Source organism: Streptomyces sp. NPDC057950 (assembly GCF_042887295.1).
Lineage (GTDB): Bacteria > Actinomycetota > Actinomycetes > Streptomycetales > Streptomycetaceae > Streptomyces > Streptomyces kaempferi.
In genome coordinates this window covers 172,514-229,422 of record NZ_JBHVPP010000005.1, presented here as the reverse complement: position 1 = coordinate 229,422, position 56,909 = coordinate 172,514, and the positions used below count along the sequence as shown (strand labels likewise).

The window sequence follows — 56,909 nt, the reverse complement described above, 5'->3', positions numbered from 1 at the left end:
GTCGCGATGACGGCGGCGAGGATTCGTCGAATGCGCATTTGGTTCGCCTTTCACGGAATACCTCGGTTGGGACACCACTCAGCTTGATGTTCATCCATGTGGGTGACACATCTTGTTAGGCCGTTCGGGTGACATTGCTGTCGGGTGCGGAGTCGGTGACGTGACCCGCCGGACAGGTCCTAGCGCCAGAGGTGCAGCGAGTGACCGAAAGCCCTGTCGGCCCGCGCCATCGGCTCAGGCATCGCCTGAGGGCTGTCCCGTAATCCCCGGCGGGCCCACGACGACAGCTACGGCACCTCGCCGCGTTGTCGGATCGCCCGAATACGCCCAGTACGAGGACGACCCTCCGCCTACCGATGCACCGCATCTGACGCCGCGCGCTGATCCACCGGGGATCACGGGACAGCCCTTGGCGCCGCCCGGTACGCCTCGTGCCGAACCCGGGCGTCTTCGAACATCTCGACGGCGGCTGGGATGGCGCCGTGCTCTTCGAGGTAGGCGTGCTGCCCGACCACCCCTTCCCTGAGGGCCGGTCGGGATTGTTGGCGACATCGCCGATGCCGCTATTTCGGTCGGTTCAGGTCATTGAGAAAACCTCATCAACCACGCCATGACGTCCTCTCGGAGACGCATGTCCGAGCTGTGCGCCGGGAGGGGGTTGACCCTTCCTCCGCGGAGGAACGCTGTGCCCGAGCCACCCGACACGGCCCGGAAGGCACCCCATGACCGATCTGCGTCTCGGCGTTCTCGGCTTCGGCCTGCGCGGTCCCCTCGCGCTCACCGCCCACCGCCCCGGCCGGGGCTCACGCGTGAGCGTCCTCGCCGAACACGACCCGCTGCTGCGGGAGGCCGCCGCCGCGCGCATCCCCGGCGTCCGGACCGTCGACGACCACCGCGAGGTCGTCCACGACCCCGACATCGACGCGGTGCTCGTCCTCACCCCGGACCACACGCACGCCGACCTCGCCCGTGAGGCGCTGCGCGCGGGCAAGCCCGTCTTCGTGGAGAAGCCCCTGGACATCACCATCGAGCGCTGCGACGCCGTGCTGCGCACCGCCTTCGAGACGGGCACCCGTCTCTACGTCGGCCACAACATGCGGCACATGCCGGTGATCCGGCTGATGCGCGACCTCGTCCGGGGCGGCGCCGTGGGGACCGTCAAAACCGTGTGGGTGAGGCACTTCGTCGGCTTCGGCGGGGACTGGTACTTCAAGGACTGGCACGCCGAACGCCGCTTCACCACCGGCCTTTTGCTGCAGAAGGGCGCCCACGACATCGACGTACTGCACTGGTTGGCCGGCGGCTACACGCGGCAGGTGCAGGCGCTCGGAGACCTCATGGTGTACGGCGGCAACCCGCATCGACGGGAGCCGGGGGAGCCCCGGTCGCAGGACTGGTACACCGAGGACGGTCACTGGCCCCCGCACACCCAGCGGGCACTCAATCCTGTCATCGACGTCGAGGACGTCTCGCTGGTCAACCTGCGCCTGGACAACGGGGTGCTGGCGGCCTACCAGCAGTGTCACTTCACCCCCGACTACTGGCGCAACTACACCGTGATCGGTGACGCGGGCCGGCTGGAGAACTTCGGGGACGGGCCCGGTGCCGTGGTGAAGGTCTGGAACAGCCGCCGCTCGGGGCACCGGGAGCGGGCCGACGCCGAGTACCCGGTGCCGGAGCCCCGCGAGGGCGCCGGGCACGGCGGCGCCGACCCGCTGCTGATCGACGAGTTCCTCCGGTTCGTGCGGGAAGGAGGGCGCACCGACACCTCCCCGGTCGCCGCGCGCATGGCGGTGGCCGCCGGATTCCGTGCCACGGAGTCGCTGCGGGACGGCGGCACCGCGCGCGAGGTGCCCGCGCTCGACCCCGAGTTGGTCGCCTACTTCGAACGGGGGCAAGTGCCCGGAGAGGGGTAGGGGCCGGTGCCGGGACCCGGGAATCCGACGTGTGAAGGAAAGCTGCGGCCGCGTTTAAGAAAACCTCGATGGACCAGGACTACGGTCGTACGGCAGATTCCTCAGGGAATACACCCCTCTCCCCGGTACGGGCCCCTTCGGCGTGCCCTGCCCCGGGGCCTCACCCACAGGAGCCGTTGCGTGAAGGCGCTGGTCAAGGAGAAGGCGGAGCCCGGGCTCTGGCTCGTGGACGTCCCGGAGCCGGAGATCGGCCCCGGCGACGTGCTGATCAAGGTCCTGAGGACCGGGATCTGCGGAACCGACCTGCACATCCGCAACTGGGACGGCTGGGCGCAGCAGGCCATCACCACACCGCTGGTTCTCGGCCACGAGTTCGTCGGCGAGGTCGTCGCGACCGGCCGTGACGTCGACGACATCAAGGCCGGCGACCGCGTCAGCGGCGAAGGCCACCTGGTCTGCGGCAAGTGCCGCAACTGTCTGGCCGGACGCCGCCACCTCTGCCGTGCCACCGTCGGCCTCGGAGTCGGCCGGGACGGCGCGTTCGCCGAGTACGTCGCCCTGCCGGCCACCAACGTGTGGGTGCACCGGGTCCCCGTCGACCTGGACGTCGCCGCGATCTTCGACCCGTTCGGCAACGCCGTGCACACGGCGCTTTCCTTCCCGCTGGTCGGTGAGGACGTACTGATCACCGGTGCCGGACCGATCGGCCTGATGGCCGCCGCGGTGGCCCGGCACGCTGGCGCCCGCAACGTCGTCGTCACCGACGTCAGCGAGGAGCGCCTCGAACTCGCGCGCAAGATCGGCGTGAGCCTCGCCCTGAACGTCTCCTCCGCGACGATCGCCGACGGCCAGCGCGAGCTGGGGCTGCGCGAGGGCTTCGACATCGGCCTGGAGATGTCCGGCCGCCCCGAGGCGATGCGCGACATGATCGCCAACATGACCCACGGCGGCCGGATCGCGATGCTGGGCCTGCCCGCCCAGGAGTTCCCCGTCGACTGGTCCCGGATCGTCACCTCCATGATCACGATCAAGGGCATCTACGGCCGGGAGATGTTCGAGACCTGGTACGCGATGTCGGTGCTCCTCGAAGGCGGCCTCGACCTCGCTCCGGTGATCACCGGGCGATACGGCTTCCGCGACCACGAGGCCGCGTTCGCCGAAGCGGCCGGCGGCCGCGGCGGCAAGGTCATTCTGGACTGGACCCTCTAAGGAACTGATGATGTTCGATTCCGTACGCGACGATCTGCGCACCACCCTCGACGAGATCCGCGCCGCCGGGCTCCACAAGCCCGAGCGTGTCATCGGCACCCCGCAGTCCGCGACCGTGAGCGTCACCTCGGGCGGCCGTCCCGGCGAGGTCCTCAACTTCTGCGCGAACAACTACCTCGGCCTCGCCGACCACCCCGAGGTCGTCGCGGCCGCCCACGAGGCCCTCGACCGCTGGGGCTACGGCATGGCGTCCGTGCGCTTCATCTGCGGTACGCAGGAGGTGCACAAGGAGCTGGAGGCGCGGCTGTCCGCGTTCCTCGGCCAGGAGGACACGATCCTCTACTCCTCCTGCTTCGACGCCAACGGAGGCGTCTTCGAGACCCTGCTCGGCGCCGAGGACGCGGTGATCTCCGACGCCCTCAACCACGCCTCGATCATCGACGGCATCCGCCTCTCCAAGGCGCGCCGCTTCCGGTACGCCAACCGTGACATGGCCGACCTGGAGGCCCAGCTCAAGGAGGCGTCGGACGCCCGGCGCCGGCTGATCGTCACGGACGGCGTCTTCTCGATGGACGGCTATGTCGCCCCCCTCCAGGAGATCTGCGACCTCGCCGACCGCTACGACGCGATGGTCATGGTCGACGACTCGCACGCCGTCGGCTTCGTCGGCCCCGGCGGACGGGGCACCCCCGAGCTGCACGGCGTCATGGACCGTGTCGACATCATCACCGGCACCCTCGGCAAGGCGCTCGGCGGCGCGTCCGGCGGCTACGTCGCGGCCCGCGCCGAGATCGTCGCCCTGCTGCGCCAGCGCTCGCGTCCCTACCTCTTCTCCAACACGCTCGCCCCCGTGATCGCGGCGGCGTCCCTGAAGGTTCTCGACCTCCTGGAGTCGGCGGGCGACCTGCGCGAGAGGCTCGCCGCGAACACCGCGCTGTTCCGCTCACGGATGACGGCCGAGGGCTTCGACATCCTCCCGGGCGACCACGCGATCGCCCCGGTCATGATCGGTGACGCGTCCGTCGCCGGGCGCATGGCGGAACTGCTCCTGGAGCGCGGCGTGTACGTGATCGGCTTCTCGTACCCGGTCGTCCCGCAGGGCGCGGCCCGTATCCGGGTGCAGCTGTCCGCGGCGCACTCGACGGACGACGTGAACCGCGCGGTGGACGCGTTCGTGGCGGCGCGGGCGGAGCTCGAAGGCTGAAAGACGCGTGTGACCTGAGAGAATCGGTCACATGATCGAAGCGCGGCGGCTCCACATCCTTCGTGCGGTGGCCGACCACCGCACGGTGACGGCGGCTGCCGCCGCGCTCTATCTCACGCCTTCGGCGGTCTCCCAGCAGCTGACCGCCCTGGAGCAGGAGACCGGGCACCGGCTCGTCGAGCGGGGTGCCAAGGGCGTACGGCTGACTCCCGCCGGTGAGATCCTGCTCGGCCACACGCACGCCGTGCTGGCCCAGCTGGAGCGGGCCGAGGCCGAGCTGGCCGCCTACAGCGCGGGTTCCGCCGGCACGGTCACCGTCGCCGCCTTCGCGACCGGCATCGGCCTCGTGGTGGCTCCCGCGCTCGCCCGCCTCGCCGTCACCGCACCCGGTATCCACGTCCGTGTGCAGGACGCCGAGGGGGACGCCAGCCTGCCGATGGTGCTCGACCGGCAGGTCGACATCGCGGTCGCCGTCGAGTACCGGGGAGCCCCGGCCGCGGACGACCCGAGACTCACCCACGTACCCCTGTACGCCGAGCCGTTCGACGCGGTGGTCCCGGTCACCCACCGGCTGGCCGACGCCGACGAGGTACCGCTCGCCGAACTCGCCAAGGACCCCTGGATCGGTCAGTACCCCGGCAATCCCTGCCACGACGTGGTGGTCCTGGCCTGCGAGAACGCGGGATTCGAGCCGCGTCTCGAACACTCCTCGGACGACTTCCGCGCCGTCGTGGCCCTCGCCTCCGCCGACGCGGGCGTCGCCTTGGTACCGCGCTCGGCCCTGATCGGCATGGACCTCACGGGCGTGGTCGTGCGCCCCGTCGACGGTGTCGCGCCCACCCGCCGGGTCTTCGCCGCCGTACGGCGTGGCGCGGAGGGGCATCCGCTGATCCGTCCGGTGCTGGACGCGTTGGCGCGGGCCGCGACCGTGGAGTGAGGTGTCCGACTCCCGGTCCCATTCACTGCCTCTCATATTCGGGATAGCATCCCGAATATGGGAATCGATGCGCAGGACGCCGTCGACGTCCGCCTGGGGGCCCGGCTCGCCGAGCTGCGGGCCGAACGGGGCTGGTCGCTGGCGGAGCTGGCGGAGCTGGCGGACCACAGCGGGGTCAGCCGGTCCACCCTGTCGCGGGCCGAGCGCGCCGAGATCAGTCCCACGGCCTCGCTCCTGAACCGCCTGTGCGCCGTGTACGGGTGCACCATGTCGCAGCTGCTCAGCGAGGTCGAGGCGGAACCCGCCGGGCTGGTGCGGGCGGCCGACCAGACGGTCTGGAGGGACGGCGCCTCCGGCTTCGTACGACGGTCGGTGTCCCCGCCCCACCCGGGGCTGCGCGGAGAACTCGTCGAGGGACGGCTCGCGGCCGGCGCCGACATCGCGTACGACCGGCCTCCCGTGCCCGGTCTGGAGCAGCACATCTGGGTGCTCGACGGGGCGCTGGAGGTGACGGCGCGGGAGGTCGAGCACCGTCTCGGCACCGGTGACTGCCTCCGACTGCGGGTGTGGGGCCCGACCCGCTTCCGCTGCCCCGGCCCGCACGACGTGCGGTACGTGCTGGTGGTGGTGAGGCCGTGACCGCCGTCTCCCGGCTGAGCGCGGCCGAAGTCCTCGCCCAGACCGACGAGTTGGCCTGCCTGCTGATCGGCACCGTGGAGGGCGGTGCCTCGGTCGGCTTCCTCGCGCCGCTCGACCACGCCTCGGCCGTGGCCTGGTGGGAGGGGCGCGCGGCCGAGGTGGCGGCCGGCCACGTCGCGGTGTGGGTGGCGCACGGCGCGGACCGGATGCTCGGTACGGTCGGCCTGGCCTTCCCCGACAAGCCGAACAGCCGCCACCGCGCCGAGCTCGTGAAGCTGATGGTGCACCCGGACGGCCGGGGGCGGGGGCTCGGCCGCACGCTGCTGACCACCGCCGAGCGGGCGGCCGCCGCGGCCGGGGTCACCCTCCTGCACCTCGACACGGAGACCGACAGTCCGGCCGAGACCCTCTATCTGTCCGCGGGCTGGACCCGCCTCGGAGCGATACCCGACTACGCGACGACTCCTTCGGGCGTGCTCCGCCCGACGACGGTCTTCTACAAGCGGGTGGGAACCGTCACCGCGGCGGCGACGTGAGGTGACGCGCCCGCCCGTCTTCGTCCCGGTGGGCCGGCGGCTCCCGGCCGTCCCGCTGATCGCGCAGGTCAGCGGTGGTGTGTCGGTGTCATTGGCTACCGTGCGTCCCATGTCGCCGAACGCCGAAGACGTACGCCGGATCGCCCTGTCCCTGCCGGACACGACGGAGAAGACCGCCTGGAGCATGCCCACCTTCCGGGTCGCCGGGAAGATGTTCGCCACCCTGCCCGAGGAGGAGACCTCCATCGCCGTGCGCTGCCCCAAGGAGGAGCGGGACGAACTCGTCCTGGCGGAGCCGCGGAAGTTCTGGATCGCTGATCACGAGGCGGGCTTCGCCTGGGTCAGGGTCCGGCTCGCGGCCCTGGAGGACGACGGCGAACTCCGTGACATCCTCGCCGACTCCTGGCGACAGGCCGCCCCGCCCCGACTGCTCGACTCCCACCCGGTGTTGGGGCTCCCCGCGGACCAGTGAAAATCGCTCCGTCACCGGGTTCGCCCCGTGACATGATCCGGGTGCCGGAGCGGAGGCAGGGACGTCCGGTGCACGGGGGGAGCCGCGGGGCGACCGCGGGTGAGGGGCACGGGCGGGATGTACGGGACGTCACCGAGTGGTGAGCCGACGCGGTCCGGATCGCCGGCCGACGAGGACGCGGGGGATCCGACGCGGGGCGGCGGCGGGGGGCCACGCCGCGGACCCGCCGGCGTGACCGGTCCCGCGCCGGTCTGGTCGCGGGACTTCGCGCTGTTCTTCGTCGCGCGGGCCCTCGCCCGGCTCGGCGACACGATGCTCCCGGTGGCACTCGCCGCCGGACTGCTCCAGCACGGCTACGGGGCGGGAGCCATCGGCCTCGCGATGGCCGCGTCAGCCGCCCCGTTCGCGGGACTGGTGATCTTCGGCGGGGTCATCGCCGACCGGTTCAGCACGCGCAAGCTGATGATCGGGGCCGACCTCGTACGACTGGTCACCCAGGCCCTCGCCGCGGGGCTCTTCTTCGCCGGTCACGTACTCCTCTGGCAGATCTGCGTGATCGGCGCGGTCAACGGCGCCGCCGGAGCCGTCTTCCAGCCGGGCGTCGCCAGTACGGTGCCGCGCCTGGCGGCCGACGTACAGGGGGCGAACGGCGCGATCCGGATCGCCGAGTCCGCCGCGCAGCTCGCGGGCCCCGCCCTCGCGGGACTGCTGGTCGCGTTCTCCTCGGCGGGCGGGGTCTTCGCGGCGCACGCGGCGACGTACGCGCTGAGCGCCCTGTGCCTGCTCCTGCTCCGACTCCCCCCGGCCGCGCCCGGAAGCCGACCGCACGGCGGCAGCTTCCGGGGCGATCTCGTGGTCGGATGGCGGGAGTTCAGAGCGAGGACCTGGCTGTGGGGGGTCATCGTCATCTGGTGCGTGTACATGCTCTTCATCTCGGGTCCCACCGTCCCCCTGGTGGCCACGGAGGTGGTCCGGCGGTACGGCGCGGGCGCCTACGGCCTGGTCAACTCCGCGCTCGGCGCCGGCACCGTCGTCGGTGGCCTGCTGGCCCTGCGGCTGCGCCCCCGCCACATGCTGCGGGCCGGCTCGATCGCCCTGTTCGCCTTCGCCTGCTTCCCCGCCGCCGTCGGCGCGGGCCTCGGAGTCCCGGCCATGTCGGCCGGAGCGGTGGCCGCGGGCGCGGGCATGTCGTTCTGGGGTGTCATGTGGGCGACCAGCGTGCAGACCCAGGTCGCTCCCGACGTCCTCAACCGCATCCACGCCTACGACGTCGCGGGTTCCCTGGCGATGATGCCCTTCGGGCAGGCGCTGGCGGGACCGGCCGCGACGGTCCTCGGCGCCGACACCGTCCTCCTCGTGGCCGGTGCGATGACCCTCTTCGTCTGCACGTCCCTGCTCCTGGTGCCGGCCATCCGCAACCTGCCGCGCGTCGACCCGCCGGCGCCCCTCGCACGTACGGCCCCGGCCGTACGCCGACCGGCGCGGCGCGACCCGCGCTGAGTCGGCCCGAGCCGCCCCGGTCTCCGTTACCACCGGGGTGCAGGTGACGCCCATGACGCACAACTCGGTGCGGCCGGGCCGACGTCCACGGTTGTCCCGGAGCGCCCCGCGCCGCCGGTCGCACTCGTCCCGCGCCGCCGCGACACCTGCCCTTGTGCGCGGCGGGCGGTCACGCGTCCCCCGGGGCGCTCAGGAAACCGCCGATCCGCTCCCGCAGGGACCCCGCGTCCAGCCCGTGCGCGACCAGGTGCTCGTCGACGGTTCCGTACTTGCGCAGCTCGCGGCGGCCGACGCCGAGGCCGAGCACGTGGTGGGGTACGCCGGCGAGCGCGTCGCCCGCGGCGACCGAGGACGTGCCCGCCAGACAGGGCTCGACGAGCACGACGTCGGTGCCTGCCGCGGCCGTGGCACGCCGCAGCGCCGCCCCGTCGAACGGCCGGACGGTGGTGGCGTACAGCACGGTGGCATCGAGCCCCTCCGTCGCCGCGAGCACCGCGTCGAGCATCGGCCCGACGGCGACGACCACGCCGCCGCGCCCCTCGCGGACCGTGTGCATCCGTACCCCGTCGACCGGGCGGGCCCGCGCGTTGGACTGTGTCGACAGCCGTACGTACACCTTGTCGTCCCCGGCGGCGACCGCGTGCCGCAGCAGGGTCTCGGCCTCGTCGGGGTGCCCCGGGACGTGCACGGTCCAGCCGTCCAGGGTGTCGAGCAGCGCCACGTCGCCCGGTGCCATGTGGGTGAAGCCGCCGGCGGGCCAGTCGAAGGACGCGGCGGCACTCACCAGTACCGCACCCACGTCCTGATGACCGAGGTCGAGCTTCACCTGCTCGAAGGGACGCTCGACGAGGAAACTGGCGAAGGTGTGCAGGACGGGCCGCAGCCCGGTGAGCGCCAGGCCCGCGCCCGCTCCGACGAGGAGCTGTTCGCGGATCCCGACGTTGATCACCCGCTCCGGATGCCTGATCCGGGCCGGGGCGAAGCCGTCCGTGCCGATCTCGGCCAGGACGACCGCGACCCGGGGGTCCTCGTCGAGCAGCCGGGAGACGACGGGGGCGAAGCGGTCACGCATGGTGTCCATGGGGGTGTCCTTTCGACGACGTGCGGTATGAACCGATGGGACGATCCCGGCGACGAGTGGACCGGCGACGAGGGGACCGGCGACGAGTGGACCGGCGACGAGGGGACCGGCGACGAGTGGACCGGCGACGAGGGGACCGGCGACGAGTGGACCGGCGACGAGTGGACCGGCAGGGGACCGGCGACGAGGGGACCGGCAGGGGACCGGTGGCGACGGCGCGGGGCGCGTGAGGTGGCCGCCGCTCAGGCGGGCTTCGGTTCGACCCGGGTGACGACGACGTGCGGCCGACCCGGATGGGGCGTGGTGAAGGCGGTGTACAGCGCCTCGTGGTCGCGGCCGTCGACGGTCAGGGCGGACCAGCCCGCCGCCTCGAACCGGGCGGCGATGCCACCGGGCCGGGCATGACTGGCCGAGGAGTTGTCGATCACGACGGTGTGCAGCCGGTCGAGCCCGGCGGGACCGGCGTACGCGATGGCCTCGTGATTGCTGCCCTCGTCCAGCTCCGCGTCGCCGGTCAGCACCCAGACACGCGGCTCGTCCAGCCCCTGCGCGCGCAGGCCCAGCGCGGTGCCGACGGCGATCGGCAGTCCGTGACCGAGTGAGCCGCTGCCGATCTCGGCGCCCGGGACCAGCACCCGGTCCGGGTGGTGCCCGAGCGGCGAGTCGTACGAGCCGAAACCCGGCAGCCACTCGACGGGCAGGAACCCCTTGGCCGCCAGCACCGCGTAGTACGCCATCGGCCCGTGCCCCTTGGAGAGCAGGAACCGGTCCCGCTCCGGATCGTCCGTCCGCTCGGGCGTGACCCGCAGCACCCGGTCGTAGAGCACCCACAGCGCGTCGAGCGTGGAGGTGGCCGCCGGTCCGTGCTTCTCGTCGCCGGTCATCAGCCCCATCAGCCGGGGCAGGTCCGGGTGGCCGTGGTCGTGTTCCGTCGTGATCGTCATGGTGACGATCGTGCAACCTCGACCAAACTTGAGGTCAAGCGGCGGGCTTGAGGCCCCCCGGCCCCGAAGAAAGGGGTGCGCGACCACGGGTGCGAGTGCGGTATTGTTTCGGTGCACGTTCGGTCAGGGGGAAACCCCAGGTCAGGCGGGCAACGGGACGTGGCGCAGCTTGGTAGCGCACTTGACTGGGGGTCAAGGGGTCGCAGGTTCAAATCCTGTCGTCCCGACTTTTGAAGTCGTAGCTCGGAGGCCGTCTTCTCAGCGATGAGAAGGCGGCCTCCGAGCTTTTTTGGCGTCCACTCCGGGCACCGGTTGACGAAAGCGACAGAGCTTCCTTTCCGGATATCACCCCTTGATGCGGGATAGGGGACTGATTGCGGAAGGAATCCTGTCCGGCCGGAGGGTGCGCCAGGTAACTGACCGCCTGTCAATGTTCGCAACTGCTCCCCATTTTGACGGTCCGTCATGACTTGGGGCGATGATACGATCGCCGCACTTGCCGAGCGGGCTACGTGCACAGAACGACTTTTCAGGCCAGCGGTACGGCCCGGGCGGTAATCCTTGCGCAGTGGGCTGTGGGCCCGCCGTGCTGACGGGAATTCAGTAGCTGGCTGCCAGTCGCTTGAAGAGAGTCTTATGACGCAATATATACAGGACCCGGCTCTCTGGGCTCTAATCGCTGGGACTCCGCTTGCAGCTGCCGCCATTATTCGTGGACAGCGGGCGACGCGTAGTTTAAAGCAGGAGAATCAAGGGCTCAGGGATCACTACGCTGAGCTCGAGAATCAATATTCCGCCTCGGTGAAAAAGGCTCAGGAGCACGCCGAAGAAGCAACGAGAACGGCGCTCAAGTCGGCGATGCGAACCCTTCAGGGGCTCGCCGCCGAGCAGCAGCTCGCTATTTCGAAACTGCAGACGAAGTACGGCGAGTCGCTCATACTCCAGGATCTCCTGGAAATCGACCACATGAACTCGCAGTTCGGCCGGCGTGCTCAGTCCATCGCGGTTCTCTGCGAAGGCTGGCTGGGCCGGCAGCGCGAGATCGCCTCCGTCTACGACGTGGTCCGCAGCGCGCAGGGCAGAATCCGGCACTTCCAGCGGGTCGAGATTCTGTCGCAGGTCGATTTCGCGGTCACCAGCCGGGCCGTCGAGCCGGTGGCACTGGCTCTCGCCGAACTGCTCGACAATGCCACCAGTTATTCCGCGCCGGAATCCACGGTCGAGATCAACGTCCGCGCCGTGCCCAAGGGCATCTGCATAGTCGTCGACGACGCAGGTGTCGGCATGAACGAGGAGGAGAAGACCAGGGCGGCGAAACTCCTGTCGAGTGAGCGGGCCTCGGGTGTCTCCGGGCTCGGCAATCCTCCGCAGTTCGGCTTCGCGGTGATCGGCGTGCTCTGCGAGCGCTACGGCTTCACGGTGTCCGTCGACTCCACCTCCCCCTACGGGGGTGTGCGGGCCGTGGTCCTGCTGCCGGACGAGCTGCTCACCAGCATGCCGGAACCAAAGGAGCGGGCGCAGACCGTGAGCACTGTTCCCTCGCTGAACCCGAGCGGTCCCGACCCCGTCGCGGCCGCGACCACGACCGCCGACGGACTGCCCAAGCGCCGCCGCAGGCGGGCCATGGCCATCGTGCCGCAGAGTTCCGACACCGCGAGCGCGCCGGTCCGCTCCGAGGAGGAGACCGCCTCGATCATGGGCGCCTTCCAGCGTGGCACCCAGACCGGTCGAGCCGCGCACCCGGACCCCGCGGACCGGACGAGCAACGCACATGAGGCAAGCAGCGAAGGGCATGAGGTTTCGTGAACAACGATCTGTCATGGATGCTTGACGGCGTCCTGGAGATTCCCGGCGCTCTGCACGCGGTCCTGGTCTCCGCCGACGGGCTCCTGATGGCCTCCTCCAAGGGGGTCGACAGGGACACCGCGGACACCGTCGCCGCCGCGATGAGCGGCGTGCAGTCGCTGAGTCGCTCGATCGGGTTCTTCTGCGACGGGACCGACCTGAAGTGGCGCCAGACGCTGGTCGAGTTCGACGGCGGCTGGGTCTTCCTGATCTCCGCCGGTGACGGCGCCTACCTCGCGGTCTCGGCCTCCACCGACATCGACATGGCGGACATCACCTTCCGTATGCAGCAGTTGGTCGGACAGCTGGGCAAGGCGCTGACGACCCCGCCCCGCGAGAACATCGGCGCACGCCCGTGACCGACTCCGACCAGCAGGAGCCCGAGGCCGCGGAGTTAGTGCGGCCCTATGTCATCACCAACGGCCGGGATCTCCCCGAGGGCGACCAGTTCTCGCTGATCACACTGGTCACGGCCGCAGCGGACCATCCCCAGCGGCGCACCCGGCTGTCTCCCGAGGAACAGAGCCTGTTGGAGATGTGCTCCGGCGGTTACCTCTCGGTCGCCGAGATCGCCGGACACATGCACCTGCCCATGGGCGTGGTGAAGATCCTCCTCAACGCCCTGGCCGAGGGCGGTTACCTCATCACGCGTGCGCCGGTGGCGCGCGCCCGCCTGGTCGACGAGCAGATACTTCAGGAGGTGCTGGATGGTCTCCGGGCCCGTTTTGGATGAGAAGGCGTACGTCCGCGGCGGAGCGGCGCAGACCGCCGTGAAGATCCTGATCGTCGGGCACTTCGCGGTCGGCAAGACCACCTTCGTCGGGACGATGTCCGAGATTCCTCCGCTGTCCACGGAGGAGACGATGACGCAGGCCGGCGAGGAGATCGACGACCTCAAGGGCGTCCGCGGCAAGACCACCACCACGGTCGCCATGGACTTCGGGCGCCTGACGATCAGCGATCACGTCGTGTTGTACCTGTTCGGGACGCCGGGACAGCAGCGGTTCGTGCAGATGTGGGAGGACATGGCGCGCGGCGCGCTCGGCGCGCTGGTGCTGGTCGACCCCGAGCGGCTGGCGGACTCCTTCGCCGTCATCGACCTGATCGAGCAGTACGGACTGGCCTACGCCATCGCCGTCAACCGCTTCGACGGTACGCCGATTCGCGAGGAGCACGCCCTGCGCGAGGCACTGGATCTGCTGCCCGACACCCCGGTCGTCACCTGTGACGCGCGTGACGAGAAATCATCGGCCAGCGCTCTGATCACCCTCGTTCACTATCTGCAGGACCGTGCCCGCTAGGAGCAAGAATGAACACTGATTCCACCGTTCCCGTGCCCCCGCCCGGGTGCCCGGCTCACGCCACGGGTGAGCCGGTGCCGCTGTACGGCTCGGAGTTCGCGGCCGATCCGCAGGCCTATTACGAGTACATGCGTCACTACGGGCCGACCGCACCGGTCGAACTCGCCCCTGGTGTCGAGGCGACCCTGGTCACGGATTACTCGGCGGCGCTCCAACTGCTCCAGAACGCGAGTTCCTTCCGTAAGGACTCGCGCCGCTGGCGGGACTTCAACGACGGAGTGATCAGTCCGGACAGTCCGGTCCTTCCGCTTCTCGTGTACCGGCCCAACTGCATGTTCAGTGACGGCGCCGAACACATGCGGCTGCGGCAGGCCGTCACGGACAGTTTCGCGCGTGTCGACTCGCACTGGCTGAGCGAGAGTACCGAGCGGGTCTCGAACTACCTCATCGCACAGTTCAGCACGCGCGGCTCGGCCGATCTGCTCAACGACTACGCCAAACTGCTGCCGCTCTTCGTCTTCAACGAACTCTTCGGCTGCCCCGCCGAGATCGGTGACCGCGTTCTCTTCGGTATATCCGGCATCTTCGACGGCGTGAACGCGGAGAAGGCGAACGAGGTGCTGTCCCAGGCGGTGGGCGAGCTGGTGGCCCTCAAGCGATCGCGCCCCGGCGACGACGTCACCTCCTGGCTGATGCAGCATCAGGCAGCCCTGACCAACGAGGAGATGGCGCACCAGCTCGTCCTCCTCCTGGGAGCGGGCGCCGAACCACTGCGCAACCTCATCTCGAACACCCTGCACCTGCTGCTCACCGACGACCGTTACGCGGCGGGCGGGCTGATCGAGGAGGCGATCGACACCACGCTGTGGAAGAACCCGCCCATGGCCAACTACGCGCCGCACTACCCGGCGGCCGACATGGAGTTCGCCGGACAGAAGCTGGCGGCCGGTGATCTGGTCCTGGTCAGTTTCGCGGCGGCCAACACCGACCCGGCGCTCGCGGCGTCCCGCCACGCCTCCAGCAACCGGTCCCACCTGGCGTGGAGCGCCGGACCGCACGCCTGCCCGGCGAAGGACCCCGCCCGGCTCATCACCGTGGCGGCCATCGAGAACCTCTTCAACCGGCTGCCCGACGTCGAACTGGCGGTCCCCGAGGACAGTTTGACGTGGCGACCCGGCCCCTTTAACCGGGCCCTGGCCGCGCTGCCGGCCCGCTTCCACCCGGTGCGGGCCGCACGGCAGCAGCCGGACGCGCAGCACCAGCCGGCGGCCGCGGCGAGGAGCGACCAGGGCGGCGCGGCGGGCCGGCAGGACCGCGGCGGCCTGTGGAGTTCGTTCCTCTCCTGGTGGAAGGCGTGAGCTACGCAACATCCGGCAACATCCGTACACAGCATGAACTTTCAACCGTGGGGGTAGGGAAGAGCGCGGCATCCGTGTTGTAACACAAGTTAAAGGAGGTGTCGTGGAGCCCTCGTCCACCGACGCCACTTCAGCTCAGCACCGCGCAGCAGTCCACCGTCCCCGACGACCGGCCCCGCGGGGGAGTTCCCACCCCCGCCGGGCCATACGCATCACACCGCACAGGCCGGAAGGCGAGATACCCGCCCGCACAGGCGGGTATCTTTTTGCCCGCTTTCCGGAGTCCCGCTCTCCGGAGCCCCGCTCCCGCCGGGCTCCCGTCCCGCCCCACCCGTGGCACGCGAACCCCGCCTCGTGCCAGGGGGGTTGCCGGTGATCTCCTCCCGTCTCAGCGGTGGAATCGTGGCGACCCAGCCTCTGGGCACCTTCGTGTCGGACCAGTTACTACGGCTGTGCCAGGCCGTGGGGCTGCACCGGTCCGACGCCGAGGTCTACGCGCGTGTCCTGACGGACTGTCTGGGCGCCGGAGCGGAGCGGCCGTTGGACCAGCCGCCGCCCCACCCGAGCTTCCTGTCCGACGACCACACACCGGTCGAGTACTCCCTCGCCCTCGTCCCCGACGCGCCCCCGACCCTGCGGGTGCTGCTGGAACCGGGGTACGCGGCCCGGAGCCTGGCACAACAGGGCCGCACCGGACTGCGTGTCGTCCGTGCCCTGGCGAAGCGTTGGGGCTTCTCCACCGACCGGCTCGACGGTGTGGAGGACCTGTTCTTCCCGCCGGATCCCCAGGGCCCCCTGGCGCTGTGGATCGCTCTGGAACTGCTCCCCGGCGGGGTGCCCAAGGTCAAGATCTATCTGAACCCCGCGGCGTCCGGGCCGGACCGGGCCGCCGAGACCCTGCGCGAGGCGCTGGACAGACTCGGCCACCGGCAGGCGTTCGACGCACTGCCCCCGGCGGACGGCTATCCCTTCCTCGCCCTCGACCTCGGTGACTGGGAGACACCTCGGGTGAAGGTCTACGTCACCCATCGCGACGCGTCGGCCGCCGACGCCGGCTCGCTGTCCCGCAGTGAGCCGGGGCCGGGACGGGAGACCGTGGAGGAGTTCTTCCGGGTCGCGGCGGGCCTGGAGGGAGTGGACCGGTACTCCGGCGTGGGGGAGGCCGTCCGGCTGGCGGGACGGCCCGTGCTCTCCTGCCACTCCTTCACGGAGGCGGTGACCGGTCTGCCGAGCGGCTTCACCCTCCACGTGCCCGTACGGGACTACGTCCGGCACGACGGGGAGGCGCACGCCCGTGCCACGGCGGTGCTGCGCCGCCACGGAATGGACCCCACCGTGCTCGACCGGTCGCTGGCGACCGTCAGCTCGCGACCGCTGCACGACGGAGTCGGTCTCATCGCGTATCTGGCGCTGGTCCACGAACGGGACCGGCCGCCACGTGTCACCGCGTACATCTCCTCGGAGGCGTACGCGGTGCGTCCGCCGCTGCCCGCCGGGCCGCGGCACCAGCCGTTCTCCTCCCCCCGCGCGGCGCGTACCGGGCCGCGCGAAACCCTCCACTCAGTCGGACACGGAAAGGCAGGAGCAGAAATCAGGATGGAGCCGTACCGGATCAAAGTCGTCGAACCCATTCCGCTCACGACGCCCCAGCAGCGCAAGGCGGCCATCGAACGGGTGCACTACAACCTCTTCGACCTGCGGGCCGACGAGGTGACCATCGACCTGCTGAGCGACTCGGGCACGGGCGCCCTGTCGTCGGCGCAGCTCGCCGTGGGCATGGCCGGTGACGAGTCCTACGCGGGCTCGCGCTCCTTCTACCGTTTCCGGGAGACGGTGTCGGAACTGACCGGCTACACCCACATATTGCCGGCCCACCAGGGGCGCGCGGCGGAGCGCATCCTCTTCTCCAACCTCCTCGAACCCGGCGACACCGTCCTGTCCAACACACACTTCGACACCACCCGCGCCAATGTGGAGCTGAACGGCTGCGTGGCCCGCGACCTGCCGTGCCCCGAGGCCCGCAACCTGGACAGCCGGGAGCCGTTCAAGGGGAACATCGACCTGGGGGCGCTGGAGCAGGTGCTGGGCGAATCGACCGGCTCGCGCGTCGCCGCGGTGGTCATGACGATCACCAACAACGGTGGTGGCGGTCAGCCCGTATCCATGGAGAACCTGCGGCGGACGTCGGAACTGTGCCGCCGCCACTCCGTCCCGCTGATCCTGGACGCGGCCCGGTTCGCCGAGAACGCCTGGCTGGTCACCCGGCACGAGGAGGCGTACCGCGACCGCACCCCCCGGCAGGTCGCCGAGGAAGCGTTCCGTCTGGCCGACGGCTGTGTGATGAGCGCCAAGAAGGACGGCATCGTCCACATCGGTGGCTTCATCGGGCTGAACGACCCGGAGCTCGCCCAGAAGTGCGAACTCCTCCTGATCGCCACCGAGGGGTTCCCCACCTACGGCGGCCTCGCCGGGCGTGACCTCGACATGATGGCCCAGGGTCTGCAGGAGGTGACCGAGCCCGCCTATCTGGCGGAGCGGGCGGAGAGCGCCGACCATCTCGCCCAACGCGTCCGCGCCGCGGGCGTCGACATCCTGGAACCGCCCGGCCTGCACGCCCTGTACCTCAACGCGGGACGGCTGCTGCCCCACATACCGCCCCACCAGTACCCCGGCCACGCCCTGGCCTGCCGGCTCTATCTGGAGGGCGGCATCCGCTCGGCCGAACTCGGCTCGCTCTACCTCGGCGAGGAGGACGAGGACGGGAACCCGGTCAAGAGCCCGCCGTACGAACTGGTCAGGCTGGCGCTGCCGCGTCGTGTGTACACCCGCAGCCACTACGACCACGTCGGCAGGACCCTGGAACGGATCGCCAAGACCGCGGAGTCCGTGCGCGGTTACCGGATCGTGGAGCAGTCCCCGATCCTGCGGCACTTCCGCGCCAAGCTCCAGCCGGTGACCGGCTAGCACGGCGGCGGGGGTGGCGTCCGACGAGTCCCGCGCGGGCCGTCGAGCGCCACCCCCGCCGGTGGAACCGGGCTTCGCCGTCCGTGCCGGAAACGCGGACGCGGGTGCCGCACGGTCATTCCCGGGCCGCGCTCGCGGGGAGGCCGGGGCGCCCCCGGCGGGTTCAGGACAGGCGGCCCACGTGGGCGAGGGCCTGCTTGAGGAGGGCGCCGTGACCACCCGGCATCTCGTTGAGGACCACGGACGTCAACGCCTCCTCCGGGCTGAACCAGACCAGGTCGAGGGCGTCCTGCCGGGGACGGCAGTCGCCGGTGACCGGGACGATGTACGCGAGTGACACCGCGTGCTGGCGTGGGTCGTGGAAGGGCGTGATGCCCTGCGTCGGGAAGTACTCGGCGACGGTGAAGGGCTGCAGTGAGGTGGGGATGCGGGGCAGCGCCACCGGCCCGAGGTCCTTCTCCAGATTCCGCAGCAGGGCGTCGCGGACCCGCTCGTGGTGGAGCACGCGGCCGGAGACGAGGGTGCGGCTGACGGTTCCGTCCGGCCCTATGCGCAGCAGCAGTCCGATGCTGGTGACTTCACCGTTGTCGTCGACGCGCACCGGCACGGCCTCGACGTACAGGATCGGCATACGGGCCCGCGCCATCTCGAGCTCGTCGGGGGTCAGCCAGCCGGGCGTGGTCTCGGTCATGTCAGACATTGGCTGATCATACTTTCAACCCCTCCGGATTTGCGTGCGCCGCTCGACGCGACACGGGGGAACGGCGCGGCCGTCGCGGACGAACGCCCGTCCGCTGAAGAGACGATCCGCCGCGGAGGGCTTGTTCCCGGTGAATGCGTCAACCACCATGGTGGGCGATGAGCAATGAATTGAACCAGGATCTCGTGGTCGGCCTGGACGCCGGGGGTACGCGCACCCGCGCCGTCCTGGCGTCCGCCGCGACCGGACGCACCCTGGGCGAGGCCGTGGCGGGACCGGGCAACGCCCTGACGGTTCCGCCGGCGCGGCTCGCCGATCACCTCGTCGAGGCCATCGGCCGGTCGGTGCCGGAGCGGGTCCGCGGTGGTGTCGTGGCCGTGGTCGGCGGATTCGCGGGTGCCGCGGGTTCCGTGGGTTCCGCGGGCTTCACGGAATGCGCGGGCGGCGACCCGGGGCGGCTGAACGCCCTCGCGGCCCTGACCGAGGCGCTGCGGCGGCTGGGCATCGCGCCGCGGACGGTCGGTGTGAGCAGCGACGTCGAGGCGGCCTTCGCCTCCGCTCCCGGAACTCCCGCCGACGGGCTGGCCCTGGTCGCCGGCACCGGAGCGGTCGCGACCCGCATCGCCGGCCGCCGCTGCGCGGCCGTCGTGGACGGCGACGGCTGGCTGCTCGGTGACGAGGGCAGCGGATTCTGGATCGGGCGCGGCGCGGTACGCGCGGCCCTGCGCATGGCGGACGGGCGCGGCGGCCCCACGACGCTGGCCCGGTCGGTCGGTTCGGCCCTTGGGCTGCCCGCCGATCTCCTGGAAGGGGCTGGAGAGACCGGGGACGCTGGAGGGAGCGGTGGGGCCGAGGGGGCCGAGGGGGCCGGAGGAACGAGAGGGGTCGGGAGGGCCGGGCGGGCCGAGGGTGCCGCCGGGGGATGGTCCGCGGCGCGGCGTGAGGCCTACCGCATGCGCCTGCTGCCCACCGTGATGGCGCAGCCACCGATCACGCTCGCCCGGCTCGCTCCGCTGGTGGCCGAGGCGGCCCGAGACAAGGACCCGGTCGCGGAGGCGATCCTGTGCGAGGCGGTGGACCATCTGGCGGCCGCGGTAAGCGCGTTGGACCCCCGGCCGGGTGAACGGATCGTCGTCACGGGCGGGTTGCGCGGCCCGGACGGCCCGCTGAGCGCACCACTGACCGGGCGGCTGGAGGATCTGGGGCTGACGGTCGAGCGGGTGGCGGACGGTTGCCGGGGAGCCGCGGCCCTGGCCCGGCTCGGCCACGGTGGCCCGACGCGCGCCGCCGGGACCGCGTGACCGACGGGCCACGCGCGGACCCGGCAGGCGGTCCGGAAGCAGGAGGCGGCGGCGATGCGCGGGCGGGGCGCCCACGGACGGGCGGGGACGGGAGGGCTCAGCGGGCGCGGCGGGACGTGACCGCGTGCTGTCCCGCGATGTGGCCGGTCAACGTCAGTGAGGCGCTGGCCCGTGTGTACGACAACTGCGCGACCCGTACGTACAGGCAGTCGATGAGGACCAGGACGGAGTGACGGGCGCCGATGCTGCCGGTGCGGAAGCTGGTCTCGGACGAGGCGGAGATCAGCCGGACGTCCGCGGCACGGGCGAGCGGCGAGCGCGGGTCCGCGGTGATCGCCACGGTCGCGGCGCCGCGCTCCTTGGCGAGTTCGAAGGGCTCGATGGTCTCGCGGGTCGACCCGGAGTGGGAGATGCCGATGGCGACGTCGGCCGGGGTGAGCAGGGCCGCGGAGGTGGCCGCGGCGTGCACCTCGTTCCAGCCGCGCACCGCGCAGCCGATGCGGAAGAGGCGGACCTCGGTCTCCAGGGCCACCGCGCCGCTGCCGCCGACGCCGTACACGTCGATGCGGCGGGCGCGCGCCACGGCCTGGGCCGCGCGCTCCAGCGCGTCGAGGTCGATCCGGTCGATGGTCTGCTGGACCGCGCGCAGGTCCGCGCTGCCGACCACGGCGACCACCCGTTCGAGGTCGTCGTCGGGGGAGATGTCCGAGCCGATCTCGGCGGTGCCCCAGTCCGCGACCTCGCCGCGGCCGCGCTCCTGGGCCAGCGCGATCAGCAGGTGCTGGTAGGAGTCGAGACCGACGGCCCGGCAGAACCGGGTGACGGTCGCCTGCGAGGTGCCGGTTCGGCGGCCCAGTTCGGCGGCGGAGCAGTGGGTGGCGGCGGCCGGGTCCTCGAGGATCAGCTCGCCGACCTTCCGCAAGGAGCCGGTCAGCCGCGGCAGTTCGGTGCGGATCAGCGCGGTGACGTCCGTCGGGGGCATCCCGCTGCCGGCGCCGGTCCGTTCCATGCTCTACCCGATCTCCTCGGCCCTGCGTACATCCATGGGCCCTGGGTGCTTCCCGGCACCCGCGGACGCTTCGGGCTGTGAATTTACCAGCCATCGTCCGACCGGCGGATTGAATGGCAGGACCGGGAGCGGGTAGGGTTCAACCATTCATGCAGAGTCTCCGGAATTGGTGGTTCGATCCACCGGTGGGGAGTGCCACGTGTCCGCAGGATCCGTCAGCGCCGACAGCTTCGCGCGCGAGGGCCTCGCCGTCCTCGGCGGCATCACCGCGTCCGCCCGCGACGACGTGCGGCGTGCGGCCGAGCTGATCGCGGACTGTGTACGCGCGGACGGCGTCGTCCAGGCGTTCGGCACCGGGCACTCTCAGGCCCTCGTGCTGGAAATCGCGGGCCGGGCCGGGGGGTTGGTGCCGACCAACCGGCTGAGCATCGCCGACCTGGTGCTGTACGGCGGGGAGCGGCCGGACGTTCTCGCCGATCCGCTCCTGGAGCGGCAGTCCGGTGTCGCCGCCCGGATCTACGCGCTCGTGGAGCCGCGGCCCGAGGACCTCTTCGTCATCGTCTCCAACTCGGGTGTCAACAACGTGGTCGTGGAGATGGCCCTGCACGCCAAGGAGCGTGGGCACCGGGTCCTGGCCGTCACCTCGCTGGCCCACACGCGGGCGGTGCCAGCCTCGCACCCGAGCGGGCGGAAGCTGGCCGATGTCGCCGACGTCGTCCTGGACAACGCCGCGCCGCGCGGCGACGCGCTGCTCGAACTCCCGGGCGGCGGCGCCGTCTGCGCGCTGTCCACGCTCACGGGGGTGATGCTCGTGCAGATGGCCGTCGCGGAGAGCGCCGCGCTCCTGCTCGCCGCCGGTGTCAGGCCGCCGGTCTACGTGTCGGCCAACGTTCCCGGAGGCTTCGAGGGCAACCTGGTACTGGAGGAGCGCTACGCGGGACGCATCCGCCGCACCGCGAGCTGACCCACGCCGCCGCGCTCCGCGTCCCGCGTCCGAACAGGCCGCCCGGAAGGGGGAGTTCAGTTCGCATCAGTAGGGGAGGATTCGCCCCGAAGGTGTCCGCCGGTCGATCTCCATCTTGACCTCGCGCCCCGAGGTGGTGCGGCGGCTGGTACGAATACGGATCTGGCGGGTCATTGCGCCTCCTTGGACTCGTACGACCGGCTTCCGCGCGGCCCGGTTCGGGCGCCGCGGAGTCATCTGCCCCAGCCCTGGAGGAACAGGCGCGTGCCTCAGGGGTACTGCCGGGAAAGAGGGTCTCTCCCGGCCGGCACGGCCCGGTGCTTCGCCGTGCTCTTCGGAGTTACCCCGTTCGGCGTTCGCATATTCCGTCGTCATGCCTCCGGCCAAGTCGGGCACCACGGACGGCCGGTCGCCGCGGGCCCCCGCAACCCGCCCCGACGGACGGGCCGTCGGGTGGATGGGCCGACGAGTGGATGGACGGAGGTGCGCAAGGGCAGGGGGAGGACAGAGGGGGGAAGGGGTGCGGGTGGACTGGTGAACGAAGGGGTCGCCGGGCCCGGATCGTTCTCGGCGCCCTGACCCACGCGGGTGCGCGTCCGACTCGGGCGGCAGGCCCGACGTGGTGGATCCGGCGGCTCTCGGCTCCCGCGCTCGGTTGCGCGGACTCGGACCGGTGCGGGCCCGGTTCACGGGTTCCCGGGGGTGGGTCGCGGCCGGTGAGGCGGACGGATGCGGCCAAGCCCGGAGCGAGAACGTGTCGCCCGTCGGTCATGCCGACCGTGCCGACCTCCATCGTGGCGGTACCGGCCGGTCCGGCCGTGCGCCGCCCCTCGCGTCCATCCTCCGCCCGTCGGGGCCGTGCCGCCATCCGGGCCGGGGCGGCCTCCGCCGAGGGTTAACCCTCGAATGCCCCGAAGGTGCATGACATGGATGCGTCAAGCTGCCATCCTTCCTCCACCTGCCGGACAGGCCCCCACGGCCTGCGCAGGGGCCCCGCACCGCACTGCTCAGCTCGTCCCGGGCAGCACATCCCGTCTGTCCGGGCTGTCACCGGTCGTCCCCGCGACCGCAGCAGTAGGAGTACGAGTGAGACGAATTCCCCGTCAGGCGGCCGCAGCCGGAGCACTCGCGGCCACCGCCGCGTTGCTGGCCGTCGGCATACAGACGGTTCCGGCGGTCGCCAAGCCCGCCGCCCCCCACCCCAGTCCGTTGCGCAGCGGAGGGCTGGAGGCCAGGCTCAGCCCGGCCCAGCACGCGGCCCTGCTGAAGAGCGCGGCGCAGAGGACGACGGCGACCGCCGGCACCCTCGGCCTCGGGGCCAAGGAGAAGCTGGTCGTCAGGGACGTCGTCAAGGACCAGGACGGCACGTTGCACACGCGCTACGAGCGCACCTACGCCGGTCTGCCGGTGCTGGGCGGCGACGTGGTCGTGCACACCCCGCCGGCCTCGCTGGCCGCCGGTACGGTGAGCAGCACCTTCAACAACAAGCGCACCATCAAGGTCGCCTCGACCACCGCGACCTTCAGCAAGTCGGCCGCCACCGGCAAGGCCCTGAAGGCCGCGAGGTCCCTGGTCGCCGAGAAGGCCACGACCGACAGCGCCCGCAAGGTGATCTGGGCCGGCAGCGGCACCCCGAAGCTTGCCTGGGAGACCGTGATCGGCGGCTTCCAGGACGACGGCACCCCGAGCCGGCTGCACGTCATCACCGACGCCACCACCGGTAACGAGCTCTACCGCTACCAGGGCATCGAGACCGGTGTCGGCAACACGCAGTACAGCGGCCAGGTGAGCCTGACGACGACGCAGTCGGGCTCCAACTACACGCTGACCGACGGCGCCCGCGGCGGCCACAAGACGTACAACCTGAACCGGGGGACCTCCGGCACCGGCACGCTCTTCTCGCAGACCAGCGACACCTGGGGCAACGGCACCACCTCCAACGCGGCGACGGCCGGGGCCGACGCGCACTACGGAGCCCAGGAGACCTGGGACTTCTACAAGAACACGTTCAACCGCAGCGGCATCAAGAACAACGGGGTCGGCGCCTACTCCCGCGTCCACTACGGCAACGCGTACGTCAACGCGTTCTGGGACGACAGCTGCTTCTGCATGACCTACGGCGACGGTTCCGGCAACGCGGACCCGCTGACCTCCCTGGACGTGGCCGGCCACGAGATGAGCCACGGTGTCACCTCCAACACCGCGGGCCTCAACTACACCGGCGAGTCCGGCGGCCTGAACGAGGCGACCTCCGACATCTTCGGGACCGGCGTCGAGTTCTACGCGGCGAACGCCTCCGACCCCGGTGATTACCTCATCGGCGAGAAGATCGACATCAACGGCGACGGCACCCCGCTGCGTTACATGGACAAGCCGAGCAAGGACGGTGGCTCCGCCGACAGTTGGTACTCCGGCGTCGGCAACCTGGACGTCCACTACTCCTCGGGTCCGGCGAACCACATGTTCTACCTGCTCTCGGAGGGCAGCGGCACCAAGGTGATCAACGGTGTCACCTACAACAGCACCACGTCCGACGGTGTCGCCGTCGCGGGCATCGGCCGGGCCGCCGCCCTGCAGATCTGGTACAAGGCGCTGACGACGTACATGACGTCCAGCACCAACTACGCCGCGGCCCGCACCGCCGCGCTCAACGCCGCCACCGCGCTGTACGGCGCCAACTCCACCCAGTACGCGGGGGTGGCGAACGCCTTCGCGGGCATCGCCGTCGGCAGCCACGTGACCCCGCCCTCGAGCGGTGTGACCGTCACCAATCCGGGCAGCCAGTCCTCCACCGTCGGTACCGCGGTGAGTCTGCAGGTCTCCGCCAGCAGCACCAACAGCGGCTCGCTGAGCTACGCCGCGACGGGTCTGCCCACCGGCCTGTCGATCAACGGCTCCACCGGCGCGATCACCGGGACACCGACCACGGCCGGCACCTACAGCACCACGGTCACCGTCACGGACAGCACCGGCGCGACCGGTACCGCGTCCTTCACCTGGACCGTCTCCTCGGGTGGGGGTGGCACCTGCACCTCGGCGCAGCTGCTCGGCAACCCGGGCTTCGAGTCCGGCAGCGCCTCGTGGACCGCGTCGAGCGGTGTCATCACGACCGACACCGGTGAGGCGGCGCACGGCGGCTCCTACAAGGCATGGCTCGACGGCTACGGCTCCACCCACACCGACACGCTCTCCCAGTCGGTGACGATCCCCGCCGGCTGCAAGGCCAGCTTCACCTTCTACCTGCACATCGACACCGCGGAGACCACCACCGGCACCGCGTACGACAAGCTGACGGTCACCGCCGGATCGACCACCCTGGCCGCCTACTCCAACCTCAACAAGGCCACCGGGTACGCCCAGAAGACCTTCGACCTGTCCTCGTTCGCCGGCTCCACCGTCACCCTGAAGTTCAGCGGCGTGGAGGACTCCTCGCTCCAGACCAGCTTCGTCGTCGACGACACCGCCGTCACGACCAGCTGACCGACACCGTACGACCGAGTCGGAACCAGCGCTGACGTGGGCCACCCCTCGGGGTGGCCCGCGTTCGTCCATGGGGCACCGCCTGCCCCGCGCCCGCCGGAGCCGGGGTTCCGGCGGGCCCGTGCTTTCCAAGGCGTGGGCACCGGGCTATAGTCAAAAACTAGCGGTGCTAATTAATGGTTGATCTCGTTGTTCCGGTGTCCGTCAGGAGTCCTGTCGTGCGTCCTGTCCACTTCGCGGCGGCCCGCCGCACCCCCATCGGCAAACTGCGCGGCGCCCTGTCCGGGGTGCGGCCCGACGACCTCGCGGCGACCGTGATCCGGGGGCTGCTCGCCGACGTGCCCGCGCTCGACCCGGCCCGGATCGACGACGTCTACTGGGGCGCCGCCAATCAGGCGGGCGAGGACAACCGCAACGTCGCCCGTATGGCCGTTCTGCTGGCCGGCCTGCCCGCGACCGTGCCCGGCGCGACCGTCAACCGGCTCTGCGCCTCCGGCCTCGAGGCCGTCACCACGGCGGCCCGCGCCATCGCCGCCGGCGAGGCCGACATCGTGCTCGCGGGCGGCTCCGAGTCGATGAGCCGGGCCCCCTTCGTCCTGCCCCGCCCGGACGAGGCACTGCCGCACCGCATCGAGACCGTCGACACCCGGCTCGGCTGGAGACTGGTCAACCCGGCGATGAAGGAACTGCACGGACTCCTGTCGATGGGGGAGACCGCCGAGGAGGTCGCCGCCCGGTACGGGGTCTCCCGCGAGCGCCAGGACGCGTTCGCGCTGCGCAGCCACCAGCGTGCCGCGGACGCCCGCAAGAACGGCCACTTCGACCGCGAACTGCTGCCCGTGGAGCGCCCCGACGGGGTGATCGTCGACACCGACGAATGCGTACGCGAGGACACCTCGCTGGAGAAGCTGTCCCGCCTCAAGCCGGTCTTCCGCGCGGGCGGCACGGTCACCGCGGGAAACGCGTCGCCCATGAACGACGGAGCGGCCGGACTGCTCCTGGTCGGCGAAGAGGCGCTGAACGACCTGGGCCTGGAGTCGCTGGGCCGGTATGTCGCCGGCGCCTCGGCGGGAGTCGACCCGGACGTCATGGGCATCGGCCCCGTTCCCGCCACGCACAAGGCGCTGGCCCGGGTCGGCTGGAGCGTCGGCGACCTCGACGAGGCCGAGTTCAACGAGGCGTTCGCGGCCCAGGCCCTCGCCTGCGTGGACCGGCTCGGCATCGACCCGGAGCGGGTGAACCCCACCGGCGGCGCCATCGCGCTGGGCCACCCCCTCGGAGGCTCGGGCGCCCGTATCCTCACCACCCTGCTGCACCGGATGCGCCGCAACGACGCCGGCCGCGGCCTGGCCACGATGTGCGTCGGGGTCGGCCAGGGCAGCGCGGTCCTGGTCGAGCGCCCCTGACCGCGTCCCCGTGAGTGCCGAGCACGCCCCCGGGGCCGGAACCGGGGGCGACCGGGCCCGCGCGGTGATCACCTGACGGGACGCTCCTTACGGGGACGAGATGCGTGGGCATAGCATCGGTCCCCGCATGAACACGATGACGCTCTGGCACATATCCGGCTGGGAATTCGCCGCCCTCGCCGCCGCGGCACTGCTCGTCGGCTTCTCGAAGACCGCCGTCAGCGGGGCCAACACGGTCAGCCTGGCGATCTTCGCCGCCGTACTGCCCGCCCGCGCCTCCACCGGCGTGCTGCTCCCCCTGCTCATCGTCGGGGACGTGCTGGCCGTAGCGACCTACCGGCGGCACGCCCACTGGCCCACGCTGTGGCGGCTGTTCCCGGCGGTCGCGGCGGGTGTCGTCCTCGGCACGCTGTTCCTGGTGTGGGCCGACGACGGGCTGGTACGGACCTCGATCGGCGCGATCCTGCTGCTGATGGCGGCGGTGACGCTCTGGCGCCGCCGGGCCGCCACCGAGGAGGAGGAACCCGACGCGGTCGCGACCCGGACGGGCCGGATCAAGGCACGCTCGTACGGCGTCCTCGGCGGGTTCACCACGATGGTCGCCAACGCGGGCGGCCCGGTGATGTCGATGTACCTGTTGTCCGCCGGCTTCCGCAAACTGGGCTTCCTGGGCACCTCGGCCTTCTTCTTCCTGATCGTCAACACGTCCAAGGTGCCCTTCAGCGTGGGCCTCGGGCTCGTCGACGGACACTCGCTGCTCCTGGACGCGGCGCTCGCGATCTTCGTCGTACCGGGTGCGTTCCTCGGCAGATGGGCCGTGCACCGCATCAACCAGCTGCTCTTCGAACGGCTGGTGATCGCCGCGACGGTGGTGGGCGGGGTGCAGCTGCTGCTGCGCTGACCACCTCGTAGGCTCGACGCCATGGCCCCCCACGTCCTGGCCCCCCACGTCCTGGTCCTCGGCGGCACCACCGAGGCACGCCTGCTCGCCGCCGAACTGGCGGGCCGCCCCGGAGTGCGGGTGACCACGTCTCTCGCGGGGCGGGTGTCCCGGCCGGGTGCGCTCGAAGGGGACGTGCGCGTCGGCGGGTTCGGCGGGGCGGACGGACTGGCGCGGTGGCTGCGCGAGCAGCGGGTGGACGCCGTCGTCGACGCCACCCACCCCTTCGCCACCCGCATCACCGAGAACGCGGCCCTCGCCGCCGCCGCGACCGGAGTCCCGGCGGTCGTCCTGCGCCGTCCGGGCTGGCGGCCCGGCCCCGACGACCGGTGGCACTTCGCCGCCTCACTCACCGAGGCCGCCGCGCTCCTCCCGCCACTGGGCCGCCGGGTCTTCCTCACCACCGGCCGCCTTGGCCTGGCGGCCTTCGCGCACCTCCCCGGACTCCACTTCCTCGCCCGGTCGGTGGAGGCGCCGGAGCCGCCACTGCCGCCGGACACCGAAGTGCTCCTCGCCCGCGGCCCGTTCACGGTGGACGACGAACGGACCCTGTTGCGCGCGCACCGCATCGACGTCCTGGTGACGAAGGACAGCGGGGGAGAGGCGACGGCCGCGAAGCTCACCGCCGCTCGCGCACTGGGCCTGCCCGTGGTCGTCGTGCGCCGGCCGCCGCTCCCGGACGGTGTGGCCGCGGTGCCGGACGTGGCGTCGGCCCTGGCCCGCTTGGACCTCGGCGGCGCCTGAAGCGGGCACGGCTCCCGCCCGGCGACCGGAGCCGGCGACACACGACCCGACGCGCCGCCCAGGGGGCCGGGCGCGTAGGGGACGGGCGGCTCGGCGATACGTGCCGGATGAGCGGCTCGGCGATACGCGCCGGTCGAGGTGCCGCGCGAGGGCCGGTCGAGGTGCCGCCGGAGGGCCGGTCGAGGTGCCGCGCGAGGGCCGGTCGAGGTGCCGCGCGAGGGCCGGTCGAGGTGCCGCCGGAGGGCCGGACGAGGTGCCGCGCGCGGTAGGTAGGGGCCCCCAGGGCATGCACGTACGGGGAGCTCTGCCCCGTCTGTGCATGGGGCTCCCGCCCGGTCTGGGTACGCGGAACTCCGTCCGGCTTGTGTGCGGGAAGCCTCGTCTGGCCTGCGTGCGGGGGAGGGGCTCCGACCGGTCTGCGTACGCGGAGTCCCGTCCGGCCTGTCTACGGGAAGCCCCGTCCGGCCCGCGCGTGACGAGCTCCGCCAGGCCAACGCATGGGGAGCTCTGCCCAGGCTGCCTACGGGGAGCGCCGTCCGGCCCGGGGGCCCTGGGCGCGTTTCCTGCCCTGCCGTCGCGCGGCCCCTTCGCGACCTCCGCGGAAGCCTGCGCAGCAGCTACGTGTGCTACCCCCGCGGACGCCTGCGCAGCAGATACGTGTCCATGATCCAGCCCTTGCGCTCGCGTGCCTCGGCGCGCAGCCGCTCGATCCGGGGGGCCGCCTCGGCTATCGGGCCGGAGGCGAGGATCTCGTCGGGTGTGCCGATGTACGCGCCCCAGTAGATGTCGATGTCCTCGTCGGCGTACCGCCGGAAGGCCTGGTGGGCGTCGAGCATGACGACCACGTCGTCGACGCCTTCGGGGAAGCCCTCCGCGAGACGCCTGCCCGTGGTGATCTGGACGGGCCCGGCCACCCGGTTGAGCCCCGTGCGGTGCCGGGCGACGAGCGCGGAGACGCTGCTGATGCCGGGCACGACGTCGTACGTGAACGCCACCGCGCCCCGGTCCAGGATCTCCTCCAGGATCCCGAGGGTGCTGTCGTACAGCGCGGGATCGCCCCACACCAGGAACGCGCCGCTCTCGTCCTCGCCCAGCTCCTCGGCGATGAGCCGCTGGTAGATGTCGGCTCGGGCGCTGCGCCAGTCCCCGACGGCGGGGGAGTACGCGGCGCCGTCGGCGGCCCGGTCGCGGTCCGGGTCGCGGGCCTCGACCAGGCGGTACGCCCCGTCGGGCAGGTGGGCGTCGAGGATGTCACGGCGCAGCTGGACGAGGTCCGACTTCGCCTCGCCCTTGCCCAGGACGAAGAACACGTCCGTGCTCCGCAGCGCCTTGACCGCCTGGAGGGTGAGCTGGTCGGGGTCGCCCGCGCCGATGCCGATGACATGAATCTTTCGCACACCCCGAGTCTGCCGCACGCCACCGACAGCGGACGCACCGCGTCCGACCTGGGGTTCGCGCCCGGCCCGGACCAGCGTGCGCAACGGCCTCTCAGCGCGTGCCCCCGCGCAACCGGGGCGCCCAGGCCCCGGCGCTGACCGCGACTCCGTCACGCTCCACGACAGTCGCCAACTCCCTCGCCCATGAGGCCAGTTCGGTCAGATCGAGCCCGTAGGGGCGGGGCGGGCCGGCCGTGCCGGCCCGCCACTCGTCGACGGCTCCGGCGCCGCGCCGCAGCAGCCGGGCGCCGCCCGTCGTATTGCCCCGGGCCGCGTGCGTGAGGCCCACCGCGAGCTGGGCCAAACCGCGCCAGAGCGTGCGCTCGTCCTCGGGGCCCGACTTCCAGGCGTCCTCGAAGACCTCGTGCGCGTGGAACGGCCGCCCCGCGTCCAGCAGCGCCTGGGCCTCGGTCACCGTCCGCTCGGGGTCGCGCACGACGCCCTCCGGCTGCCGCTCGACGCCGTCGGCGCCGTACGGCAGAGGGCGGCCCAGCCCGTCCCGCGGCCGGGCGTTGCGCGCCCTGCCCTCGGTGTCCCGATCCCGCGCGCCGTTCTGCCGACTTCCGGATGTCCCGCTCATGCCCCGATTGTCTCTCGCCCCGTGCCCTCTTCGGAGCAGCCCCCGCTGTGGGGTAAAGTTCTGTCCGCACGATCCCGCGGGACATCGCGGGGGAACGCATCGGGACGTGGCGCAGCTTGGTAGCGCACTTGACTGGGGGTCAAGGGGTCGCAGGTTCAAATCCTGTCGTCCCGACGGTGCGAAGGGTCTTCACGGGCGACAGCCTGTGAGGGCCCTTTTTTCGTGCGCCCGGGGATGCCCGCGTGAGCCGGCACACATGGGTTCCCCGCTCTCCATGCGCGGCGTCCCCGGTTCCGCCCGTGACCACCACCGGGTGCTGGTCGGCGGCGGCGGGACGTTTCGAGCGTGGTCGAAAGAAGTTCCCCGCCCGGCGCCGGACTTGCAAGGCTGCCTTGTGGGATCACGCGGGACGCGCGGTCCCGCCCGGGAAACCACGGGACTCCACCACGGGGAAGGGCCGCATGACCATGAGGACGAGGACCAGGGCGTTGACCACGGCGGGTGTCGGCGCGTTCGCCGCCGGACTGCTTCTGACCGGCGCCGGCGGGGCGCAGGCAGCGGCGGCGGGACTGCCGTACGCCGTCACTCCGTACGTGAACGTCAACGTCCGCTCCGGCCCGTCGAGCCAGACCGGTGTCACCGGGCACGTCACCGCGGGGGATCCGCGCGGCGCGTCGTGCTGGACCCACGGAGAGACCATCCGCGACAACGGCTATGTCAACGACGTCTGGGTGCGGCTGGCCGAGGGCTATGTGAGTGCCGTCTATCTCAAGGGTGACCAGTACGGCGGACTGCCCGCGTCGGCCATCTGCTGACCTGACCGGACGCGGTGCCCGGTTCCGGACGGAGCCGGGCACCGCGTCATGCCGGAACGCGTCCTGTCCCCTCGCGCCGGCCCGACCCTCCCTGATCCGCCCACGTCGATCCGACCCTCCCCGATCCGCCCCACGTCGATCCGATCCTCCTCGATCCGCCCCACGTCGATCCGATCCTCCTCGATCCGCCCCGCATCGATCCGAGCCGCCGCTACGTCCGCCGTGCGCGCGCCACGCTCCGCGACTGCGCCGCCGTGCGCTGCGAGGGCTCCCAAGTGCTGCGCCCCGGCGGACATCTAGTGCCCCTCGGGCGCCTCCGCTTCAGCGGCGCGTTCGCCGGCCGCTCGCGCGGCTCCGACGTCTCGAACCCGGCCGGTGTCCGCGCCCGCGTCGGCGCCCGGCGCCCGGCGCCCTGCGTCCGGCGCCCTGCGTCCGGCGCCCGGCACCCTGCGTCCGGCACCCTGCGTCCGGTGCCCGGCACCCGAGACCTCCTCACCCCGTGCTGGTGAATGCGCCCCGCCGGAACACCACCGACTGCGCGCCCGTGGAACCGCGGCATGGGAGGGTGTCGTGGGTGGTGGTGTGTGTGCCGGTGCGGCACTCCCGGGACGGTTCGCGCCCGTGAGCGGCTCAAGGTGGCTGAGGATCTCTGACCGGGTAGAGATCGTATCCGGGCCACGGGTTTGGAGTCGCGGATCAGAATGATGGTGGGATGCCACAGGGCGCGAGCCCTGCGAGCGAGGGCGTCGGCCCGCCGGAGGGCGGCGGCGGTGCTCTCCTGGTCCCCGCTCCTTCCGCTGGACCGGACGCTCGGTCGGCCCCTCCCGGACACTCCGCCCCCGCCGACGGACCCGGTACGGACTGCGGACCCGGCACGCGCGTCGCACCCGTGTCCCGGGAGAGATACCGGCTACGCCTTGGCGCCCGCGGACCTGCTTCCCGCGGAGCGCGCGGCTCTGTTCCCCGTGGCGCCCGCGGCTCTGCTGCCCGTGGCGCCTGCGGCTCTGCTCCGCGTGGGGCCCGCTGCTCGGCTCCGCGTTTCCGGCGTGGCCCCGCTCCCCGTGTCGCGCGCCGGCCGGTCGGCGATGTCGGCCGGCCGTTCGCCACCCCCGTCGCGTGCCGACGACACCTTGCGCCATACGACCCGGAGTGCCCCAATGATCACACCCCCGCGCGCGGTGCGCGACCGCATCCTCTCCCTGTCGCCCACGGAACTACCCGCCTACGTATACGACTTGGCGGCTCTACGCGCCCACGCCACGTCCGTCAGAGCCGCCCTGCCCGATCGCGTCGAGCTGTACTACGCGGTCCAGGCCAACGGGGAACCGGAGATCCTGGCCGAGCTCGGCCCGTACGTCGACGGTTACAAGGTGTCCTCCGGCACCGAACTGGCCCACGTGGCCGAGGCCGCCGTGGACCGTCCGCGGGTCTTCGGCGGTACGGAGAAGACCCCGACGGAGCTGGCGGACGCGCTGGAGCGGGGCGTGACACGCTTCCAGGTCGAGAGCGAGTACGAGCTGTACATGCTGGCGGGGCTGGCCCAGCGGCACGCTCCGGACCGCCGGGTGGCGGTGCTGCCGCGGTTCGACCTCCCGGTGCCCGACGGTCTTCTCACGGCGGACGGCGGCGGGTCCGCCACCGCCTCCGGACTCGATCCCTCCCGGGCCGACACGATCGTCGGCCTGCTCACCGACGGCAGCTATCCGAACCTCGAACTACGAGGTGTCCACGCCCACTTGGCCAACGGCGTGCACGCCGAGGAACACCTGGCGCTGGCCGGGTCCGTCGTCGCCTGGACCCTGGAACTGGCCGCCCGCAACGGCCTTCGGCTCACCGAGGTGGACATCGGGGGCGGTATGGCGGTGGACTACGACCGCCCCGAACGCCGCTTCGACTGGCACGCGTACGGCGAGGGCCTCGCCCGGCTCGTCGCGGCCCACCCGGGGCTGACGCTGCGGATCGAGCCCGGTCGCGCGCTGACCGCGTACTGCGGCTGGTACGCGAGCGAGGTGCTGGACGTCGAGCACGGCTCCAGCGAGGACTTCGCCGTCATCCGTGGCGGCGCCGTCCACCTGCGCACCCCTGTGACCGGGCGCCACGACCAGCCCTGGTCCGTCCTCGAAGTGGAGCCATGGCCGTATTCCTGGCCGCGTCCCGTGGTGCGGAGGGAGCGTGCCACCCTCACCGGCCAGCTGAGCACGCCGAAGGACGTCCTGATCCGCGACGTCCGGGCCCAGGGCCTGCGGGCCGGTGACCGTGTGGTGTTCTCCCTCGCGGGCGCCTACACCTCGTCCGCCCCGCACCGGGCCCACACGCGCTATCCGGAACCAGGCTTCCACTTCCTGGACGCGAGCGCCGACGGCGACCGGTCCCGATGACCGATGATCGATGGCCGATGGCCGTGCGACGGAACACCAGGAGTTGCCGCCGGGGGCGCGGGGGCGCATCCTCGGACACGCCTGGCAGGATCGTGCGCCGGACCAGGAGAGTGGCATGACCGTCGAACCGACCGACTTCACGACAGACCTCCCGACCGCCTTCATGAACGAGTCCACGGCCGACTCCACGGCCGACTCCACGGCCGACGTCGTCGACGCCGTGTTCGCCGTCGGGCAGGGCCTGGTCCAGGAGGTCGCCGAGACCGACGATCCTTCCCTGCCAGGGGAGTTCGGCCTCTCGGCCCCTCTCCGGCTCGCCCGCTTCGACCTCGTACGGGAGCAGGCATGAGCGCCATGGACACCCCGCTCGACTTCGCGTACGAGACCCGGCCGGGCCGGGTCGTCTTCCGGCCCGGCGCCGCCGTGTCCGCGACCCCCGGCGAGGTCGCCCGGCTCGGTCTGCACCGGGTGCTGGTGGTCTGTGGCAGCCGGGGCGAGGTCACCGCCCGCGCGGTCGCCGACGCGCTGGGCGGCCAGTGCGCGGGGCTGCACGCCGAGGCCCGGATGCACGTACCCGCCGAGGTCGCCGCCCGCGCCGTCGAGGTGGCCCGCGAGATACGGGCCGACGGCTGCGTGGCGGTCGGCGGAGGCTCGGCGATCGGCCTCGGCAAGGCGATCGCGTTGCGCACCGGGCTGCCGCTGATCGCCGTGCCGTCCACCTACTCCGGCTCCGAGATGACTCCGGTGTGGGGTCTGACCGAGGACGGCGCCAAACGCACCGGACGCGACCTCGCCGTCCAGCCCCGAAGCGTCGTCTACGATCCCGAACTCACCCTCGGTCTCCCCGTTCCCCTCTCGGTGACCAGCGGTGTCAACGCCCTCGCGCACGCAGTCGAAGCCCTGTACGCGCCCGACGCCTCGCCCCTCGTCTCGCTCATGGCCGAGGAGGGGGTCCGGGCGATGACGGGGGCCCTGCCGGCCGTGGCCGCCGCACCCGGCGACCTCGCCGCGCGCAGCCGCGCCCTGTACGGCGCGTGGCTGTGCGGCGCCTGCCTCGGTGCCACCACCATGGGCCTGCACCACAAGCTGTGCCATGTCCTCGGCGGCACCTTCGGCCTGCCGCACGCCGAGACGCACACGGTGGTCCTGCCCTACGTCCTCGCCTACAACGCGTCCGCCGCGCCCCGGGCGATCGCCACGCTGTCCAGGGCGCTCGGCACGGACGACGTCCCGCGCGCCCTGCGGGAGCTCGCCAGGGGTCTGGGAGCGCCCAGCACCCTCGCCGAACTCGGCCTGGAGGAGGCCGACTTGGCGGAGGCCGCGGCGCAGGCCGCCGGTCAGGCGTACCCGAACCCCCGCCAGGTCACCGCGCACGGCGTGCTGGGCCTGCTGACAGCGGCGTACGAGGGCTGGGAGCCGCGCGTCGGCCCCTGAGAGCTGTCCCGCGACAACGCCGACGCACGGACTTCTCGCCCCCGGTCGCGCGGGTCCCCGCGCCCCTTGCCCGGGACGTACCGCGCCCCTTGCCCGGACGTACCGCGCCCCCTGCCTGGGCCGTGCGCGCGGGCCGGGCTATCCTGACGCCGAACCGGACACGGGGTGCCCCGCACGTGGGCTGAGATCACACCCGTCGAACCTGAACCAGTTAGGACTGGCGGAGGGATGTCTCATGTCGTTGCCGTATGCCCGTGGTGAAGTGGCCGTCGGGGGCCCGCAGGGCGTCTTCGACGGGCGGATGCCCGAGGCCCCCGGCGATCTGCGCGTCGAGGCGCGCGGCATCGCCCCGGTGCCGGAGGACCACCGCTACGGCGGCCCCGGCCGCCTCTTCACCGTGTGGTTCGCCCCCAACCTGACGATGACCGGCGTCTTCACCGGTACGGTCGGCATCGCGCTCGGCCTCGACTTCGCCACCGCGCTGACCGCCGTCGTGCTGGGCACCCTGCTGGGCGCGGTGCCGACGGCGTACCTCGGCACCTGGGGCAGCCAGACCGGCGCCGGACAGCTGCCGCTCGCCCGGCTCGCGTTCGGACGGGCCGTGCTGGTGCCGGGTGCGCTGCAGTGGCTGTCGTCGATCGCCTGGGACGCGCTGATCGGCCTGTTCGGCGGGGACGCGCTGGCGCAGTTGTGCGGCTGGCCGTTCTGGCTGGGTGTGCTGGTCATGATGGGCGCGCAGGGAGCGCTCGGCGTCCTCGGGTACGAGGTGATCCACCGGCTCCAGACCGTGATGACGTTCGCCCTCGCGGCCGCCTTCGCCGCGCTGACGGTGAAGCTCCTGAACGGCGACCACCCCGCCGCCACCGCCTCCGCGCACGGCGCAGACCGGGCCGGGGCCTTCGTCCTGACCTGCACCATCGCCCTCAGTCTGGCGCTGTCCTGGGCCCCCTACGCCAGCGACTTCAGCCGCTATCTGCCGCGTACGGCGTCCCGGCCGCGGATGTTCTGGTGCACGCTCGCCGGTGTCAGCGTGTCCTTCGTGGCCGTCCAGGCGCTCGGTCTGTGGGGCGCCTCCGTCTTCACCGACCAGACCGCCCGCGGCGTCGACACCCTGCTGGGCGGCGGTGTCCTCGGTGCCTTCGGGCTGCTCGCCGTGGCCCTGGCCGCCCTGAGCAGCAACGCCATGAACGACTACAGCGGCTCACTCGCCCTGCAGACCATGGGCGTACGCCTGCCGCGCCCGGCCGCCGCCGCGCTGGCGGCCGTACTCGGCTTCCCGCTCGTGCTGTGGATGCACGCCGCCGACACCACGACCCGGTTCCAGAACGTGCTGCTGCTCGTCGGCTACTGGATCCCCGGGTTCGTCGCGATCGTCGTCGTCGACTGGCTCGTCCGGGCCAGGGCGCGAGCCGGCGCGCCGGTCGATCTGTCCGCCGAGAGCGCCCGTCCGCGGCCGTGGTGGCCCGCGCTGGTGGCGTTCGTCGGTGCCTTCGCCGCGGCGGTGCCGTTCATGAGCACCAGCCTGTACGTCGGTCCGGTGGCGCGGGCCCTGCACGGTGCGGATCTCGCCTACGGGGTGGCGTTCCTCGCGGCCCTCGTGGTGTACGCGCCGCTACGGCTGCGCCGCTGACCACGGCCGCCGCCGGTCACGGGCCGCGTCGTCCCGCACCTCGCACTCGTCACCCGCCACGCCTCACCCGTCTCGCCTCACCCGCCACGCCTCACCGCCACGCCTCACCGTCTCGCCTCTCGTACGGAGCGAACCCGCCATGTCCTCGAACACCCCCGCCGCCCCGCCCCGCGTCCTGACCGTCGCCGGATCGGACTCGGGCGGCGGCGCCGGCATCCAGGCCGACCTCAAGACCATGCTGGCGCTCGGGGCGCACGGGATGAGCGTGCTGACCGCGGTCACCGCGCAGAACTCCCTCGGTGTGCAGGGAGTCTGGGAGCTTCCGGCCGAGGCGGTGCGCGCGCAGTACCGCAGCGTCGTGGACGACATCGGGGTGCAGGCGGTGAAGACCGGCATGCTCGGCTCCGCACTGCTCGTCGAGACCGTCGCCGAGCTGCTGTCGGACGTCGCCGCGCCCGTGGTGGTGGATCCGGTGAGTGTCTCCAAGCACGGTGACCGGCTGCTGGCCGACGACGCGCTGGACGCCGTACGGGCCGCGCTGCTGCCGCTCGCGACGGTGGCGACGCCGAATCTCGACGAGACCGCCGAGCTCACGGGGATCGAGGTGACGGGGGAGCGGGACATGTGCCTGGCCGCGGAACGGCTGTTGTCCCACGGTCCCCGCTGGGTCCTGGTGAAGGGCGGCCATCTGCCCGGCGAGGCCGCCGACCTGCTGACCGACGGGGCCGAACGGCTCTGGTTGCGGGCCCCGCGCCACGACAACCGGCACACCCACGGCACCGGCTGCACCCTGGCCTCGGCCATCGCGGTGGAACTGGCGCGCAGGCGGACGGTGCCGGAGGCGGTGGGACGGGCCAAGGAGTACGTCACGGGCGCGATCGCGGCGGGCTTCCCGCTCGGTTCCGGGCTCGGACCGGTCGACCACGGCTGGCGGACGCGCGCGGGGCGCTGAACGTCCGGGGGCCCGTGGACCCACCGGGCCCGTCGTCCTCCAGGCGCCGGTCCCACCGGGTTCCCACGGTACGCAGCGTGGCCCTTACCGGGTTCCCACGGTGCGCAGTGTCGCCAGGACCAGCGCCTGGGCGACGGCGACCGTCTCAGCGAGGGACACGTGCTCGTCGGGGCCGTGGGCCAGGCGTACGTCCCCGGGACCGTACTGGAGTGTCGCTATGCCCGCCCCGGCGTAGAGCCGCAGGTCGCTCCCGTAGGGGGCACCGCGTTCCCGGGCCGGGGGCGCGCCCGTGACGTCGGCGTGCGCGGTGCCGACCGTCTCGCGCAGGGGATGGCCGGCCGGGAGCCGCCCGCTGGCGAACTGGCCGCCGGGCCAGGAGACGACCGCGGGATGCCCGCGCAGCCACGGATCGGCCGCGCACGCCTCCGCCACACAGCGTTCGAACGCGGCGCGTGCCGCGGCCGGGTCCTCGCCGAGTTGCAGCCCGAGCCGGCCGTCGGCGACGAGCAGCCCCGGCACGCTGCTGGCCCAGTCCCCGGCCTGGAGCATTCCGACGGAGACGCTGTACGGGAAGGGGTACTCGGCCATCAGCGGATCGGGTGTCTCGCTGCGGGCGGCCTCCAGCCGGGCCAGGGCGGCGGCGATGGGGGCGTAGGCGTCGATGGCGCTCACCCCGGCGTCACGGGTGCTCGCGTGGGTGGACCGGCCGGGCACGGTGATCCGGAAGGTCAGGGCACCGGCGTTCGCGGTGACCAGTGTGCCGCCGGTCGGCTCGCTGATGACGCAGGCGTCGCCGGTGTGGCCACGGCGCAGGGTCCCGAAGGCCCCGATCCCGCCGTCCTCCTCGCCGACCACGAAGTGGCCCGCCACGCTGCCGCGCAGCCGTACCCCGGAGGCCCGGATGGCGGCGAGCGCGGCGACGTTGGCGACGACCCCGGCCTTCATGTCACAGGCGCCCCGGCCGTGCACGACGTCTCCGCGGACGCTCGGGACGAAGGGGGCGCCCGCCCACTGCGCGAGGTCACCGGGCGGCACCACGTCGACATGACCTTGGAGGATCATGGTCGGACCGTCCTCGGCGCCGGGCAGCGTGGCGACGAGCCCCCATGCCTCGTCGCGTGGCACCTCCATGCCGGGGAAGCCGGGCTCGGCGCGCAGAGCGGGCAGGTCCATCGACCACAGGTCGATGTCCAGGCCGGACCGGCCGAGGTCCCGCGCCAGACGGTGCTGCAGCTCGGACTCGGCCGCGCTTCCGGTCACGCTGGGCACGGCCAGGGTGTCGAGCAGCATGGTGGCGACGGCCGTTTCGTCGACCGCCTCCACGGCGGCGGACTCCTCGGCACTGAGCACTGCGCGCATGCCACACGCTCCTTTCGCGGGTGGACGACGAGGGGGCGTGAGGATGCTACGAACAGTTCCGGTACGCAAACAATCGCCGTTTGTTTCCGTCCAGGATCGATTTCTTGTGAAGAATGAGCCTGCATGGTGATTTCTTGCGCGGAGAGAGGGTGAGCGACTTGGCCATGGACGCCATCGACGAGGACATCGTGCGGTGCGTGCTGAGTGACGCGCGCAGCACGTACGCGGAGATCGGCCGCGCCGCGGGGCTCTCGGCACCGGCGGCGAAGCGGCGCCTGGACCGGCTCGTGGCCGACGGCACGATCCGCGGCTTCACGGCCCTCGTCGACACCCAGGCGCTGGGCTGGCGGACCGAGGCCTTCGTCGAGGTGTACTGCGGGGGCAATCCGGCCCCCGCCGAACTGCGGCGGGCCCTGGAGGCCGTTCCGGAGGTGGTCGAGGCCTACACGGTCTCCGGGGCCGCGGACGCGATGGTGCACCTGATGGCCCTGGACATTCCGCATCTGGAGCGGGCCATCCAGCGGGTGCGCGAGGCCCGGGTCATCGAGCGGACCGAGAGCGTGATCGTGCTGTCCGGGCTGATCAACCGGCCGCGGGTCTGACCAACGGGGCCCGCCCGGCGACCGGCGACCGGCGACCGGCGGTCGACGAGAGCCGCATGAGCCGCATGAGCCGCACGGGGCGTGGCTGCAGTCGCGGTCGCGGTCGCGCAGAAAATCGAACACGTGATTGAATTCGGCCATGGCGTACCCACACTTCCCCGGCGGCCCCATGGTGGCGCGCGGTGCACGAGCGAGACAGTCGGCCAGGATGCAGGCCGGGACCGGAGAGGCGAGGCTGGATTCATGTCCGAACCCCTGCCTGTGATCGTGTCCCCGCCGGCGCCGACGGGTGGCCGCCGGGTCCGTGTGCACGGAGAGAGCCTCGGGTTGGCCTACAACCTGGCCGACCTGTCCGAGTTCCTGCGGCGTGCGGGGCTCGATGTCGACCCGCTGACCATCGCGGTGTCCCCGCTCATCGACTGGCGGGGGATCGGCCCGGAGTACTGGGGGCCCGAGACCGGGACGTGAGGGCGCCCGGGGTCGTCGCGTCCCCTCCTGTGGACGGGGTGTGACGGGTGCGTCCGTGCGGGTCGCGTATGTGACGCCACGTCAATTGGGTCGGCGTCGAGGTGAGTTGGGGGGGCCGCGACCGCCTTGAGGGGGTGGCGTGGCGCACGTCACCCTTGGAGGGTGCGGAAAGGTGAAGCGGGTCTTCCCGCCTTCATGGCATGCTCACATCTAGTTACTCGCCAGTAATTCCCTGTCGCCCCCACCCCCCTCAGGACTGATCTTGCGTATTCGCAAGCGGCCCTTGCGTGCCGTCATGCCCGCGCTCGCCGCATCCGCCCTCTTCCTCGCCGCCGGCTGCTCCGCGGACCCCGGCCCGCGCTCCTCCGCCGCCCCCGGACATGCCCCGGACGCCACATCCTCCGCCGCCGCGCCCGCGGACGACGGCCGGCCGCTCGCCGTCGCCGCCGCGCCCGCGGCCACCTCGACCGCCGTCGCGCGGGCGGGTACGGCCGGCGGCAGGGCCCACAAGTCCGCGCTGACGGTGACGTCGTACGACAGCCGCACCCGGCGCGCCGTCATATCCCCCGCGCACAAGGGGGATCCGTCCGCGTCGCCGGCCCCCGGAGGGACGCCGTCGCCGAGCCGTACCGCCGTCGGCGACGTCATCGCCAGCGCCCCCGCGCCCGGCGCCCCTGACGGACTGCTCGCCAAGGTCACCGAGGTGATCGACGAGACGTCCGACGGCACCGAGGTGCAGACCGCGCCGACGACCCTGGACGCGTTGCTGGGCGACGGCGAGGCGAAGGGCACCGTTCCCGTCGATCCCGCCTCCTTCGACGTCGAGCGGCTGCTGCCCGACGTCAAGGTCTCCTGGGCGCGGGCCGGAGACGTGCACGCGGGCCCCGAGGGCGCGAAGGTCCCGCTCGGCAGCCTGCGGGTCGACGTCGCCACCCGGGTCGCCACGGCCGAGGGGGCGTCGGCCTCCGCGGCGGCGACCGTGTCCGGTTTCGTCCAGGTCAAGCCGGAGGTCGACTTCTCGTACGGCGGCGGGGGAGCCGCGGCCGGCCCCGCAACCGCCCATCTCGGTGTCTCCGGCGACTGGACCTCGCGGTGGGCGCTCAAGGGACGCGCCGCCGCTTCCGCCCAGCCCGTCCGGCTGCCGTTCGCGAAGCTGCACGCCGACCCCGTCCTCCAGGTCGGCCCGATCCCCGTCGTCGTGAACCTCGACCTGACCTGCTACTTCCAGATCAGCGGCGACGGCAGGGTCACCGTCGACATCGAGCAGGACCTCGAGGGCGACTTCGACGCGGGCGGCACGTACGACTCGGCCAGGGGCTGGACCCCGGTCAGCGAGTCGCACATGGCGAGCGCCCCGGTGCACGCCCTGGTCACGACCGCCGGAGGGGTGAAGGCCGCCCTCGGCGCGCAGGCCACCGTCGGCCTGTACGGAGCCGTGGGCGTCACCGCCGACCTGGCCCCGTATCTGCGCGGTGAGGCCGCGGGCACCGTCGACGTCACCGCCCCGGCCGGCTCCGGCACGAAGGCCGACACCGCGGCGACGGGTACCTGGGGCGTCTACGGCGGTCTCGATCTGAGCGGGACCCTGCGGATCCAGCTGTCCGTCTTCGGCACCCCGGTCCTCCAGCGGGGGATTCCGCTGGGCACGCTGCACCGGGAGTGGAGGCTCGCCGGCGGCACGGTGTAGCCGCGGCCCGCGTGGTCCGTCCGCGTGCCTCGCCGGCCCGCCGCGCGCCGGCCCGCCGCGCGCGGACCCGGCCGGCCCTGACGCACCGCCCGGCCGACCGTCGCGTGTGCGGGCCAGCCCCCGCGCGTGCGGTAGGGTTTACCTGCACGATCACGCGGGATCACCGCGGGTGAACCGCATCGGGACGTGGCGCAGCTTGGTAGCGCACTTGACTGGGGGTCAAGGGGTCGCAGGTTCAAATCCTGTCGTCCCGACGGTACGAAGGGTCTTCACGGGCGACAGCCTGTGAGGGCCCTTCTTCGTGTACGCCGGCTCCTCACTTCGTGCAGGCCGACTTCTCTTCTGGTGCGCGGGCCCTTCCCAGGCTGCCGGACCCGGCGGCCTGCCAAACGTCCGCGGCGCTGGGTAGGCTGCCGGGCATGCGGATCTCCGTCTCCTCGGACATGGACGAACCCGTGGCCCGTTCCCTCGTCGCGGAGCTGCGCGGCCGGGGCCACGAGGTCACGACGCACGGGGCGCTGCACCCCGGCCTGGACCCGCGGTGGGCGGTCTGCTCGGAGGCGGCGGCCCGCGAAGTGGCCGCGGGGACCGCGGAGCAGGCGGTCGTGTGCTGCTGGACCGGCACGGGCGCGTCGATCGCGGCGAACAAGGTGGCGGGCGTCAGGGCGGCCCTGTGCACGGACGCGTACACGGCGGACGGCGCACGCCGCTGGAACGACGCCAACGTGCTGGCGCTGAGCCTGCGGCTGACGTCCGAACCGCTGCTCAAGGAGATCCTCGACGCCTGGTTCGCCGCCGACGCGGGCGAGGACGCCGACGACCGGGAGAACGTGGCGCACATCGGACGGCTCGACCTCGGCAGACCGGGTCCCTGACCATCCGGGCGTGGCCCCCGGAGATGCGCGATGAGATACGCGAGGGCGGGGCGGGCCGCGGACACCGGCCGTAGCGCCCCTACGCGCATCCCGGCGGCTCCCCGCGGCCGCGCGCATCCCGGCGCCCCGAGGCCGCTGGTCCGGGCGCCCGCCTCCGCTGGTCCGGGCGCCCGCCTCCGCTGGTCCGGGCGCCCGCCTCCGTCGGTGCCGGCTCCCCGCCTCCGTCGGTGCCGGCTCCCCGCCTCCGTCCGTCCCGGCGTAGCGCCTCCGTCCGTCCCGGCCAAGCGCCCGGGTCCGTCCCGGCGTAGCGCCCGGGTCCGTCCCGGCGTAGCGCCCGCGTCCGTTCCTGCGAGGCGCCCGCGTCCGTTCCGACGGAGCATCCGCGTCCGGCGGCGTGGAGGACTGGTCAGCGCCGGTCCAGCAGCGCCACGAGCGCCTCCCGCAGGGTCGCGGCGGGATCGGCCGACGAGCCCTCGGACCGCCAGGCGACGAACCCGTCGGGGCGGACCAGCACCGCGCCCTCCGCGGTGACACCGTGCGCCAGGGCCCAGTCGCTGCCGCCCTCGGGGGACAGCTCCGCGCCGGGTCCGCCGCCGATCCGGTACGAGTCCAGCGGCACCGACAGCCGCGCCGCGACGTCCTCCGCCGCGGCGTGCCACCCGGCGGTGCCGTCCGCCGAGCTCAGGAGCACCATGGACCGCTCGTACAGGTCGAGGGTGGAGATCCGGTCGCCGGAACGCTCCAGCCACAGGTGAGGTGCCCGGCTGCCCGGATCGCCCGTCAACCGCATGCCGTCCGGCACGATCGGCAGCGTCGGATCGGCGCCCAGGACCGCACCGCGCGGATAGCGGTAGGCCAGCGCCACGTTGAGGATGCCGCCGCCCTTGCCATTGGGGCCGCCGGGACCCCCGGGGCCGCCGGTTCGGGGCGCGGGCGTGTACCCGGGGTGGCTGTGTTCGACCGAACGCGACGAGGCGCGCGCGCTCGTCGCCTCCGCGACCGGACGGCGCTCCGCGTCGTACGAGTCCAGCAGCCCGGGGCCGGCCCAGCCGCCCAGGACCGCGGCCAGCTTCCAGGCGAGGTTGTGCGCGTCCTGGATGCCGGTGTTGGAACCGAACGCCCCGGTGGGGGACATCTCGTGGGCCGAGTCACCGGCGAGGAGCACCCGGCCGTCCACGTACCGCTCGGCGACCCGCTCGGCCGCGTGCCAGGCGGCCCGGCCGGTGATCTCCACATCGAGGTCCCGTACGCCCGTGGCCCGCCGGATGTGCCGCGCGCACCGCTCGTCGGTGAACTCCTCCAGCGTCTCCCCGTGTTCGGGGTGCCAGGGAGCGTGGAACACCCAGTGCTCCTTGTTGTCGACCGGCAGCAGCGCCCCGTCGGCGTCCGGGTCGGTCAGATAGCAGACGATGAAGCGCCGGTCGCCGACGGCCTCCGCGAGGCGCCGGGAGGTGAAGGTGACGCTCACGTTGTGGAACAGGTCGCCCGGACCGTTCTGCCCGATGCCGAGCCGCTCGCGGACGGGGCTTCGCGGGCCGTCCGCGGCGACGAGATAGTCCGCCCTGACCGTGCTGTGCTCGCCCGTCACACGGCTCTTGAGCCGCGCGGTCACCCCTTCGGCGTCCTGCTCGAACGACATCAGCTCCGTGGAGTACCGCAACTCCCCGCCCAGCTCCCGAGCGCACTCCAGCAGCACCGGCTCCAGGTCGTTCTGGCTGCACAGACACCACCTGCTGGGGCTGAAACGCGCCAGGCCGCCACCCGGGTCGATGGTCTTGAACAGCCATTCCCCCGCGTCGCCCACCAGCGTCGGAGCCTGCAGGATGCCATGGTTCTCCGCGAGGACGGACGCGGCCCGCTCGATGCGCCGCTGCACCCCGGCCACCCGGAACAGCTCCATCGTGCGGACGTTGTTGCCGCGTCCGCGCGGGTGGATCGACGTGCCCGGGTGACGCTCGACGAGCAGGTGCGGAACGCCGAGGCGCCCCAGGAACAGCGAAGTGGACAGGCCCACCAGGGAGCCGCCGACGACGAGGACCGGCGTGTGGTGGCCGGCCTCGCCGGCCTCTTTCCATCGGTTCATTGATTGCCTCCCGTGTCACCCGCGACGTGAGTCAGGAATGGGATGCAGGTTCCATGCCCTTTGAGGACCTGGCCGCGAGCCCGGGGCACCCGGATGACACGCAGTTCACTCGTCCGCACCGTGGGGCTCGCGCGTATCGGACGTCCCGTCAACGATCGGCTCATGGCGACCCCGGCCTTTCGGCCACGGCGGTCGTTCCTGACCTTCCGTGAAGAACGAAGAAAGGTGTGCCGGATGACCAGCTCGGGACGTATCTCGCAGTCGGCGTTCGACGGCTCCAAGCTGCGGGTGATCCTGCTGCTCGATCTGTACGACGGAGCCCAGCAGAAGTTCCTCGACGCCTACGAACTCATGTGCAACCAGGTCGCGTCCGTTCCCGGTCACATCAGCGACCAGCTCTGCCAGTCCATCGAGAACCCCTCGCAGTGGCTCATCACCAGTGAGTGGGAGAGCGCCCCGCCCTTCCTCGCCTGGGTGAACAGCGAGGAGCACGTCGAGACGGTCAAGCCGATGCACAGCTGCGTCAAGGACACCCGGTCGATGCGGTACAGCATCCTGCGCGAGACCCACCCCAACCAGCAGCAGGCGGCGGCTAAGGCCGGCAGGACGGCCAAGGCCGACAAGCGGGTGCAGGCCCGGGTGGGCGACGGGGTGGCCCGCCACGCCCTCACCTTCACCGTCAAGCCCGGCTCCGAGTCCAAGGTCGCGGAGATCCTCGCCGGGTACCAGGCGCCCCAGGCGCGGGTCGACGACACCACGCGCCTGCGCCGCACCTCGCTCTTCATGCACGGCAACCGCGTCGTGCGCGCGGTGGAAGTGGAGGGCGACCTCCTGGTGGCCCTGCGTCATGTCGCGCGCCAGCCCGAGGTACGGGCGGTCGAGGAGGCCATCAACCCGTACCTGGAGCAGGACCGCGACCTGGGCAACGAGGACTCGGCGCGGGTCTTCTTCACCCGCGCGGCCCTGCCGGCCGTGCACCACGTGGTGGCGGACCGGCCGGAACCCGCGAACCTTCGCCGGCACGCGCTGTACTACCCGGCCAAGCGCGGCCAGGGGATGGAGCTCGCCCGGCTGCTCGCCCATCAGGACGAGTCCGCGGCGGCCGACCCCAACGGGTCGGTCTACGGGAGCACCGTCTTCCAGCGCGACGACGTCGTGGTGCGCCTCGTCGACATCACGGGCGAACTCGACGCCGACCCCGTCGCCTCGCTCGGCGTCCAGGGCGCCGGCAAGGCCGCGGAGCTCGAGCGGCTCCTCGACGGTCCCGCGATCGGCGTCGAGGGCTCCCTGGAGACGGAGCGCAACGTCAACCGGCTCCTGTCGCACGCCGACATGATGCCCGTCACCGACCGCACCGCGGCGGACTCCTGACGGACGGCCGCGGTCCCCAGGCCCGCGGCCGCCCCACCGCACGCCACTTCCACAGTCGGAGGTATCAAGAATGATCCAGAAGCATCCACGCATCGTGGACCTGAGCGAGACGGAACCCAACCGCAGGCGCGGAGGCGACATCCGGGCCATGCTCACCCCCGCCACGGCGGGTTCCACCAGCGGGTTCATGGGCCTGGCCATCATCCAGCCCGGCGAGCGCATCGGCGAGCACTACCACCCGTACTCCGAGGAGTTCGTGTACGTCGTCACCGGCGCGCTCGAGGTGGACCTGGACGGCGAGGCGCACGCGCTCCGGCCGGACCAGGGGCTCCTGATCCCGATCAACATGCGCCACCGCTTCCGCAACGTCGGTGACACCGAGGCCCGCATGGTCTTCCACCTGGGCCCGCTCGCGCCCCGTCCGAGCCTCGGGCACGTCGACACGGAGGTGATCGACGGCCACGGGCCCGCCCCCGAGTTCGTCGCCGCCGGGACGGACCTGTCCGCGCCTGACCACGGACGGCCGTCCGAGCGAAGTGGGGCCATAAAGTGACCCGGCGGGTGGCCGTCACCGGTATCGGTGTGGTCGCTCCGGGCGGCACCGGAGCGACGGCGTTCTGGGACCTCCTCGCCAACGGCCGTACCGCGACCCGCGGCATCACGCTGTTCGATCCGGCGGGCCTGCGCTCGCGCATAGCCGCCGAATGCGACTTCGACCCCCTCGCACACGGTCTGGACCCGGAGCTGAGCCGGCACATGGACCGGTACATCCAGTTCGCGGCGGTCGCGGCGGACGAGGCCGTACGCGACTCGGGACTCGACACCGGCAGGGAGGACCCCTGGCGGGTCGGTGTCTCGCTCGGCAGCGCCGTCGGCGGTACCACCCGCCTGGAACACGACTACGTCAAGGTCAGTGCGGGCGGGCAGCGGTGGGACGTGGACCACCGCGCGGCCGACCCGCAACTGCACCTGGCGTTCTCACCCAGCACGCTCGCCTCGGTGGTCGCCGAGCAGTTCGGCGCGCAGGGTCCGGTACAGACCGTCTCCACGGGCTGCACCTCCGGACTCGACGCGGTCGGCTATGCCTTCCACACGATCGAGGAGGGCAGGGCCGACGTCTGCATCGCCGGGGCCTCCGACTCTCCCATATCCCCGATCACCATGGCCTGCTTCGACGCGATCAAGGCGACGTCGCCCGACAACGACGACCCGGAACACGCCTCCCGGCCCTTCGACGCCAACCGCAACGGCTTCGTCATGGGCGAGGGTGCGGCGGTGCTCGTCCTCGAGGAGTACGAGCACGCCCGTGCCCGCGGGGCGCACATCTACTGCGAGATCGGCGGCTACGCCACCTACGGCAACGCCTACCACATGACCGGTCTGACCAGTGAGGGCCGCGAGATGGCCCGGGCGATCGACACCACGCTCGACCAGGCGCGACTCGATCCGACACTGATCGACTACGTCAACGCGCACGGCTCGGGCACCCGGCAGAACGACCGACACGAGACCGCCGCGGTCAAGCGGTCGCTGGGCGCGCACGCGTACAAGACCCCCATGAGCTCCATCAAATCCATGGTGGGGCACTCGCTGGGCGCGATCGGCGCGATCGAGGTCGTCGCCTGCGTCCTCGCCCTGAAGCACCAGGTCGTGCCGCCCACCGCGAACTACGAAACCCCCGACCCCGAGTGCGACCTGGACTACGTTCCGCGCACCGCACGCCCCCGGAAGCTGCGCAACGTGCTCTCCGTGGGCAGCGGATTCGGCGGTTTCCAGTCCGCGGTGCTCCTGACCGGGCCGGGTGGGAGGAACCCATGACCAGTCAGCGCACTCAGCGCCCCCGGCGCGCGGCCATCACCGGAATCGGTGTGATCGCGCCCAACGGATTGCGGGCCGACGCCTACTGGAAGTCCATCAGTGAGGGGCTCGGCGTCCTGGACCGGATCACCCGCGAGGGATGCGAGCACCTGCCGCTCCGCGTCGCGGGCGAGGTCCGTTCCTTCGACGCCGCGTCCCTCATCGAGGAGCGCTTCCTCGTCCAGACCGACCGGTTCAGTCACTTCGCCATGGCCGCGACCGTCCTCGCCCTGGACGACGCCGGCCTCGGCCACGGGGACCCCGCGGAGCCGTACAACATCGGCGTGGTCACTGCGGCCGGCTCCGGAGGCGGGGAGTTCGGGCAGCGGGAACTCCAGAAGCTGTGGGGCCAGGGATCCCGGTACGTCGGCCCGTACCAGTCCATCGCCTGGTTCTACGCCGCCAGCACCGGCCAGATCTCCATCCGGGGCGGCTTCAAGGGGCCGTGCGGAGTGGTCGCCAGCGACGAGGCCGGCGGCCTGGACTCCATCGCGCACGCCGCCCGCGGCGTACGGCGCGGCACCGGTGCGGTCCTGGCCGGGTCCGCCGAGGCTCCGCTCGCCCCGTACTCGATGGTCTGTCAGCTCGGCTACCCCGAGATCAGCACCGTCGAGGACCCCGATCGCGCCTACCGGCCCTTCACCGAGGGGGCCTGCGGGTTCGTGCCCGCGGAGGGCGGCGCGATGCTCGTCGTGGAGGAGGAGGCCCGCGCCCGTGACCGTGGTGCCGCGATCCGGGCCACCGTGGCCGGGCACGGCGCCACCTTCACGGGGGCCTCCCGCTGGGAGCGGTCCCGGGAGGGACTCGCCCAGGCCATCCGGGTCGCCCTCGACGAGGCGGGCTGCGCCCCGCAGGAGGTCGACGTCGTGTTCGCCGACGCCCTGGGCGTACCCGAGGCGGACCGCGCCGAAGCCCTGGCCATCGCCGACGCCCTGGGGGCGCACGGCACCCGGGTGCCCGTCACGGCGCCCAAGACCGGGATCGGGCGGGCCTACTGCGGGGCACCCGTGCTGGACACCGCGGCCGCGGTGCTCGCCATGGAGAACGGGCTGGTGCCCCCCACCCCCAACGTGTTCGACATCTGCCACGACCTCGACCTGGTGATGTCCAGCGCTCGCCCCGCCGAGCTGAACACGGCCCTGATCCTCAGCAGGGGACTCATGGGATCCAATGCCGCGCTGGTCGTGCGCCGCGGCGGCGAATCCGCCCGATAGGACCGGGCGGGAAGGAGAACACAGATGATCATCGAAGTGACCGTCGACGAACTGGCCAAGCTGATGAAGAAGGCCGCCGGAGTCACCGTCGACCCCCAGCAGCTGCACCACGCGTCGGACTCCCCGTTCGGCACCCTCGGCCTCGACTCGCTGGGCCTGCTCGGCATCGTCGGCGAGCTGGAGAACCGGTACAGCAAGCCGCTGCCGCCGGACGCGGAGCGCTGCAAGACGCCCCGCGAGTTCCTCGACCTCGTCAACAGCACTCTCAAGACTGGAGCCTGAAGTGGCAGGACACACCGAGAACAGCATCACCATCGACGCCCCTCTCGACCTGGTCTGGGACATGACCAACGACATCGAGAACTGGCCTCAGCTGTTCAGCGAGTACGCGTCCCTGGAGGTGCTCTCCCGTGACGGCGACACGACGAGCTTCCGCCTGACCATGCACCCGGACGAGAACGGGAAGGTCTGGAGCTGGGTCTCGGAGCGGACCGTGGACCGCGCCGCGCGGACCGTACGGGCCCGCCGCGTCGAGACCGGCCCCTTCGCCCACATGAACATCCGGTGGGAGTACAAGGAGACCCCGGGCGGCACCCACATGCACTGGGTGCAGGACTTCGCGATGAAGCCCGAGGCGCCGGTCGACGACGACTGGATGACGGACAACATCAACCGCAACTCCCGCGTCCAGATGGCCCTGATCAGGGACCGCATCGAGCAGGTCGCCCGCGACCGCCGCAACGCGCCCGCCGTACCGGGCTGATCACCGACCCAGGAAGGACCCCGATGCATCACGCCCTGATCGTCGCCCGGATGGCGCCCGACTCGGCGCCCGCGATCGCCGACGTGTTCGCCGCCTCCGACCGCGGTGAACTGCCGCACCTGATCGGCGTCAACCGGCGCAGCCTCTTCCAGTTCGGTGATGTGTACATGCACCTCATCGAATCCGACAAGGACCCCGCGCCCGCCATCGCGAAGGTGGTCGGACACCCCGAGTTCCGCAGCGTCAGCGAGGAACTGTCCGCGTACGTCAGCGCGTACGACCCGCAGACGTGGCGCAGCCCCAAGGACGCCATGGCGCGCTGCTTCTACCGCTGGGAGCGCGCCGCCTCCTGACCGGGCGCCGCGACACAACCCGAGGCCGCCGGCTCCGCGAACGCGGATCCGGCGGCCTCGGGTTCGCGGGGGCCCGTGCGGGGCCGGCCCGGGACGTCGTGCCGGCTCAGGCCGGGACGGTGCACTCGAACGCGTGGAGATACGCGTTGACCGGACGGACCTCCCCGATGACCAGGCCCGCGGCCGTCAGCCGGTCGACCATGCTCTGCCGGGTGTGCTTCGCGCCGCCGACGTTGAGGAGCAGCAGCAGGTCCATGGAGGTCGTGAACTTCATCGACGGGGTGTCGTCCACGAGGTTCTCGATGACCACGACACGGGCACCGGGCCGCGCCGCCTTGCGGACGTTCGCCAGCGCCCGGCGGGTGCTGTCGTCGTCCCACTCCAGGATGTTCTTGATGATGTACACGTCCGCCTGCACCGGGATGTCCTCGCGGCAGTCGCCGGGCACGATGCGCACCCGGTCGGCCAGCGAACCCCCTTCGCGCAGGCGCGCGTCGGCGTTCGCCACCACGCCCGGCAGGTCCAGCAGGGTGCCGTGCATCCCGGGGTGCTTCTCCAGCAGGCTGGCCACGACCTGCCCCTGACCGCCCCCGATGTCGGCGACCGAGGCCACCCCGCCGAGGTCGAGCAGGGCCGCGACGTCGCGCGCCGACTGCTCGCTGGACGTCGTCATGGCCCGGTTGAAGACGTACGCGGACTCGGGCGCCTCCTCGTTGAGGTACTCGAAGAACTCCCTCTCGTACACGTCCTCGAAGACGTTGCGGCCGGAACGCACCGCCTCGTCGAGCCTGGGCCAGACGTTCCACGTCCAGGGCTCGGTGCACCACAGGGCGATGTACCGCAGGCTGTGCGGGTCGTCCTCGCGCAGCAGCCGGGACATCTCCGTGTGGGCGAAGGAGCCGTCGGGGCGCTCCGCGAAGACGCCCTGGCAGGACAGGGCGCGCAACAGCCGGCGCAGGGTCCCCGGCTGGGTCTTGACCGCCGCCGCCAGGTCCTCGACGCTCATCGGCGTCTCTTCCAGGGCGTCGGCCACGCCCAGGCGGGCGGCGGCGCGTACGGCGGCGGCGCACGCCGCTCCGAAGACGAGCTCCCGCAGCCGCATGGGCGGCGGGGGACTCTGTTCGGCGGTGGTCATCCGGTCCGGAGCCTGCTCGGCAGTCGTCATCTGGTGCCTCGCTTCTTCTGTGGTGCCTTGGGTGGGAGGTGGCGGAGCGATGGGGCGGTCAGCACCTGCCGGCGGGCTGGGAGACCCGGCAGGTGTTGCGGCGGAACACGTTGTCCGTGCCGGCGGGGTCCAGGTCGGCCAGATCGGCCGGGCCGTTGCGCAGCACCACGTTGCCGCGGATCACGTTGCCGCGGTCGGCGGCGCCGACGAAGCTCTTGAACAGCACGATGCCGCCCGACAGGGGGGAGGTGCCCACGTTGTCCACGACCCAGTTCCTCGTCACCAGGGAGTTCTCGGTGCCGGTGAGGACGATGCCCGAGCCCTGCAGAGCGGGCAGCCGGGGGGTCTTGGGGCAGAACCTGTTGTTGGCGTGGAGGTAGTTCCGGCGCACGGTCAGCGCTCCGGCGGGCGGCTTGTTCTCGTCGCCCACGACGAACACCGCGGCGCAGTTGCCGGTCGCCTCGTTGTGGTCGACGGTGAGGTTGCGCAGCCGGCGTACCGTGATGCCGATCCGGTTGTCGACCAGTCGGTTGTCACTGATCACCGCCCCATGGGTGTCCCGGGCGCCCTCCTCGGCGGACACCGTGTTGGCGACGAACAGTCCGGCGTCGCCGTTGCCCCGGGCGGTGTTGTGCCGGAACACCCCGCGGTCGGACCTCTCCTGGGCGATGCCCCACTGGCCGTTGTTTTCGGCGGTCACCCCGCGGACGGTCAGCCGGTCGGTCCCCGACGCCCACAGGCCCTGCTTGGCGAAGCCCCTGACGGTCAGCGCGCGCACGGTGACACCGGTGAGGGGGGCGCGGCCCGTCCCCGTCACGCAGATGCCGTTGCCGGCCTTGGCGCAGACGTCGCCGGCGGTGGCGGGGCCCGGCTCGATGACGGTGCGCCGGGCACCGAAGCCCCGCAACGTCAGGTCCGCCACGGTGATGCGGACGCTCTCGTGATACGTGCCGGGGGAGACGAGGACGGTGTCCCCCGGCCGTGCGGTGTCCACGGCCTTCTGGATGGACTCTCCGGGCCTCACCAGGTGCACGGTGCGGTGGTCGGCCGACGGGGCGGCGCCCATCCCCGTCGCCATGACGGCTGCGGTGCACGCGAGATAGGCCATCTGTCGTTTGGTCATGGGCCGAAGCTATGAGCGGGGGTTCCGGCACGCCACCGCTGATCGCCCAGGTGGACAGCCCTTGTCGCCCCTTGGGTGTGCGTCGGTGTGTCGGTCGGCCGCGCGGGGACTTTGACGGGGTATCAGGACGACGGAGGGCCCTGCCCGGTACACCGTGTACGGCACACGGTGCGAGCACACGGTGCCCGGTGCCCGGTGCCCGGTGCCCGGTGCCCGGTGCCCGGCACACGGTGCCCGGCCCGGGGCCACCGGACCGGCGGAACGCGGCCGCCCCGGCGGGAGAACCCGTCCGGGGCGGCGCGGTCGTGGCCCGTCGGGGCCCGACGGTGTGTCAGGCGAGGGTCGCGAGCGACTCGTTCCAGGTGGCGGACGGACGCATGATCTTCGCGGCCTTGGCCGGGTCGGGCTGGTAGTAGCCGCCGATGTCGGCGGGCTTGCCCTGGACGGCGAGCAGCTCGTCGACGATCACGGGCTCCTGCGCGGTGAGCGTCTCGGCGAGCGGGGCGAACGCCTTGGCGAGGTCCGCGTCGTCGGTCTGCGCGGCCAGCTCCTGCGCCCAGTAGAGGCCCAGGTAGAAGTGGCTGCCGCGGTTGTCGATGCCGCCGACGCGACGGGTCGGCGACTTGTCCTCGTTGAGGAAGGTCGCCGTCGCGCGGTCGAGGTTGTCGGCGAGGACCTGGGCGCGGGCGTTGCCCGTGGTGGTCGCGAGGTGCTCGAAGCTGGCCGCGAGCGCGAAGAACTCGCCCAGGCTGTCCCAGCGCAGGTAGTCCTCCTTGACCAGCTGCTGGACGTGCTTCGGGGCGGAGCCGCCGGCGCCCGTCTCGAAGAGGCCGCCGCCCGCCATCAGCGGGACGACCGACAGCATCTTGGCGCTGGTGCCCAGCTCCAGGATCGGGAAGAGGTCGGTGAGGTAGTCGCGCAGCACGTTGCCGGTGACCGAGATGGTGTTCTCGCCGCGGCGGATGCGCTCCACGGACAGCTTGGTCGCCTCGACGGGGGACAGGACGCGGATGTCCAGGCCCTCGGTGTCGTGCTCCGGCAGGTACTGCTCGACCTTCCCGATGAGCACGGCGTCGTGCGCGCGGGTCTCGTCCAGCCAGAACACGGCCGGGTCGCCGGTGGCGCGGGCGCGGGTGACGGCCAGCTTCACCCAGTCCTTGATCGGGGCGTCCTTGGTCTGGCAGGCGCGGAAGATGTCGCCGGCGGAGACCGTCTGCTCCAGGACGACGTCGCCGGCCTGGTCGACGAGACGGACCGTACCGGTGGTCGGCACCTCGAAGGTCTTGTCGTGGCTGCCGTACTCCTCGGCCTTCTGCGCCATCAGACCGACGTTCGGCACCGAGCCCATGGTGGACGGGTCGAAGGCGCCGTTGGCGCGGCAGTCGTCGATGACGACCTGGTAGACGCCGGAGTAGCTGCTGTCCGGCAGGACCGCGAGCGTGTCGGCCTCCTGGCCGTCCGGTCCCCACATGTGGCCGGAGGTGCGGATCATGGCCGGCATCGAGGCGTCGACGATGACGTCGGACGGCACGTGCAGGTTCGTGATGCCCTTGTCGGAGTCGACCATCGCGAGCTCCGGTCCCTCGGCGAGCTCGGCGTCGAAGGAGGCCTTGATCTCGGCACCCTCGGGCAGGGCCTCCAGGCCCTTGTAGATGCCGCCGAGACCGTCGTTCGGGGTCAGACCGGCGGTGGCGAGCGCCTCGCCGTACCGGGCGAACGTCTTCGGGAAGAAGGCACGCACCACGTGACCGAAGACGATCGGGTCGGAGACCTTCATCATCGTGGCCTTGAGGTGCACCGAGAACAGCACGCCCTCGGCCTTGGCGCGGGCGATCTGCTCGGCGAGGAACTCACGCAGCGGCGCGACGTGCATGACGGACGCGTCCACGACCTCGCCCGCGAGGACGGGTACGGACTCGCGCAGCACCGTGGTGGAGCCGTCGTCGCCGACCAGCTCGATCCTCAGCGCGCCGGCCTCGGTGATCACCGTGGACTTCTCGGTGGAACGGAAGTCGTCGACGCCCATGGTGGCGACGTTCGTCTTCGAGTCGGACGTCCACTTGCCCATGCGGTGCGGGTGCGTCTTGGCGTAGTTCTTGACCGAGGCGGGGGCGCGGCGGTCGGAGTTGCCCTCGCGCAGCACCGGGTTCACGGCGCTGCCCTTGACCTTGTCGTAACGGGCGCGGATGTCGCGCTCCTCGTCCGACTTCGGGTCGTCCGGGTAGGCCGGCAGCGCGTAGCCCTGCTCCTGCAGCTCGGCCACGGCGGCCTTGAGCTGCGGGATGGAGGCCGAGACGTTCGGCAGCTTGATGATGTTGGCCCCGGGCGTCTTGGCCAGGTCGCCGAGCTCGGCGAGGGCGTCGGGGACGCGCTGCGCCTCCTCCAGGAACTCGGGGAAGAGCGCGAGGATGCGCCCGGCCAGCGAGATGTCACGGGTCTCCACAGTGACACCCGCCTGCGAGGCGTACGCCTGGACCACCGGCAGGAACGAATACGTCGCCAGGGCCGGGGCCTCGTCAGTGTGCGTGTAGATGATGGTCGAGTCAGTCACCGGGTGCTCCGCTCCACGTCTGCAACATTGCTCGACATCAAGATATCTCGTGAGCGACCCCGGATCGACAGGGGTCCGCATCCGACCGAGCCCGACCGCGGTTCGATCGACCCCGGGCAGGGTCCCCGCCCCGTAACCGTGCGTCACGGCACCGCCTCGACCGCCTCGACGCGTCCGCGCCCCGCCGACCTCTCCGGGGGAGACGCCCTCGAGGGGACGCGTACGCATCGGTGGCGCCGCGCCCCCTAGGACGTGCGGCGACCGTCCCGCCCGCCCCGCGACGCCCGGCATGCCCTAGAGCCGGGCCGGCCCGTCCGTCCGGCTCCGGCTCTGCGGCCGCGCGTCCCGCTGGTGCGGTATGCCCGACTCCAGGAGCTCCGCACCGCCGGGCTGCAGGGCGACCGTGCGGGCGGGCGACGGGATGCGGATGCCCTCGTCGCGGTAGCGCTTGTGCAGGCGCTTGATGAACTCGTGCTTGATCCGGTACTGGTCGCTGAACTCGCCCACGCCGAGGATCACGGTCAGTCCGATGCGGGAGTCGCCGAAGGTGTGGAAGCGGACGGCGGGCTCGTGGTCCGGGACGGCGCCCGTGATCCCGGTCATCACCTCGGTGACGACCTCGTTGGTGACGCGCTCGACATGGTCGAGGTCGCTGTCGTAACCGACGCCGACCTGCACGGTCAGCGTCATCTGCTGCTCGGGCCGGGTGAAGTTGGTCATGTTGGTGCCCGACAGTTGGGCGTTGGGGATGATGACCAGGTTGTTGGAGAGCTGACGGACCGTGGTGTTGCGCCAGTTGATGTCGACGACGTACCCCTCCTCGCCGCTGCTCAGCCGGATGTAGTCGCCCGGCTGGATCGTCTTCGACGCGAGGATGTGCACGCCGGCGAAGAGGTTCGCGAGGGTGTCCTGCAGTGCCAGGGCGACGGCGAGACCGCCCACGCCCAGGGCCGTGAGCAGGGGCGCTATGGAGATCCCCAGGGTCTGCAGGACGACCAGGAAACCGATCGCCAGCACCACGACCCGGGTGATGTTGACGAAGATGGTGGCCGATCCGGCGACCCCCGATCGGGACTGGGTCACCGACCGGACCAGTCCGGCGATGAGCCGGGCCGAGGTGATCGTCGTGACCAGGATGAGCAGCACGGTCAGCGAGCGGTTGACCGTCCGTCCGACCGGCGCGGTCAGCGGCAGCACCGCGGCCGCCGACGCGAACCCGGCGGCGATCGCCGCCCAGGGCACCAGGGTGCGCAGCGCGTCCACGATGACGTCGTCGCCGCTCCAGCGGGTGCGCTCGGCGTGCTTGCCCAGCCAGCGCAGCAGCATCCGCAGCAGGAACGCCGCCAGCAGTCCCGCGGCCACGGCTATGCCGGCGATCATCAGGTCGTCCAGGGTGACCGGACGCTTCATCGGTGACCTCCTGGGAGACCGGGGCCGGGGTGGGGGCCCACGGGTCGTATGCGCTGTGTCGTCACTTGCCACCTGCTCGAATCCGGGAACGCACGATCACGCCCGGACGGCCGTTCGGCTTCCGGGGCGACCGCTCATCCTGCCGTACCCGGGGGTGGGTCCATGACCGGGTCAGCGCACCCGCGCCATCGCCGACCGTCCGTCACCAGGCCCACGGACGGCGGCCCTTGACGGAACCGGGACCCCGGCCGTGCCCCCGCCCGCCTCACGTCCCGCTGAACGAACCGTGCCGTCCTGCTCCCGACGCGAAGCGTGCCGCGCCCTCCATGCCGTCGGCCAACACGTCCATACCG

51 protein-coding genes, 3 tRNA genes and 1 riboswitch (2 of these 55 running past the window's edge) are annotated in these 56,909 nt (G+C 72.0%); of the genes, 40 read left to right on the top strand and 14 right to left on the bottom strand.

Annotation, left to right across the window (positions count from 1 at the left end; all coding sequences use genetic code 11):
- Positions 1-38, bottom strand: partial view of a hypothetical protein gene (locus ACFVTC_RS11730; RefSeq protein ID WP_390126409.1) — the 5' end (the start) only. It extends 190 nt beyond the left edge of the window; only the first 38 of its 228 coding nucleotides appear in the window; it begins with the start codon at positions 36-38; its stop codon lies beyond the left edge, outside the window.
- A 684-nt stretch (positions 39-722) separates the two neighbouring features.
- On the opposite strand from ACFVTC_RS11730, the gene ACFVTC_RS11725 reads away from it, so the two are divergent.
- From ACFVTC_RS11725 to ACFVTC_RS11690, 8 genes are all read left to right on the top strand, one after another.
- Entirely contained in the window at positions 723-1,916 is a 1,194-nt protein-coding gene (locus ACFVTC_RS11725) for a Gfo/Idh/MocA family protein (RefSeq protein ID WP_390126408.1), read from the top strand.
- A gap of 180 nt (positions 1,917-2,096) precedes the next feature.
- On the top strand, positions 2,097-3,125 hold the full coding sequence (gene tdh / locus ACFVTC_RS11720; protein WP_390126407.1) for an L-threonine 3-dehydrogenase: 1,029 nt from the start codon (positions 2,097-2,099) through the stop codon (positions 3,123-3,125).
- A gap of 10 nt (positions 3,126-3,135) precedes the next feature.
- Positions 3,136-4,329 (top strand): glycine C-acetyltransferase, encoded by a 1,194-nt coding sequence (locus ACFVTC_RS11715; RefSeq protein WP_329291875.1) that lies wholly within the window; start codon positions 3,136-3,138, stop codon positions 4,327-4,329.
- 31 nt (positions 4,330-4,360) lie between these two features.
- Positions 4,361-5,266 carry a LysR family transcriptional regulator gene (locus ACFVTC_RS11710; RefSeq protein WP_390126406.1) on the top strand — a complete coding sequence of 302 codons (906 nt, stop codon included), beginning with the start codon at positions 4,361-4,363 and terminating at the stop codon, positions 5,264-5,266.
- Positions 5,267-5,323: 57 nt separating this feature from the next.
- Complete coding sequence (locus ACFVTC_RS11705) at positions 5,324-5,905, top strand: helix-turn-helix domain-containing protein (protein WP_390126405.1); 582 nt, start codon at positions 5,324-5,326, stop codon at positions 5,903-5,905.
- Positions 5,902-6,441, top strand: a complete 540-nt coding sequence (locus ACFVTC_RS11700; RefSeq protein WP_390126404.1) for a GNAT family N-acetyltransferase — start codon at positions 5,902-5,904, stop codon at positions 6,439-6,441. The genes ACFVTC_RS11705 and ACFVTC_RS11700 overlap by 4 nt, the downstream gene beginning before the upstream one ends.
- A gap of 109 nt (positions 6,442-6,550) precedes the next feature.
- Positions 6,551-6,913, top strand: a complete 363-nt coding sequence (locus tag ACFVTC_RS11695) for an MmcQ/YjbR family DNA-binding protein (RefSeq protein WP_390126403.1) — start codon at positions 6,551-6,553, stop codon at positions 6,911-6,913.
- A gap of 231 nt (positions 6,914-7,144) precedes the next feature.
- Positions 7,145-8,413 (top strand): MFS transporter, encoded by a 1,269-nt coding sequence (locus ACFVTC_RS11690; RefSeq protein WP_390126402.1) that lies wholly within the window; start codon positions 7,145-7,147, stop codon positions 8,411-8,413.
- Positions 8,414-8,582: 169 nt separating this feature from the next.
- On the opposite strand, the gene ACFVTC_RS11685 is transcribed toward ACFVTC_RS11690, so the two are convergent.
- Positions 8,583-9,494 carry a transketolase family protein gene (locus ACFVTC_RS11685; RefSeq protein WP_390126401.1) on the bottom strand — a complete coding sequence of 304 codons (912 nt, stop codon included), beginning with the start codon at positions 9,492-9,494 and terminating at the stop codon, positions 8,583-8,585.
- A 242-nt stretch (positions 9,495-9,736) separates the two neighbouring features.
- A complete protein-coding gene (locus ACFVTC_RS11680; protein ID WP_390126400.1) occupies positions 9,737-10,438 on the bottom strand; it encodes a transketolase in 702 nt (233 codons plus the stop codon).
- A 153-nt stretch (positions 10,439-10,591) separates the two neighbouring features.
- Here ACFVTC_RS11680 and ACFVTC_RS11675 point away from each other — a divergent pair.
- The 7 genes from ACFVTC_RS11675 (at position 10,592) to ACFVTC_RS11645 (ending at position 17,906) form a co-directional block, all read left to right on the top strand.
- A tRNA-Pro gene (locus ACFVTC_RS11675) sits at positions 10,592-10,665 on the top strand.
- Between the two features lie 409 nt (positions 10,666-11,074).
- Complete coding sequence (locus tag ACFVTC_RS11670) at positions 11,075-12,244, top strand: sensor histidine kinase (RefSeq protein ID WP_390126399.1); 1,170 nt, start codon at positions 11,075-11,077, stop codon at positions 12,242-12,244.
- Positions 12,241-12,642 carry a roadblock/LC7 domain-containing protein gene (locus ACFVTC_RS11665; RefSeq protein ID WP_168531241.1) on the top strand — a complete coding sequence of 134 codons (402 nt, stop codon included), beginning with the start codon at positions 12,241-12,243 and terminating at the stop codon, positions 12,640-12,642. Before ACFVTC_RS11670 ends, ACFVTC_RS11665 begins: the two co-directional genes overlap by 4 nt.
- On the top strand, positions 12,639-13,016 hold the full coding sequence (locus ACFVTC_RS11660; RefSeq protein ID WP_168531243.1) for a DUF742 domain-containing protein: 378 nt from the start codon (positions 12,639-12,641) through the stop codon (positions 13,014-13,016). The genes ACFVTC_RS11665 and ACFVTC_RS11660 overlap by 4 nt, the downstream gene beginning before the upstream one ends.
- A complete protein-coding gene (locus tag ACFVTC_RS11655) occupies positions 12,991-13,584 on the top strand; it encodes an ATP/GTP-binding protein (protein ID WP_390126398.1) in 594 nt (197 codons plus the stop codon). Before ACFVTC_RS11660 ends, ACFVTC_RS11655 begins: the two co-directional genes overlap by 26 nt.
- A gap of 8 nt (positions 13,585-13,592) precedes the next feature.
- Entirely contained in the window at positions 13,593-14,942 is a 1,350-nt protein-coding gene (locus ACFVTC_RS11650; protein WP_390126397.1) for a cytochrome P450, read from the top strand.
- A 402-nt stretch (positions 14,943-15,344) separates the two neighbouring features.
- Positions 15,345-17,906 carry a tryptophanase gene (locus tag ACFVTC_RS11645; protein WP_390126396.1) on the top strand — a complete coding sequence of 854 codons (2,562 nt, stop codon included), beginning with the start codon at positions 15,345-15,347 and terminating at the stop codon, positions 17,904-17,906.
- Positions 17,907-18,069: 163 nt separating this feature from the next.
- Here ACFVTC_RS11645 and ACFVTC_RS11640 read toward each other — a convergent pair whose 3' ends face one another.
- Positions 18,070-18,597 carry an NUDIX hydrolase family protein gene (locus ACFVTC_RS11640; protein ID WP_390126512.1) on the bottom strand — a complete coding sequence of 176 codons (528 nt, stop codon included), beginning with the start codon at positions 18,595-18,597 and terminating at the stop codon, positions 18,070-18,072.
- A gap of 167 nt (positions 18,598-18,764) precedes the next feature.
- On the opposite strand from ACFVTC_RS11640, the gene ACFVTC_RS11635 reads away from it, so the two are divergent.
- Positions 18,765-19,907 carry an N-acetylglucosamine kinase gene (locus tag ACFVTC_RS11635; RefSeq protein ID WP_390126395.1) on the top strand — a complete coding sequence of 381 codons (1,143 nt, stop codon included), beginning with the start codon at positions 18,765-18,767 and terminating at the stop codon, positions 19,905-19,907.
- Between the two features lie 97 nt (positions 19,908-20,004).
- On the opposite strand, the gene ACFVTC_RS11630 is transcribed toward ACFVTC_RS11635, so the two are convergent.
- Positions 20,005-20,889: a MurR/RpiR family transcriptional regulator gene (locus tag ACFVTC_RS11630; RefSeq protein WP_390126511.1), complete on the bottom strand. Its 885-nt coding sequence runs from the start codon at positions 20,887-20,889 to the stop codon at positions 20,005-20,007.
- 226 nt (positions 20,890-21,115) lie between these two features.
- Here ACFVTC_RS11630 and ACFVTC_RS11625 point away from each other — a divergent pair, with 226 nt between their 5' ends.
- The 5 genes from ACFVTC_RS11625 (at position 21,116) to ACFVTC_RS11605 (ending at position 28,450) form a co-directional block, all read left to right on the top strand.
- Positions 21,116-21,880, top strand: a complete 765-nt coding sequence (locus ACFVTC_RS11625) for a sugar isomerase domain-containing protein (RefSeq protein WP_390126394.1) — start codon at positions 21,116-21,118, stop codon at positions 21,878-21,880.
- Positions 21,881-22,966: 1,086 nt separating this feature from the next.
- Positions 22,967-25,360, top strand: a complete 2,394-nt coding sequence (locus tag ACFVTC_RS11620; RefSeq protein WP_390126393.1) for a M4 family metallopeptidase — start codon at positions 22,967-22,969, stop codon at positions 25,358-25,360.
- A 218-nt stretch (positions 25,361-25,578) separates the two neighbouring features.
- Positions 25,579-26,766 carry a thiolase family protein gene (locus ACFVTC_RS11615; protein ID WP_390126392.1) on the top strand — a complete coding sequence of 396 codons (1,188 nt, stop codon included), beginning with the start codon at positions 25,579-25,581 and terminating at the stop codon, positions 26,764-26,766.
- A gap of 127 nt (positions 26,767-26,893) precedes the next feature.
- On the top strand, positions 26,894-27,667 hold the full coding sequence (locus ACFVTC_RS11610) for a sulfite exporter TauE/SafE family protein (RefSeq protein ID WP_390126391.1): 774 nt from the start codon (positions 26,894-26,896) through the stop codon (positions 27,665-27,667).
- A gap of 36 nt (positions 27,668-27,703) precedes the next feature.
- Complete coding sequence (locus ACFVTC_RS11605) at positions 27,704-28,450, top strand: cobalt-precorrin-6A reductase (RefSeq protein WP_390126510.1); 747 nt, start codon at positions 27,704-27,706, stop codon at positions 28,448-28,450.
- Between the two features lie 626 nt (positions 28,451-29,076).
- On the opposite strand, the gene cobF is transcribed toward ACFVTC_RS11605, so the two are convergent.
- Positions 29,077-29,847 (bottom strand): precorrin-6A synthase (deacetylating), encoded by a 771-nt coding sequence (cobF, locus tag ACFVTC_RS11600; RefSeq protein WP_390126390.1) that lies wholly within the window; start codon positions 29,845-29,847, stop codon positions 29,077-29,079.
- A gap of 91 nt (positions 29,848-29,938) precedes the next feature.
- A complete protein-coding gene (locus ACFVTC_RS11595; RefSeq protein ID WP_390126389.1) occupies positions 29,939-30,466 on the bottom strand; it encodes a DUF309 domain-containing protein in 528 nt (175 codons plus the stop codon).
- Between the two features lie 100 nt (positions 30,467-30,566).
- On the opposite strand from ACFVTC_RS11595, the gene ACFVTC_RS11590 reads away from it, so the two are divergent.
- From ACFVTC_RS11590 to thiD, 7 genes are all read left to right on the top strand, one after another.
- Positions 30,567-30,640 (top strand) — tRNA-Pro (locus ACFVTC_RS11590).
- A 287-nt stretch (positions 30,641-30,927) separates the two neighbouring features.
- On the top strand, positions 30,928-31,281 hold the full coding sequence (locus ACFVTC_RS11585; RefSeq protein ID WP_390126388.1) for an SH3 domain-containing protein: 354 nt from the start codon (positions 30,928-30,930) through the stop codon (positions 31,279-31,281).
- A gap of 1,157 nt (positions 31,282-32,438) precedes the next feature.
- Positions 32,439-33,659: a type III PLP-dependent enzyme gene (locus ACFVTC_RS11580; protein WP_390126387.1), complete on the top strand. Its 1,221-nt coding sequence runs from the start codon at positions 32,439-32,441 to the stop codon at positions 33,657-33,659.
- A gap of 115 nt (positions 33,660-33,774) precedes the next feature.
- Positions 33,775-34,008 (top strand): hypothetical protein, encoded by a 234-nt coding sequence (locus tag ACFVTC_RS11575; protein ID WP_390126386.1) that lies wholly within the window; start codon positions 33,775-33,777, stop codon positions 34,006-34,008.
- Positions 34,009-34,013: 5 nt separating this feature from the next.
- Positions 34,014-35,093 (top strand): maleylacetate reductase, encoded by a 1,080-nt coding sequence (locus tag ACFVTC_RS11570; RefSeq protein WP_390126509.1) that lies wholly within the window; start codon positions 34,014-34,016, stop codon positions 35,091-35,093.
- Positions 35,094-35,244: 151 nt separating this feature from the next.
- A riboswitch (TPP riboswitch) is annotated at positions 35,245-35,339 on the top strand.
- Positions 35,329-36,723 carry a purine-cytosine permease family protein gene (locus tag ACFVTC_RS11565; protein WP_390126385.1) on the top strand — a complete coding sequence of 465 codons (1,395 nt, stop codon included), beginning with the start codon at positions 35,329-35,331 and terminating at the stop codon, positions 36,721-36,723. Its footprint overlaps the riboswitch before it by 11 nt.
- 139 nt (positions 36,724-36,862) lie before the next feature.
- The gene (thiD, locus tag ACFVTC_RS11560; protein ID WP_390126384.1) at positions 36,863-37,675 is read left to right on the top strand and encodes a bifunctional hydroxymethylpyrimidine kinase/phosphomethylpyrimidine kinase; all 813 of its coding nucleotides are present in this window, start codon (positions 36,863-36,865) and stop codon (positions 37,673-37,675) included.
- Between the two features lie 84 nt (positions 37,676-37,759).
- On the opposite strand, the gene ACFVTC_RS11555 is transcribed toward thiD, so the two are convergent.
- A complete protein-coding gene (locus ACFVTC_RS11555) occupies positions 37,760-39,034 on the bottom strand; it encodes an ArgE/DapE family deacylase (RefSeq protein WP_390126383.1) in 1,275 nt (424 codons plus the stop codon).
- A gap of 164 nt (positions 39,035-39,198) precedes the next feature.
- Here ACFVTC_RS11555 and ACFVTC_RS11550 point away from each other — a divergent pair, with 164 nt between their 5' ends.
- From ACFVTC_RS11550 to ACFVTC_RS11530, 5 genes are all read left to right on the top strand, one after another.
- On the top strand, positions 39,199-39,636 hold the full coding sequence (locus ACFVTC_RS11550) for an Lrp/AsnC family transcriptional regulator (protein ID WP_390126508.1): 438 nt from the start codon (positions 39,199-39,201) through the stop codon (positions 39,634-39,636).
- Between the two features lie 243 nt (positions 39,637-39,879).
- On the top strand, positions 39,880-40,104 hold the full coding sequence (locus tag ACFVTC_RS11545) for a hypothetical protein (RefSeq protein ID WP_390126382.1): 225 nt from the start codon (positions 39,880-39,882) through the stop codon (positions 40,102-40,104).
- A 295-nt stretch (positions 40,105-40,399) separates the two neighbouring features.
- Positions 40,400-41,791: a hypothetical protein gene (locus tag ACFVTC_RS11540; protein WP_390126507.1), complete on the top strand. Its 1,392-nt coding sequence runs from the start codon at positions 40,400-40,402 to the stop codon at positions 41,789-41,791.
- Between the two features lie 180 nt (positions 41,792-41,971).
- Positions 41,972-42,045: transfer RNA gene (locus ACFVTC_RS11535), tRNA-Pro, on the top strand.
- Between the two features lie 165 nt (positions 42,046-42,210).
- Positions 42,211-42,666 carry an RpiB/LacA/LacB family sugar-phosphate isomerase gene (locus tag ACFVTC_RS11530; RefSeq protein ID WP_390126381.1) on the top strand — a complete coding sequence of 152 codons (456 nt, stop codon included), beginning with the start codon at positions 42,211-42,213 and terminating at the stop codon, positions 42,664-42,666.
- 406 nt (positions 42,667-43,072) lie between these two features.
- On the opposite strand, the gene ACFVTC_RS11525 is transcribed toward ACFVTC_RS11530, so the two are convergent.
- Positions 43,073-44,749 (bottom strand): FAD-dependent oxidoreductase, encoded by a 1,677-nt coding sequence (locus ACFVTC_RS11525; RefSeq protein ID WP_390126380.1) that lies wholly within the window; start codon positions 44,747-44,749, stop codon positions 43,073-43,075.
- A gap of 234 nt (positions 44,750-44,983) precedes the next feature.
- On the opposite strand from ACFVTC_RS11525, the gene ACFVTC_RS11520 reads away from it, so the two are divergent.
- The 7 genes from ACFVTC_RS11520 (at position 44,984) to ACFVTC_RS11490 (ending at position 50,307) form a co-directional block, all read left to right on the top strand.
- The gene (locus ACFVTC_RS11520; protein WP_390126379.1) at positions 44,984-46,120 is read left to right on the top strand and encodes a SchA/CurD-like domain-containing protein; all 1,137 of its coding nucleotides are present in this window, start codon (positions 44,984-44,986) and stop codon (positions 46,118-46,120) included.
- A 70-nt stretch (positions 46,121-46,190) separates the two neighbouring features.
- Positions 46,191-46,673 (top strand): cupin domain-containing protein, encoded by a 483-nt coding sequence (locus ACFVTC_RS11515; RefSeq protein ID WP_390126378.1) that lies wholly within the window; start codon positions 46,191-46,193, stop codon positions 46,671-46,673.
- The gene (locus ACFVTC_RS11510) at positions 46,670-47,938 is read left to right on the top strand and encodes a beta-ketoacyl-[acyl-carrier-protein] synthase family protein (protein WP_390126377.1); all 1,269 of its coding nucleotides are present in this window, start codon (positions 46,670-46,672) and stop codon (positions 47,936-47,938) included. The genes ACFVTC_RS11515 and ACFVTC_RS11510 overlap by 4 nt, the downstream gene beginning before the upstream one ends.
- A complete protein-coding gene (locus ACFVTC_RS11505) occupies positions 47,935-49,191 on the top strand; it encodes a ketosynthase chain-length factor (RefSeq protein ID WP_390126376.1) in 1,257 nt (418 codons plus the stop codon). The genes ACFVTC_RS11510 and ACFVTC_RS11505 overlap by 4 nt, the downstream gene beginning before the upstream one ends.
- A gap of 24 nt (positions 49,192-49,215) precedes the next feature.
- Complete coding sequence (locus ACFVTC_RS11500) at positions 49,216-49,473, top strand: phosphopantetheine-binding protein (RefSeq protein WP_153287538.1); 258 nt, start codon at positions 49,216-49,218, stop codon at positions 49,471-49,473.
- A gap of 1 nt (position 49,474) precedes the next feature.
- Entirely contained in the window at positions 49,475-49,954 is a 480-nt protein-coding gene (locus tag ACFVTC_RS11495) for an SRPBCC family protein (protein WP_390126375.1), read from the top strand.
- 23 nt (positions 49,955-49,977) lie between these two features.
- Positions 49,978-50,307, top strand: coding sequence for a TcmI family type II polyketide cyclase (locus ACFVTC_RS11490; protein ID WP_390126374.1), 330 nt, complete (start codon positions 49,978-49,980; stop codon positions 50,305-50,307).
- Between the two features lie 106 nt (positions 50,308-50,413).
- Here ACFVTC_RS11490 and ACFVTC_RS11485 read toward each other — a convergent pair whose 3' ends face one another.
- The 5 genes from ACFVTC_RS11485 to ACFVTC_RS11465 all read right to left on the bottom strand — a co-directional run.
- Complete coding sequence (locus ACFVTC_RS11485; RefSeq protein ID WP_390126506.1) at positions 50,414-51,442, bottom strand: methyltransferase; 1,029 nt, start codon at positions 51,440-51,442, stop codon at positions 50,414-50,416.
- 88 nt (positions 51,443-51,530) lie between these two features.
- Entirely contained in the window at positions 51,531-52,595 is a 1,065-nt protein-coding gene (locus tag ACFVTC_RS11480) for a nitrous oxide reductase family maturation protein NosD (protein WP_390126373.1), read from the bottom strand.
- A 331-nt stretch (positions 52,596-52,926) separates the two neighbouring features.
- Positions 52,927-55,146, bottom strand: a complete 2,220-nt coding sequence (locus ACFVTC_RS11475; RefSeq protein ID WP_390126372.1) for an NADP-dependent isocitrate dehydrogenase — start codon at positions 55,144-55,146, stop codon at positions 52,927-52,929.
- A gap of 294 nt (positions 55,147-55,440) precedes the next feature.
- Positions 55,441-56,556 (bottom strand): mechanosensitive ion channel family protein, encoded by a 1,116-nt coding sequence (locus ACFVTC_RS11470; RefSeq protein ID WP_390126371.1) that lies wholly within the window; start codon positions 56,554-56,556, stop codon positions 55,441-55,443.
- 265 nt (positions 56,557-56,821) lie between these two features.
- Positions 56,822-56,909: the 3' portion of a crotonase/enoyl-CoA hydratase family protein gene (locus tag ACFVTC_RS11465; protein ID WP_390126370.1), read on the bottom strand. The gene runs 677 nt beyond the window's last position; 88 of the gene's 765 nt are visible here — the last part of the coding sequence; its start codon lies off the right edge, out of view; the stop codon is at positions 56,822-56,824.

Excerpts from the sequence above, each read along its gene's own strand:
- ACFVTC_RS11680 (WP_390126400.1), bottom strand. The coding sequence starts at position 10,438 with ATGACGATCACGACGGAACACGACCACGGCCACCCGGACCTGCCCCGG.
- ACFVTC_RS11670 (WP_390126399.1), top strand. The coding sequence starts at position 11,075 with ATGACGCAATATATACAGGACCCGGCTCTCTGGGCTCTAATCGCTGGG.
- ACFVTC_RS11705 (WP_390126405.1), top strand. The coding sequence starts at position 5,324 with ATGGGAATCGATGCGCAGGACGCCGTCGACGTCCGCCTGGGGGCCCGG.
- ACFVTC_RS11695 (WP_390126403.1), top strand. The coding sequence starts at position 6,551 with ATGTCGCCGAACGCCGAAGACGTACGCCGGATCGCCCTGTCCCTGCCG.
- ACFVTC_RS11580 (WP_390126387.1), top strand. The coding sequence starts at position 32,439 with ATGATCACACCCCCGCGCGCGGTGCGCGACCGCATCCTCTCCCTGTCG.
- ACFVTC_RS11595 (WP_390126389.1), bottom strand. The coding sequence starts at position 30,466 with ATGAGCGGGACATCCGGAAGTCGGCAGAACGGCGCGCGGGATCGGGAC.
- ACFVTC_RS11545 (WP_390126382.1), top strand. The coding sequence starts at position 39,880 with ATGTCCGAACCCCTGCCTGTGATCGTGTCCCCGCCGGCGCCGACGGGT.
- ACFVTC_RS11490 (WP_390126374.1), top strand. The coding sequence starts at position 49,978 with ATGCATCACGCCCTGATCGTCGCCCGGATGGCGCCCGACTCGGCGCCC.
- ACFVTC_RS11725 (WP_390126408.1), top strand. The coding sequence starts at position 723 with ATGACCGATCTGCGTCTCGGCGTTCTCGGCTTCGGCCTGCGCGGTCCC.
- ACFVTC_RS11520 (WP_390126379.1), top strand. The coding sequence starts at position 44,984 with ATGACCAGCTCGGGACGTATCTCGCAGTCGGCGTTCGACGGCTCCAAG.
- ACFVTC_RS11570 (WP_390126509.1), top strand. The coding sequence starts at position 34,014 with ATGGACACCCCGCTCGACTTCGCGTACGAGACCCGGCCGGGCCGGGTC.
- ACFVTC_RS11540 (WP_390126507.1), top strand. The coding sequence starts at position 40,400 with ATGCCCGCGCTCGCCGCATCCGCCCTCTTCCTCGCCGCCGGCTGCTCC.
- ACFVTC_RS11565 (WP_390126385.1), top strand. The coding sequence starts at position 35,329 with ATGTCGTTGCCGTATGCCCGTGGTGAAGTGGCCGTCGGGGGCCCGCAG.
- ACFVTC_RS11640 (WP_390126512.1), bottom strand. The coding sequence starts at position 18,597 with ATGACCGAGACCACGCCCGGCTGGCTGACCCCCGACGAGCTCGAGATG.
- ACFVTC_RS11550 (WP_390126508.1), top strand. The coding sequence starts at position 39,199 with ATGGACGCCATCGACGAGGACATCGTGCGGTGCGTGCTGAGTGACGCG.
- ACFVTC_RS11575 (WP_390126386.1), top strand. The coding sequence starts at position 33,775 with ATGACCGTCGAACCGACCGACTTCACGACAGACCTCCCGACCGCCTTC.
- ACFVTC_RS11480 (WP_390126373.1), bottom strand. The coding sequence starts at position 52,595 with ATGACCAAACGACAGATGGCCTATCTCGCGTGCACCGCAGCCGTCATG.
- ACFVTC_RS11530 (WP_390126381.1), top strand. The coding sequence starts at position 42,211 with ATGCGGATCTCCGTCTCCTCGGACATGGACGAACCCGTGGCCCGTTCC.
- ACFVTC_RS11630 (WP_390126511.1), bottom strand. The coding sequence starts at position 20,889 with ATGCCCCCGACGGACGTCACCGCGCTGATCCGCACCGAACTGCCGCGG.
- ACFVTC_RS11650 (WP_390126397.1), top strand. The coding sequence starts at position 13,593 with ATGAACACTGATTCCACCGTTCCCGTGCCCCCGCCCGGGTGCCCGGCT.
- ACFVTC_RS11610 (WP_390126391.1), top strand. The coding sequence starts at position 26,894 with ATGAACACGATGACGCTCTGGCACATATCCGGCTGGGAATTCGCCGCC.
- ACFVTC_RS11555 (WP_390126383.1), bottom strand. The coding sequence starts at position 39,034 with ATGCGCGCAGTGCTCAGTGCCGAGGAGTCCGCCGCCGTGGAGGCGGTC.
- thiD (WP_390126384.1), top strand. The coding sequence starts at position 36,863 with ATGTCCTCGAACACCCCCGCCGCCCCGCCCCGCGTCCTGACCGTCGCC.
- ACFVTC_RS11715 (WP_329291875.1), top strand. The coding sequence starts at position 3,136 with ATGTTCGATTCCGTACGCGACGATCTGCGCACCACCCTCGACGAGATC.
- ACFVTC_RS11685 (WP_390126401.1), bottom strand. The coding sequence starts at position 9,494 with ATGGACACCATGCGTGACCGCTTCGCCCCCGTCGTCTCCCGGCTGCTC.
- ACFVTC_RS11470 (WP_390126371.1), bottom strand. The coding sequence starts at position 56,556 with ATGAAGCGTCCGGTCACCCTGGACGACCTGATGATCGCCGGCATAGCC.
- ACFVTC_RS11515 (WP_390126378.1), top strand. The coding sequence starts at position 46,191 with ATGATCCAGAAGCATCCACGCATCGTGGACCTGAGCGAGACGGAACCC.
- ACFVTC_RS11585 (WP_390126388.1), top strand. The coding sequence starts at position 30,928 with ATGACCATGAGGACGAGGACCAGGGCGTTGACCACGGCGGGTGTCGGC.
- ACFVTC_RS11525 (WP_390126380.1), bottom strand. The coding sequence starts at position 44,749 with ATGAACCGATGGAAAGAGGCCGGCGAGGCCGGCCACCACACGCCGGTC.
- ACFVTC_RS11485 (WP_390126506.1), bottom strand. The coding sequence starts at position 51,442 with ATGACCACCGCCGAACAGAGTCCCCCGCCGCCCATGCGGCTGCGGGAG.
- ACFVTC_RS11710 (WP_390126406.1), top strand. The coding sequence starts at position 4,361 with ATGATCGAAGCGCGGCGGCTCCACATCCTTCGTGCGGTGGCCGACCAC.
- ACFVTC_RS11655 (WP_390126398.1), top strand. The coding sequence starts at position 12,991 with ATGGTCTCCGGGCCCGTTTTGGATGAGAAGGCGTACGTCCGCGGCGGA.
- ACFVTC_RS11505 (WP_390126376.1), top strand. The coding sequence starts at position 47,935 with ATGACCAGTCAGCGCACTCAGCGCCCCCGGCGCGCGGCCATCACCGGA.
- ACFVTC_RS11635 (WP_390126395.1), top strand. The coding sequence starts at position 18,765 with ATGAGCAATGAATTGAACCAGGATCTCGTGGTCGGCCTGGACGCCGGG.
- ACFVTC_RS11500 (WP_153287538.1), top strand. The coding sequence starts at position 49,216 with ATGATCATCGAAGTGACCGTCGACGAACTGGCCAAGCTGATGAAGAAG.